The following is a 57,168-nucleotide window of genomic DNA, read 5'->3' on the forward strand; positions in this document are numbered from 1 at the left end:
AGCGAAGGCATGTCCGTGGCATGGCTGACCTTGTCGGCGGTCTGGCTGAACCAGCGTTCGAGCTGTTGGCGGTAAAGCGTCAGGGTGTCCGGGAAGCTGTCGAGCTCGAGCTCAATGCGGGCGATGTGATCCATCAGCCCACCGAAACATCAGGAACCACATAAAAAACCGGGTCGAACATAAGCAATCCTTCGCGCAGGAAATTGGGCGCGATGGACTTTGCGTGGGTTAAGCGGGGAAAGAAGTCAGGGAAGGATGAGGTTGATGTAGGGCGATTCGCTAAAACGAAAACGCGGCGTAGGGATCAACCCCTACGTCGCCTGCGGGATCTTCAGGTAAATCCCACCACACGTTGTTCATACAGCTGCCGCAACAACGCCAAACCGTTATCGAAAAACTCCGCTGAGCCGGTCATCCCCGCCTCCACCGCCACCCCCTGCAGTTGCCCTCGCCCGGTCAGTCCGGGAAATTCATCGATGCGCTGCAACAACCGAAACGCCAACGGGCTCAATCCGGAAAACTTCACGCTGAAATCCAGGTCACGACGCACCAGCAACAACGTCGGCTGATCCGGGGCCACATCGGGCTGAAAATCCCGCCCCAGCAATTGCACCGGCCAGGCATAGGCCAACGGCCACGCCAAGGGTGAAACCTGCAACGGACGATCCAGCAACGACGCGCTATCGCCAAGGGGCAACGGCTCGGCCACGGACTGTTGCAGGGCCATTTCCACCCATTCGTAGTGCGCCAGTTCGACCATGAACGGCGGCCACGATCCATCGGCCAGCGCCGCAGGTTCAGAGGCGAGAAACTCGACGAACTCCTCGGCGATTTCACCGAATTTCGGCGTGTGGGCACGGTAGTCGCGCAGGAACAGTCGCACAAGTGCCCGCCACTGTTGGTCGCCGAGAATGTTCACCAGCACCGGAAAAGTTCCGCTGATCAACGACGACAGGTTGGCGAACACCAGGTCGCGATACACCCGCGCCCGCGCCGGGTCCATCTCGGGCGGCGGGGCGCAGTGATCGGGATCGCGCAGGTACAGGCCCATGCTGTTTTGCTGTTCGTGCAGCGAGCGCTTAGCCACGGCTCACCTCCTCGCTCTGCAACCGGCGGATGGTATTTAATTCGGCAACCAGTTCGGAAAACGCCGGAAAGTTGAAATCCCGCTCCAGCAGGGTCGGTTGCGCGCCGAAACGGGCGTAGGCCTCGCTCAGCAACGACCACACCGCCGGTTTGACCGATGCACCGTGGGTGTCGATCTTCAAGGTATCGGACTCATCGAAATGCCCGGCGATGTGCATCGCCACCACGCGGTTGGAATCGATACGAGCGAGAAACGTCTGCGGGTCGAACCCATGATTGATCGAATTGACGTAGACGTTGTTGACGTCCAGCAACAGGTCGCAATCGGCCTCGCGCAGTACCGCGTTGGTGAACGTTACTTCGTCCATGTCCTGCTGTGGCGCGGCGTAGTAGGAGACGTTTTCAACTGCCAGGCGTCGACCGAGAACGTCCTGAGCCTGGCGAATGCGCGCGGCGACGTGATGCACCGCCTCTTCGGTAAAGGGCAACGGCAACAGGTCGTAGAGATGACCGTCATCGCTGCAGTAACTCAGGTGCTCGCTGTACAGCGGCACGTTGTAGTGATCGAGGAAAACCCGCACCTCTTGCAGAAATCCGACGTCCAGCGGTGACGGCCCGCCCAGTGACAACGACAGGCCGTGACAGGACAACGGATAGCGCTCCGCGAGGGTTCGCAACGCCGCGCCGTGGGCGCCGCCGATGCCGATCCAGTTCTCGGGCGCGACTTCGAGAAAGTCGAAATGGCCGGTCGGGGCGGCCAGCAGGTCTTTCATTAAACCGCGACGCAAGCCGAGCCCGGCGCTGGCCTTGGCGGAAGTGATGGGGGTTTGCATGATGTCGGTCTCAAAGGTTGTCAGTGCGGACTCACAGTTAATCGAAGCGGTGTATCGGGACTGTGTTGCGCACTGACGGAAAACGGCAGGGCGTGTATCGCCAGCGGGTCTGTACACGTTCGAATACAAACCCGCTTGGGCGGGGTTACGCCAGGTCGTACTTTTCGCGCACCAGATGGCCAATGCCGATGCGATCCAGCACGTCCATCGGGCAGAGGAACGTCACACGCACGGTGCCCGGCAGGCGGCTGATGTCGATGGAACCGGTGATGGTGGCGCGGTTGAGCACTTCATCGTACGGCAGGCCGGTGACGGAAGCAGCGCGTTGCAGGCCGTTTTCCACCGCCAGATTGAGGTTCTCGCCGCTGCCGAGGAAGGTGATCGGGCCGCTCTGCTCGATCTCGTGCTGGCCCCAACGCTCACCCAACTCGCGGACTTTGGCCCGTTGCTCGGCGTTCATCGGGCGCGCCATCGGTGGCAGGTCATCAAGGTTTTGCAGGAGGATCGGCCCTTCCAGTGTCAGGTTTTTCACCACCTGCACTTCGACTTCGGTTTCCCCGGAGCAATCGGTGGCGTGCCCGGCGATTTCGCCGTTGCCCTGCTGGGCGTGCATGTCGCCCATGTACACCCCGGCACCCGGCACTTTCACCGGGCAGATCAATACGCAGCCTTCGCGGATCGAATTGGTGTCCATGTGGCCGTCGGTCTTGGCCGCGTGCAGTTCTTCGCGGGACATGCCGAAACGGTGCGGTGCGTTGATCAGGTATTGGCCGAAATCAGCGCAGTTGTGCGAATCGGGGAGGTCACGGGATGGCAGAGTGCCGATGTTGCCGAGGAACGGCCGCATGTGCGCCGCGACGCCGGGAATATCGGCACGGGCCAGGGAAAGGATCGAGTGCTGCGCGGCGAACTCCGGCAGTGCCGACATTTGCGAGGCATTGCCGGCCAGTTGATCGGCGATGTCCTGATTGACCGTCAGGCTGACCTGGTTCTGCGCGTCGAACACGATCACATAGCCGTGGCTGAAGCGAAACGCGCTGACTTCGGCATTGCAGTTGCTGCAGCGAATGGCGTCTTCGCCAATGCCTTCGACATGGCTGGCCGGATGTTCGGTGCCGCACTTGGAGCAGAATTTGGCGACGAATGGATCGCCGTTGTAGCGCCCTTCAACGAACTTCATCACGCCGGAGGACGTTGCCAGCGACGTCACGCGCATGCTTTTGATTTTGATCGCCACGGCATCGCCGATTTCCGCGCCGACGATAGCTACCGGTTGCGTCACTTCATGGCCACCTTCAAACGCTGGCGTGATCATCGGCCCCCAACAGCCCGGTGGTGTACCGGTAATCAGGGTACCGCCGTCGGCCAGTGGCCCAAGCATCGGCTGACTCGGGCCGATGATGCCGTGGGTGTAGTGATCGACCCGCAGGCGATTGACTGGCGTAGCATTAAGAGTGGATTCAGGCACAGGTGTTGTCATTGTGGTCCCCTTGACCGCATCAGGCGCGGAACAGAGTCAGTGCGAATGGCCGCCGATGAAGGCGACCAGGAAAAGTGGCTTGCACAGTTCAGCGCAGGTTTGTATCTGGTCTGTGTTCGGCGGTGGTCATGAATTGCGGGGGACTGTATCGAGAGGCCGGTTAGATACAGAGGGATACATGCGGTCCCAGCAATCACCACAAAACCCTGTGGGAGTCAGTGTCAGCCACAGCCGCTTTCGTCGCTCCAACCCGCGTTACGCGGCTTGCAGACTAAACTTAATCCACACATCCCACGACCACCGCCCAGCGGCGTATGCCCAGGCAAACGAAGCCTCTGGACCGTGATCCTTTCTGAAGGAGCACACGTGATGGACGAGGCCAGACTCAACGACTTCATGGGCAAACTGGTGAATGACATGGGCGGCGCGGCGATGCTCGCCAACGTCATCCTCGGCGAAGAACTCGGCCTGTACCGGGCCATGGCCGACAGCCAGCCGATCAGCCCTGAAACACTCGCCGGCAAAACCGGCTGCAACCCCCGCCTGGTGCGCGAATGGCTCAGCGCCCACGCCGCTTCCGGCTACATGGAACACCGCGACGGCCAGTTCCGCCTGCCTGAAGAACAAGCCCTGGCATTGGCCATCGAAGACTCACCGGTGTACATCGCCGGCGGTATCGGAGTGGTCGCGTCGTTCTTCCACGACAAGGACAAACTCGTCAACGCCATGCGCGGCGACGGCGCCCTGCCCTGGGGCGATCACCATCCGTGCATGTTCAGCGGTACCGAACGGTTCTTCCGCCCCGGCTACAAAGCGCACCTGATCACCGAATGGCTGCCGGCCCTCAGCGGCGTAGTGGCCAAGCTGGAGGAAGGCGCCAGGGTCGCGGACATCGGCTGCGGCCATGGCGCGTCGACGGTGATCATGGCCCAGGCGTTTCCCCATTCGCAGTTCGTCGGTTTCGATTACCACGCGCCCTCCGTCACCGTGGCCACCCAACGCGCTGAAGAAGGAGGCGTGTCCAGCCGTGCGCGGTTTTTCCAGGGCACGGCGAAAAACTACCCCGGCGATGACTACGACCTGATCTGCTACTTCGACTGCCTGCACGACATGGGCGACCCGGTCGGCGCGGCGAAACACGCTTACGCGTCATTGAAAGCGGATGGCTCGGTGCTGCTGGTGGAACCGTTCGCCAATGACGCGCTCGATGACAACATCACCCCGGTCGGCCGGTTGTTCTACGCCGCCTCGACCTTCATCTGCACGCCCAATTCGCTGTCCCAGGAAGTGGGCCTCGGTCTCGGTGCGCAAGCGGGTGAGGCGCGGTTGCGCAAGGTATTCACCGAGGCCGGGTTCTCCAGTTTTCGCCGGGCCACGCAAACGCCCTTCAACCTGATCCTGGAGGCGCGCAAATAAACACCCCGCCTTTGTGGGGAGGGCGCTTGCTCGCGAAGGTGTATCAGGTACATTTGTCTGGCTGACACACCTTCGCGAGCAAGCTCGCGCCTACAGGTTTGCGGAGTGCCGATGATGTTTGACCCTTTGATCCACGAACAACTCGACCGGCTTCAGCAGCTCATGGCCGACAAGCCGTTCGCCGTCCTGACCGGCGCCGGCATCAGCACCCCGTCGGGCATTCCCGACTATCGCGACAACCAGGGTGTGCGACGTGGCCGGCAACCGATGATGTATCAGGAGTTTCTCTCCACCCCGGAGTCCCGTCGACGCTATTGGGCTCGGGCGATGCTCGGCTGGCCGCGGGTGCGTCAGGCGCAACCGAACGTGGCTCACGAGACACTGGCTGTCTTGCAGAACACCCGGCAGATCAGTGGGCTGATCACCCAGAACGTCGACACCCTGCACGATCAGGCCGGCAGCCACGACGTCATTGAACTGCACGGCAGCCTGCACCGGGTGCTGTGCCTGGACTGCGGAAAGCGCAGCGAACGGGATTCGATCCAGCGCCTGATGGAAACCCGCAACCCATACCTCGCGGACGTCGACGCGGTGCAGGCACCGGACGGCGACACCCTGCTCGATCCGGCGTTCGAGGCACGCTTTCAAGTGCCGCATTGCCCGCATTGCCGAGGTGAGCGAATGAAACCGGACGTGGTGTTTTTCGGTGAGAACGTTGCGCAGGCCACGGCTGCCAAAGCGATGGCCGCGGTGGAACATGCCGCCGGGTTGCTGGTGGTCGGCTCGTCGCTGATGGCGTACTCGGCGTTTCGCCTGTGTCGCGCGGTGGTGGATCAGGGCAAACCGCTGATTGCGATCAACCTGGGCAAGACCCGAGCGGACGAGATCCTGGATTTGAAGATCGAGGGCTCGTGTGAGCAGCTATTGCCGTTATTGGCTCAAAGCCTCACTTCCTGATCAATGCAAACCGGCGGGATTGGGATCAGCCTATAGAAATTCGTTCACCGAGGTTTTCTTCTTTAAGCACATCAAACAACGCCTGCGCCGCCGCCGACAACTCTCCCCCCGGCAAGGTCAAAACCCCAAGCGCCCGTTCCACCACCGGATCACGCAAGGTAATGCACCGCGCGCCCAACTCGCGCATCTGCCCGGCACACAACGCCGGCACCGCGCTCACGCCCAACCCGCTGGCGACCATCCGCCCGACTGTCGCCAGTTGATGGCTCTCGAACTCCACCGGCAGCTTCATGCCCCGTGCCTGCAAGTGTTCTTCGAGCATCACCCGCACCGTCGATGGGCGTTGCAAGGTGATGAACGGTTCCTTGAGCAAGGTCTGCCAGTCGATTTCATCGAGCTCCACCAGCGGCGAATCATGGGGTACCACCGCGACAAAACGGTCGATGTACAACGGCGTGAACTGCAGCGACGAGCTCTGGGTCGGCTCGAATGCCACCCCCAACTCCACCTGGCGGTCCCGGACCATTTCGAGGACTTGCTCGTTGATCACATCGTTGACCGTGACGTTGACTTTCGGGTAGCGGGCGCGGAATGTCTTGAGGATCGGTGGCAGCAGGTTGCCGGCAAACGATGGCATGGCGGCCAGGGTCACGCGACCGCGCTGAAGGGTGAAACGCTGGCGCAGTTCGTCCTCGGCATTGTCCCAGTCGGCAATCAAGCGGCGCGCCAGCGGCACCAGGGATTCCCCCTCGGCAGTCAACGCCACGTTACGTGTGTTACGCGTGAACAGCCGACCGCCCAGGCCTTCCTCCAACGCCTTGATCGTCAGGCTCAAGGCCGATTGCGAAAGGTGCAGGCGCTCGCAGGCCACGGCAAAACTCAGGCTCTGAGCCACGGCCAGGAAGGCACGGATCTGCTTGACTGTCATAATCGTTGCCTCCAAAGCGGCGCATTATTGAGGTTTATCTATCAATCTACATTAAAAATCAACTTAACAAATTAATCTCACAGCGTGACACTCATCCCATACGGCTAGCCAGCCGCCCACAAAGAATAAAAGAGGTGCATATGGCAGGTTTCGACAAGCGTGTGAGTTCCTACGAGGAAGCTCTGGCAGGTCTTGAAGACGGCATGACCGTGATCGCCGGCGGCTTCGGCCTGTGCGGGATCCCGGAGAACCTGATCGCCGAGATCAAGCGCAAGGGGACTCGCGACCTCACCGTGGTTTCCAACAACTGCGGCGTCGACGGTTTCGGCCTTGGCGTGCTGCTGACCGACCGCCAGATCAGCAAAGTCGTCGCCTCCTACGTCGGCGAAAACAAGCTGTTCGAAGAGCAACTGCTCAAAGGCGAAATCGAAGTCATCCTGACCCCGCAAGGCACCCTCGCTGAAAAAATGCGCGCAGGCGGCGCCGGCATCCCGGCTTTCTTCACCGCCACCGGCGTCGGCACCCCGGTTGCCGAAGGCAAGGAAGTACGCGAATTCAATGGCCGCAAGTACCTGATGGAAGAGTCCATCACCGGTGACTTCGCCATCGTCAAAGGCTGGAAAGCCGACCATTTCGGTAACGTGATCTACCGCCACACCGCGCAGAACTTCAACCCGCTGGCGGCCACCGCCGGCAAGATCACCGTGGTCGAGGTCGAAGAAATCGTCGAACCCGGCGAGCTGGACCCGTCGCAGATCCACACCCCTGGCATCTACGTCGACCGGGTCATTTGCGGCACGTTCGAGAAGCGCATCGAACAGCGCACCGTGCGTAAGTGATCCCCTGCCCCCGGACCGAATGAAGGAATAACAACAATGGCACTTTCCCGCGAACAAATGGCTCAACGCGTCGCCCGCGAAATGCAGGACGGCTTCTACGTGAACCTGGGCATCGGCATTCCGACCCTGGTCGCCAACTACATCCCCGAAGGCATGGAAGTCATGCTGCAGTCGGAAAACGGCCTGCTGGGCATGGGTCCGTTCCCGACCGAAGAAACCATCGATGCCGACATGATCAACGCCGGCAAACAAACCGTGACCGCCCGTATCGGCGCTTCGATCTTCTCCTCGGCCGAATCCTTCGCCATGATCCGCGGTGGCCATGTCGACCTGACCGTGCTGGGCGCGTTCGAAGTGGACGTCGAAGGCAACATCGCCTCGTGGATGATCCCCGGCAAACTGGTCAAGGGCATGGGCGGCGCGATGGACCTGGTGGCCGGCGCCGACAACATCATCGTCATCATGACCCATGCGTCCAAGGACGGTGAGTCCAAGCTCTTGTCCAAGTGCAGCCTGCCGCTGACCGGTGCCGGTTGCATCAAGCGTGTGCTGACCGATCTGGCTTACCTGGAAATCGAAAACGGCGCGTTCATTCTGAAAGAGCGCGCACCGGGTGTCAGCGTCGAAGAGATCGTCGCCAAGACTGCCGGTAAACTGATCGTGCCGGACCACGTACCGGAAATGCAGTTCGCTGCCCAGTGAGGAATCATTCCATGCAAGAAGTCGTCATTGTCGCCGCCACGCGCACCGCGATCGGCAGTTTCCAGGGTTCGCTGGCCAATGTGTCCGCCGTCGACCTGGGCGCGGCCGTCATCCGCCAGCTGCTGGCACAAACCGGGCTCGACCCTGCACAGGTCGATGAAGTGATCATGGGCCAGGTGTTGACCGCCGGCGCCGGGCAAAACCCTGCGCGCCAGGCGTCGATCAAGGCCGGCCTGCCCTTCGCCGTGCCGGCCATGACCCTGAACAAGGTCTGCGGCTCGGGCCTTAAAGCCTTGCATCTGGGCGCACAGGCGATTCGCTGCGGCGACGCTGACGTGATCATTGCCGGCGGCCAGGAAAACATGAGCCTGTCCAACTACGTCATGCCCGGAGCACGCACCGGTCTGCGCATGGGTCACGCGCAAATCGTCGACACCATGATCAGCGACGGCCTGTGGGATGCGTTCAACGATTACCACATGGGCATCACCGCCGAGAATCTGGCCGAGAAATACAGCCTCAGCCGTGAGCAGCAGGATGCGTTTGCCGCCGCCTCGCAGCAGAAAGCCGTGGCCGCCATCGAAGCCGGGCGCTTCGTCGATGAAATCACCCCGATCCTGATCCCGCAGCGCAAGGGCGATCCGCTGTCCTTCGCCACCGACGAGCAGCCACGGGCTGGCACCACTGCCGAATCCCTGGGCAAACTCAAGGCTGCGTTCAAGAAGGACGGTTCGGTGACCGCCGGCAACGCCTCTTCGCTCAATGACGGCGCGGCCGCCGTGATCCTGATGAGCGCTGAAAAAGCCAAGGCCCTGGGCCTGCCGGTACTGGCCAAAATCGCCGCTTACGCCAACGCCGGCGTCGACCCGGCAATCATGGGTATCGGCCCGGTGTCGGCCACTCGCCGTTGCCTGGACAAGGCCGGTTGGTCCATCGATCAACTGGACCTGATCGAAGCCAACGAAGCGTTCGCCGCGCAATCGCTGGCCGTGGCCAAGGACCTGGAATGGGACTTGAACAAGGTCAACGTCAACGGCGGCGCCATCGCCCTCGGCCACCCGATCGGTGCCTCGGGTTGCCGCGTGCTGGTCACCCTGCTGCATGAAATGCTCAAGCGTGACGCCAAGAAAGGCCTCGCCACCCTGTGCATCGGTGGCGGTCAGGGCGTGGCCTTGGCGCTCGAACGAGCCTAAAGCGTTCAACAGGCTGCGCGGGGACCCACGAAGAACCGCTGCAGCCTGGACAAACACCCGGTGCGGTCCACGTCGCACCGGGTTCTTTTTACCTGCGTTTTTTCAGGCGAACCGCGTTATCGTTCTTCGCAAGCAGGCTCGCTCCCACAAGGGAACGCGGTCAACTGTGAGAGCGAGCCTGCTCGCGAAGGGGCCAGACCTCTCACCCCAGAAACTGCAGGATCAACCAGCTATTCGCCCCACTGATCAGCACAAACAACCCCCATGCCAACACCCGCGTTGGCAGCCTGTTCACCAGCGACCCCATCAACTGGCGGTCATTGGTCATGCGAATCAGCGGATACAACGCAAACGGCAGCTGCAGACTCAGCACCACCTGACTCAACACCAGCAACTTGCCGATTGCATTTTCGCCCATCAGCCAGACGCCGATGAATGCCGGGATCAGTGCCAGCCCGCGGGTGATCAGACGCCGTTGCCAGCATGGCAGACGCAGGTTCAGGTAACCCTCCATGATCACCTGGCCGGCGATGGTGCCGGTGAAGGTCGAACTCTGCCCTGAAGCCAACAGTGCGACGCCGAACAGCACACTGGCCAACGCCCCGCCCACCAAGGGATCGAGCAAGTGATAGGCGTCCTGGATGTCCACCACATCGCTATGCCCGGTCTGATGAAAGGCCGCCGCCGCGAGGATCAGGATTGCCGCGTTGACCATCAGCGCCAATGCCAGCGAGCCGATGGTGTCGATGCGTGCCAGTTTCACCGCATCCTGTTTGCTGGCCAGGTCCTTGCCGATCAACCGGGTTTGCACAATCGAGGTGTGCAGGTACAGGTTATGCGGCATCACCGTGGCCCCAAGGATGCCGATGGCCAGGTACAACGGCGCCGCATCACTGATGGCCGACAGCGATGGCTTGAAGCCTTGGGCGACCTCCGGCCAGTACGGTTTGATCAGCAGCAACTCGACAAAAAAACAGGCGCCAATGGTCGCCACCAGTACCAGCATGATTGCTTCAAGTCGACGGAAACCCCGGTTCTGCAGAGCCAGTACCAGCAGGGTGTCGAAGGCCGTGAGGGCGATACCGAAGGTCAGCGAACAGCCCAGCAATAAATGGAAAGCCAGGGCACAACCGAGCACCTCGGCAAGGTCGGTGGCGATGATCGATATCTCCGCCAATGCCCATTGGGTGCGTGCGGTCCGTTGGCTGTAGCGCTCGCGGCACAATTGCGCCAGGTCACGCCCGGTGGCGATGCCCAGTCGCGAGCACAGGCATTGCACCACCATCCCCGCCAGGCTCGCCAGCAGCACCACGAACAACAGGCTGTAGCCAAAGCGTGATCCAGCCTCGATGGCGGTGGCCCAGTTGCCCGGGTCCATGTAGCCGATGGAAACCAGCAAGCCGGGACCGGCAAAGCGCAGGACCCGCTTGAAGAACGATGCGCCGGGGTCCACGGCGACGGAACCCGCCACTTCCGGCGGGCAAAACGGCGCTGTGCCGATTTTGGGCAAACTGAATTTCACACGATGATCCATCAACAGGTGGGAAGGCGCAGGGTCGCCGGTAGATCATCGCAAACTTTAGGGGGCAATGCCCAGCAACTGCTGGTGCAACTCGGTATCGCCGGGCGCGCGGATCGAGCCAGATGGCGAAAAAAGCTTGAGCCAATGGCAGGTCGCTGGCGGTATTTTTGTATACAAAATCATCCAATCTGTAGCGCAATCTTCCAGCTGCAATGTTACCGTTGCTACCTCACACCAATGGAGATGTGCGCGTGTTGATCCTCAAACTGCTGGTGATTCCTGGTTTCCTGCTGCTGATTTCCCTGGCCGGTAAACGCTGGGGCCCCAGCGTGGCGGGTTGGTTGTCCGGGTTGCCGGTGGTGGTCGGGCCGATCCTGTTTTTTCTCGCCATTGAACAAGGCGAGGCATTCGCCGCCCAATCGGCTATGGCAGCCCTGTCGGCCATGTTCGCCATGATCGCCTTTTGCGTGACCTACGCGCAGGTCTGCCAACGCACGGGATGGCCGCTGGCATTGACGGTTTCATTAATAGTCTGGGCTGTGATTGCCGTGGTGTTGTCACTGATGACGCCGTCGCTGCTGTTATCCGTGCTCGCCGCCGCGACCGCTCTTTTGGCCGCGCCTTACCTGTTTCCTTCCGTGCGACCGGTCCTTGCCGGCCCGGCACCGAAGTCCGACAAATTGCTGCTGCGCATGGTCGCCGGCGCCCTGCTCACCCTCGCTGTTACCTGGTTGGCCAGCACCGTCGGCGACCGCTGGAGCGGCCTGCTCGCGGTGTTCCCGGTGCTGGGCAGTGTGATGGCGGTGTTCTCCCAACAAACCCGCGGCCCAGCCTTTACCGCCGTGCTGCTGCGGGCGACGGCCACGGGCATGTATTCGTTTTCGGCGTTCTGCCTGGTGGTGACATTGGCCTTGCCCAGCATGGGCATGCTCGGCTTCGGCCTCGGTGTCGCCGTCTCAGTGGCCATGCTCGGGGTCACTCGGCGCCTGCTGGCAAAACCGGTGTGCAGCGCTACTCCCTCAACGATTTCAAACGAATAGAGCAACGGCCCGTACGTCAATCGAACGGGCTCGCCCACCATCGGCCTCGGTTCAAACCACGCGACCGTCTGTTACCCCGCACTGGAATGCCTCACAACCTCCATGGGATGATCGCCCACCATCGCGCGACCATCCCTGGAGATATCGAATGTCACTGTTGAGTAAAAAAGCCGTTGTCCTGTTGCTGGCAGCGGCGGCCAGCCTGGGGGCTTTGAGTGCGCAGGCGGCCAAGGCGCCCGCCAAGGATGCGGCGCAGACGCAAAAGGTCTCGATGCTCGGCGGCAAGTTCACGTTCACCCTGCCCAAGGGTTTCGTCGCCAATGCCCTGCCAACCAGCCCTACCGGCGCAAGCGGCACCATGTACGCCAACGAAGCCACCAAAACGGTGGTGATCGCTGCAGAAAACAATTTGCCGGAAGGCGTCACGGTCAAGGATAACGATGGCGAATTTCTGGACGGCACAGCGGCCGATTTCGACTCGGCACAACGCAAGGCGCTGCCCGATTACAACAAGCTGAGTGAGAAAAGCCTGACCCTGAAGAGTACTGGCCTGGGCCTGCGTCAGGTGGACAGCACCGCCACCCAGGGCGGCGGCCAGACCCTCAACACCACGCTGATGGGTGCGTCCGGCGGCCGCATGACCGTGGTTCAGGTCATTTCCCGCCCAGGGGACATGGCCGCCCACGAAACGCTGATCAAGCAGATCGTCAGCGGCAAGTAAGTATCAGGGGTTGAGGCGCTGCAGCCAGGCGCTCAAATCCTGAACCTCTTCGGCACTGATGCTGTGACCAACCCCCTGATAGGCGTGAAACTCGGGTTCGAGTGAAATGCTCTGCAACAGGCTGTTGGCTTCGGTGCCGTCGCTGTAAGGCAGGCGTTTGTCCGCCGTGCCATGACCAATGAAAATCGCCAGCGACTGACGCTTTTCATCCGGTATCAATTCAGACCGGAGCACCGGCAGAATCCGCCCGCTCAACGCGGCAATCCCGCCCACGGCCTCGGGATGGCGCAGGGCCACCTCATAGGACATGATCGCGCCCTGACTGAACCCCACCAAGAACACCTTGTCCGGTTGTGTGTGATATTTCTCCGTCGCCTGGCTGATGAAATCCAGTAACAACTGACCGCTGGACTTCAGATCATCCGTCTCGCCGTTGTAGGCACCCTCACCTTTTTTGCGAAACCACTGATAGCTGCCTTCCTGCATCACCCTCGGCGCCCGCACCGACAGGTAGGTGTATGGCTTGGGCAATTCATCCTTGATGCCGAACAGATCCTGCTCGTTACTGCCGTAACCGTGGAGGAAAATCACCAGGGGTTGATCGCGGGATTCGGGGGTGGCCTGCGCCAGGTATTTGAGCGGCAGGTCGGTTTGCAGCGGGGTTTGAGCGTGAACAGCGGCGGATGCCAGCAGCGTGAGCAGAGCGAGAATCTTCAACATAAGCCTTCCTTCACAGTGCGCAGGATTCGAAGAAGAGCCTAACACTGTGAAGCGGGCCGAAGCATCCAGGGTGTGACGATGAGGCCTTTTGTGGCACCCACGAACATCCTGCTCAATCGTTGATCAACTTGCCCACACGAATCGGCTCACGCCCCGCCACTTTCGCCTGCCACGTCCCCGGTTGCGTATAACGCCCGCGATCAATGGCAAACAGCACGCCGCTGGTGCCTGCGCGCACGGTGGTGACCTTATCGTTCAACGGGTCGACCACTTCAAACAGTGCATCGCCCTTCTCCACCCATTCCCCGGCTTCGCGCAGAAAACTGACCACCCCGTGATGCGGTGCGAACAGGTACTCGGTGCCTTCGAACGGCATGCCTTCACAGCATTCGCTCGGCGCCGACGGCCATTGGCCCTGGATGAAACCCTGTTCGGCAAGAAAGCCCAGAATTGCCTCGCAATTGGCTTGCGCCTGCTCGACCCGAGTGTCGCCCATGCTGCCCAGTTCCAGGGTAGTCGCCAGGTTAGCCGGTGGAATCGCTGCCTCAGGGAACGCTCGGGCCAGGCGCAACCATGGCGAAGAACAGGACTCGTCGAACGAACTGCCGCCGGAATCCTCGCACAGCAACGCCACGCCCGCCTTCAAACGCGCGGCCAGGGATTGCCACTGCGGCCAGTGTTGCGGCAGCGCATACACATGAATGGCCGCCTCGAAATCGCAATGCAGATCGAGGGTGATGTCAGCATCGCAGGCATGGCGCAGCAACAGACGATGCAGGCCTTCCAGCTGCGAAGCCGGCGCCGGCAAGCCATCGAGCACCTGGCCCATGGTCTGGCGGATCAGTGCGGTGTTCGCCTCGGCGTCGCTGCCCAGCCGATCACCGATCAACCGCGCCACGGGGGCACTGAGTTCAACGAACGAACGGTTGAAATTCTTGCCGCTGCCCAATTCGAAGCGGCCCATGTGACTGCCTTGCAAGTGCTGATCGAGCCCGATGGGGTTGGCCACCGGTACCAGTTCGATCACGCCCTGCAGTTGGCCCTGGCGCTCAAGTTCGGCCAGGCGCTTTTTCAGTTCCCAGGCCGTGCGCATGCCCGGCAGTTCGTCTGCGTGCAGGCTGGCCTGGATGTACACCTTGCGAGCCCCCACGCCATAACGAAACACACTGAGGGTGCGCTCGGTACCGAGGTGGCTCCAGGGCAGTGAGTGGTCGATGCGTTGCATGGGAGAACTCCAGAATCAAGGCCGTCGAGATCACTGTGGGAGCGAGCTTGCTCGCGATGACGGTGTATCAGACGCTGATGCAGTGACTGATAAGTCCCAATCGCGAGCAAGCTCGCTCCCACAGGTTTCTCGTTTTACGAAAAAGAGCGCGTAAAAAAGTGGCCACCGCGTCAACGGGGCCACTTTTCTCTACGGCGTATTAATGGCCGTACACGTCAAAGGCGAAGTACTTGTCTTGCACTTGCTTGTATTTGCCATTGGCGCGGATTTCAGTGATGGCGGTGTTGAATTTGTCCGCCAGCTCTTTATCACCCTTGCGCACCGCAATACCGGCGCCGCCGCCGAAGTACTTGGCGTCTTCATAGGTCGGGCCGACGAAGGCAAAACCTTTACCGGCGTCGGTCTTCAGGAAACCGTCGTCCAGGTTGACCGAGTCGGCCAGCAGCGCGTCGATACGGCCAGAGACCATGTCCAGGTTGGCTTCCTGCTGGGAACCGTAACGCACCAGCTCAATACCGGCCGGCACCAGCACTTCGGTGGCGAAGCGGTCGTGGGTACTGGCGCGCAGTACACCCACCTTCTTGCCTTTGAGTTCGGTCAGCGGATCCTTGATGTCGGTACCTGCCTTCATCACGAAGCGCGCCGGCGTGTGGTAGTACTTGATGGTGAAATCGACATTCTTCTTGCGATCGTCGGTGATGGTCATGGACGACAGGATCGCATCGATTTTCTTGACCTTCAGTGCCGGGATCAGGCCGTCGAACTCTTGCTCGACCCAGGTGCACTTCACTTTCATCTGCTCGCACAGCGCGTCGCCGATGTCGACGTCGAAGCCCGTCAGCTTGCCGTCAGGGGTTTTCATCGAGAATGGCGGGTAACCGGCTTCGATACCGATGCGGATCGGCTTGGCGTCTTCGGCCACGGCGGTCAGGGACAACATCGACAGTGCCAGGGCACCGAACATCACTAGCTTCTTCATTTATAACTCCTGTGTGCGGAGGCTTTTATTGGCAGCTTCGATTGGCATCTTTCGGTCACAGCGTGTGGCTGACAAGGACCGAAGTGGCCGGCAGTCTATGGTGGCTTGAGCCACGTCAATTGTTTCGAAGCGACAAATAAATATAAAAAAAGGCCAGGATGTTGCGGTGACGCTGGATGACTATTTAAAAGATCAACATTCGCATCCGATCACATTATTCACCGGCTGCGACGTCGCAACGTTTAAAGCGAAGCCTTCATCCAGCCAGCCAGTCACGCCGCCGATCATCTCCTTGACCGGGTGACCCAGCGCCGCCAGTTTCACTGCCGCCTTGTTCGCGCCGTTGCAATGCGGTCCGGCGCAATAGACCACGAACAGACTGGATTTGGGGTAAGTCGCCAGGCGTTCAGCGTTGAGCAGTCGCCCCGGAATATTGATCGCCCCCGGCACGTGGCCCCGCTCGAAGGCCAACGGACCGCGCACATCGACCAGAATAAAATCCACCACGCCAGCCGCCTGACTGCCATGAACGTCGGAGCAATCGGTTTCAAAGGTCAGACGATTGCTGAAGTGCATCAGGGCAATGGCCGAAGGGGCTGCAGGTATTTCGCGGACCAGGCTGGTCATGGGTTTGTGCTCCAGAGTTTTGGGGGGTGGACAGACTTTATCTGCCGGCCACTTGCGGCTAAAGTGGCGCACAAGACACTTACCGGGAACTTTCCGCCAAATGCAGCCCACCCCTGGATTGGTCGCGATTCTGGCCTACGATGGCCTCTGCACCTTCGAGTTCGGCATCGCCGTGGAGGTCTTCGGCCTCGCGCGGCCGGAGTTCGATTTCCCTTGGTACAGCCATCAGATCGCAGCCGTCGATCAAGGCCCCATGCGTGCCATGGGCGGTATTCAAGTGCTGGCCGATGGCGGCCTGGAATTGCTGGAGCAGGCGCGGACCATCATCATTCCCGGCTGGCGTGACCGCCACGCCGCCGTGCCTGACGCACTGCTCGCCGCGCTGCGCAAGGCCCACGCCCGGGGCGCACGTTTGTTGTCGATCTGTTCGGGTGTCTTCGTGCTGGCTGCCACCGGTTTGCTCGACGGACGCAGCGCCACCACTCACTGGCGCTATGCGAGCGAACTGGCGGAGCGTTTTCCCAATATTCTGGTGGACCCGGACGTGCTGTACGTCGACTCGGGCCAGTTGATCACCTCGGCCGGCAGCGCGGCCGGCATCGATGCTTGCCTGCATCTGGTGGCGCGGGATTTCGGCACGCAGGTGGCCAACTCGGTCGCTCGACGTCTGGTGATGTCGCCGCAACGCAGCGGTGGCCAGGCGCAGTTCATTCCGACACCGGTCAGCCCGACCCCACGCAGCGATCTTTCCCGCGTCATGCAGTGGGCGCGCGAGCGTCTGCATGAACCTCTGGAAGTGCGCGACCTGGCCAGCGAAGCGGCCATGAGTGAACGCACATTTTTGCGGCGCTTCAGCGAGGCCAGCGGGCAGTCGCCGAAAACGTGGCTGCAACATGAACGGTTGGGGCGTGCGCGTGAGTTGCTGGAAAGCACCGACCACACTACCGAGCAGATTGCCCTGCGCTGTGGTTATCGGTCGGTGGAAAGTTTTCGGGTGGCGTTCCGCAGTGTCGTCGGAGTGCCGCCGTCGGTGTATCGGGAGCGGTTTGGCCGGCAGACAAAGGCCATTTCCTGAGGTCGCCCAAAACCGCCTCGGTTCACTCGTCCGAACCCTCACCCTCAGGTGTCACTTTATTCTGCGTCAGGTAACGATCCAGGGTCTCATTCTGCACAGGCTGCGAGTTGTCCCCGGCGATCTGCCACAAACGCCGCTCGATCCCCTGTGCCAGCAAATGCCCCACCGCCGATTCGATGGCCGACAACACACACAACTGCGCCGGTTCGTTGGTGGTGTAGCCGACCTCGGCCTCGAGCAGTTTCTTGAACTCGATGAACTTGAACACACCGGCACTACGTCCCACCGAGTAGATGGTCTTGCTGGTCATCACGTTGGCCAGTATCTGCCCGCTGCGCACGTCCACCGCCCGCAGGTTCACCGTCACCTGATCCACCCGGTACTCGCGGGAAATGTCGATGCCCAGGTAGCGCGCGCCTTCCCCGCCGCTCTTGACGTTGGTGTCATAGGCGATGATTCCGCCTTCGAGCATCATGTTCGCCGCCTGCAGCGGTGGCAGTTCAGCCTGAATGTTCATCGGGGTGTTCGGTTTTTTCTGCGACGCGCGGATGATCTTGCGCTCGGTCAGCAGGTTCTGCAGGCCTTCACGCTCCAGCACCACGAACCAGCCACTGGCCTGCATGGCGTCCATCAGCATGCTCGCCGCGCCCTGGGTGACGCTGGTGGAAAACGAGCTGGCCGGGGTCGGTTTGTATTGTCCGGTCTGGTCCCGAAAACCGTATACCACCGCCATCAGCCGGCCTTTGGGACGTGGCATGTTGATCAAGTCGTAATAGGTCGACGCCCGTGGTGTCAGGGTCGGGGTCTCGGTGTCCTGCTCGGCACCGATCGGCTCACGCAGGCTGCAGCCTTGAAGTGCTGCCAACAACATCCCTAGCAAAAGTATCTTTTTCATGTCCATTGCTCCCCGTCAGCCCAAATGCCCGTCAAGGGGCCAGGCCATTAACCTTGATTTCCGACACTTCACCGGTCGCTCGGTCGGTCACTTCAATCGTCAATTGCCCCGAGTCGTCGAGGACGTTGACGATGAAAGCGTCCGTGGACAGGCTTCCGGTATTGCCGGTGGAGATGTTGTCCAGCAGTTGCCCCAGCAGTCGCGATTGCAACTGGCTGCTGAAGCGCTCCAGGGCCGAAGTGCCGGTCAGCGCGGCGCGATCCTTCAAATCAGGGTCGTCGTAGTCGTTCTGCGCCTGGGCGTTGTTGAGCAGCCAGGTGCCGTTCAGCGGGTTGCCGCCAAACGATGGATTGATCGGCGTGTAGACCAGCTCCGTGGCCTGGACGAGGCCATGACTGCCGAGGCCGAGCAAGCACAAACCGGTGCGCTGCAAGAACGTTTTCGTTTTCATAGTTCGTCCCTCTCAAGGTCCGTGGTGTCCTGCAACAAGGCTTCCAGCTTGCGCTGGACAATCTGCCCGCGTACCCAGTCGGCGGCGTCATAGGCCTCGTCCTTGAGCTCCACGGTGTTCGGCGGCAGGAAGCGCCGATAGACCAAACGCTGTTGAAATTCCACGGTCACCAGGCTGCCCCAGCGAGCCGAAGGTCGTTCGCGAACCACCAGGTTGAAATCCATCGGGCTGGTGGCGCGCAGGCGTTCACTGAACGCGTAGTAAAAGTCGTGGCCGATGTGCGAGATCGTGTCGTCGATGATGAATCCGAGCATCTCGTCCTCTTCGCTGGCCGAAGCCGCAGAGGTGCACAGCACCAGGATGAACGCCAGGCAGAATCTGTTCATGGCTGCGCCGCCTGTGGCTGTTGCGACTGGCCTTTGGCCGGGCCGGTAGCACCGTCGATAAAGGCTTTCTCGGCCACGAACTGCCAGTCCTTGTAACTGGCCATGCCGTTGAAGTCGGACCATTGATTGGGAAAGTCCGCCTGCTTCAACGGCTTGTCCGTGGACGGGCTACTGATGCCGGTGATGCGTCCGTCGAAGCCGCGCATCAGGAACCATTCGCCGCCGCCAATCGGGTCGGGGTACAGCTGGCGTATGTGGTGCTTGGCATTGGGAAAACGCTCGTCCTGCAACAGGTCGGCGAGCTCTTTCGGGTACTGCGCCAGGCCTGGCGAACTGCGGTAATAGCTGCGCAGCGCCTGGGCGTACTGGGTGCCGACCCACAGCAACTGGCGCTCGCGGTCACGGCGTGAAGCGGTGGACCACAACTCACCGGCACTGGCCAGGCCCATGCCCATCACCATGATCAGAAACAGCACACCCAGGTAGGTGAAGCCATCTTCTGACGCCGGCTTACCACTCGGAATAAAGGCTGCCATCACGCGCCCTCCCTGTGGCACCGCTCTTGATATCGGCGACGCCGCCGGCCACGCCTTCAGGCGGTGCAACCATGACCCAGGCATCTTTGCGCTCGGCAATCGGGTCCATCGGTGAATTGCGCAAGTAACGCTGCTCGATCAATTGGTCGATGGAATCGGGATAGCGCCCGGTGTCGCCGTAGTAGTGATCCAGCGCCTCGCGCATGGCCGACAGGCTCTGGCGCAAGGTGGTCTCTTTCGAGGCCTCCAGGCTGTTGAAATAACGGGGCAAGGCGATGGTCATCAGCGTCGCGATGATTGCCATGACCACCATCAGTTCGAGTAGGGTAAAACCCTTTTGCCGACGCATAGGCTCACCACTCCCGGTATGCGATGCCGTTGAGACCCTTGCCCCGGGCCTTGGAATAAACGTCGAAGACGTCTTCGCCTTCCCGCGGGTTTTCCGCCGTGCTGTCGTAGGAGCGCACGCCCCAGCCGCCTTCGTCGTCACGCTTGACCGGCGCCAGCGGGTCGTGGGGCACGCGCCGCAGGAAATAGAACTTGGCCCCCTTGGCGCTGCGCACGTCCCGTACACCTTCAACCAGTACTTGCAGGTTCGGTGGGTAGCCGCTGCTGTTCAGCGATTTCTCGATGTAACCGGCGTCGAATGCACGCTTGTAGGCATCAATGGCATCGCGGATCTGGTACAGCGAAGTACGCAGTTCCTGCTCTTTGCCCCGGCGTACCACGGTCTCGGTCAGCGGCGCGGCCATGCCGGCCAACAGGCCGATCAGGGACAGCGTCACCACGACTTCGATCAAGGTAAAACCGCGTTGCGAGGCGTTCATGATCAAGGCTTCCCGACGGTGACTTGGGTGGTGACGTTGGACGCCACCGGCCGATCGATGCGCTCAGGCTGGATCGCGGCTTCCATTCGACGGTCAGGTGCCTGGATGTGCATGCTGGTTTCGGTGCCGGTAGGGAATTCCATGTCCGACGGACTCTGGTACGGCAAGTTGCGCACGATCCGCGGGGTGATCGACAGCACCAGTTCGGATTTGCTGACGTCGTCCTTGTTGCTGCCGAACAGCCGGCCCAGGCCAGGAATGTCACCCAGGCCCGGAATCTTGTTGCCGGTGCTGCCATGGTCATTGCGCATCAGGCCGGCGAGAATCTGGGTTTCGCCGTCATGCAGACGCAGTGTGGTCTGCGCGTTACGGGTATCGACCTGGACCGGAATCGTGCCTTGGCGGGTCGGTTCCAGTGGGGTGGCGTTACTCACTTCCAGCGCAACCTTGATCGCCACTTCGTTGTTCAGGTGCACCGTCGGCTGCACTTCCAGTTTCAAACCGACGTCGAGGTAAGTCACGCTTTCGGTGATCACCGGCCCCTGGGTCGAAGGCACCGATGTGGCGCTGATGATCGGTACGCGCTGGCCGATGTGGATGCGCGCCTGCTCGCGGTTGCTGACGCGGATGACCGGGCTGGCCAGGGTGTTGATGTCCTTGTCCTGGGCATTGATCTTGGCTTGTGGCGAGGGCGAGATGGTGATGCGGCTGGAGTTGATGCCCTTGAGTTGATCGAGGATGGTCACCGCCGAGCCGTCGCTGTTGACCACACCGAAGGTGTTCGGCCATTGCAGGCCAAGGTCGAGAATCCGCTGGGTGGCGACTTCCATCACTTCCACTTCCAGCACCACTTCCGGGTTGGACTGATCCTGCGATTGCAGGAGTTTCTCGGCCATGCGGATCGCGTCACCGGTGTCACGCATGGTCAGGGTGTTGAGGCGTTCATCGACGAACACGTCGCGGGTCTTGAGCATGGTCTTGATCATGTTCAGCGCGGTGTTGGCATCGATGCTGGTCAGGTAGAAGGTGCGCATCACCAGCTCTTGATAATCCTTGAGCTTCTGCGGCGAGTCCGGGTAGATCAGCAAGGTGTTTTCGTTCACCACTTTCTGATGCAGCTGGTTCTGTTGCAGCAGCAGCGCCACCGCGTCCTCGATGCGCACGTCACGCACGAATATCGTGGCTTTCATGTCCGGGCGCAGGTCTTTGTCGAAGATGAAATTCAAACCGGCCACCTGGGACAGCACTTCGAAAATGGTTTTCAGGTTGGCGTCGCGAAATTCCAGGGTCACCGGTTTGTCGAGGCGGGTCCGCAGTTGCGGGTAAGGCACCACGTTGCGGCTTTGCACCAGACGGATATTGCCTTGCAGTTCCAGCGCGCCCTCGTTGTTGGGGTCCAGTTCGAGGATCTGTCGCACCTGGCGCTCGGCCCCGTAAATGTCACCCCGACGCAGGTCGCCACGGGCCAGTTCGAGTTTTTCATCGAGGCTGCGCATGTGTTCCAGCTGACGCATGGCGTCCTGGGCGCGACGGTTGTTCGGTTCGATGGTCAGCACCCGGCCGTAGCCCATGCGCGCCGAAGCGAAATCACGCTGGGTGCGGTCCATGTCGGCCTGGGTCAGCAGCGCGGTGATCGCGCGGGCACGGGCACTGTTGAGCGCGATGTGCAGTTCGGTGTCGCGAGGGTTTTCGCGCAATCCTTCCTCGATCCGGGCCAGGCCGGCTTCATACTGCCCCTGTTCGATCAGGTCGGAAGCCTCTTGCTTGGCAACCTGCGCCGAGCTGCACGCGGCCAGCCCTGCACAGAGGCAAAGGCTCATCAGCAAACGGGATTTGTTCATTGCGCGCTCCCCACAGACAGGGTCTGGGACAAATGCAGAGGCAAATAGACCAGGCTCAGTTCCAGATCGGAAATCCCCTCGATCTTCCATGTTTCGTCGATCACATCCCCCTTGCGCACGACGTAGATTTTCTCGCCGTTCTGCAAAAACACCTGCAGGTCAGTGCGATCATCCATCCGGCCAATGAACTGGAAAGGCATCGGCGGTGCAGTGGGGGCCTGCACGACCGGAGCAACGTTGACGGGTTGTTCGGTGACGCTGGCGAGCGTTGGCGCCGCCTTCCAGCTACGGGCGGCAAACAGGTCACCGGCCGGGCTCAAGTCCTTGATCGGCGCGGTGGCAGCGGAGGCTTTCGCCACTTGCCGCGCCTTGCCCTGAACAGGCGTGGCAACGGCAGCCACCTCGACATCTCGGTCGTCGGCCGGTTTGAAATACTCGGGCAACCCGGCCAGCGCCGCCGCGACACCGAGGAACGCCACCCAACCCATAACGCGTTTGCTGTTCATCATGACCTCGACAGGTAAAGGGTCATGCGGATCCGGCCGTTCAGGTCGGTGTCGGCGATCTTTTTGCGCTGCAGCTCCAGGTCCTCGACCACCACCGCCGGCAATTGGCGGAGCAAGGCGTGCATGAAGCGCCGCAGTTGCGGATAGCTGCCACGCACCGGCAACAGAATCTGATAGCGCGCCAGGTGCGTCTTCGGATCGATGCCCAGCGAGTACTCGCCACGGGACAGGGTGATGCGTTCCTGGGCAGCCAGCGCGTAGATCTTGTCGATGGCGACCGTGGCCTGCGGCTGGGTCGGCAATTTGCTGCGGAAATCATCGAGCTGACGCTGCGGCACCACCGGTGCAGCGACGCTGCCCTCCTCGACCTGGGCCAGATATTCACTGGCTTCACGGGTCTGCTGGCTCAGCTGCTGCAGCGATTGCCAGTCCGGCAGCAAACCGCCCAGGCCCCAGGTCAGCGCCACCACCAGCATGACCAGCCCTGCCAGGCCAGGCACACCCAGGCTTTGCAGGTATTCGTGGACAATCAATCTAGGGATTTGCATCGCCGATCTCCCAGGTAGCCGACAGGTTGAAGCGGACCGGTTGTTCCGGCACGTTGGCGACGATTTCGTGGCTGAGCAGCGACACGTCGGTCAGCTCGTCGCTGGCTTCGAGGCGCCGGTGGAAGTCGAGCATCGCGTCCAGATCCCGCGCCTCGGCGCTGATCCGTACCTGGCCCTTGCGGGCGTCCGGGGTCAGGGTCAGCAAGGCGATGTTGTCCCGGGGCATCGATTCGAGCGTGGCGAACAGGCGCTCCCAAGGGCGCCGCAATTGCTGCGAGACCTTGCGCATCTCGGCCAGATTCTGCGCCTGCTCGCGGGTTTCGGCCGGGGTCAGGCTGACCTTGGTGCCGGTGTCGCCGGTGAGCACGCGTTGGGCGGTTTGCAGGTGACCTTGCTGTTGCTCGGCCTCCCCGCTCAGGTGTTGCTGGATCAGGATGCAACTCAGCGCCAGCACCGCGCCCCCGGCCAGCAGGCTCCAGCCCAGAGGGCTCGAGCGGCGGCGCGGCTGGAAGTCGAGCATCAGCGGGCGCATGTCAGGCCACCGCCCGAGACATGACGTACAGGCAATCGCGTACGGCAGTCCGGTCCTCTTCAAGGGTGCGCACGTGCACACCGGCCACTTCAGGATGCGAGTCGATGCGCGCCGGGGCGTGCAGGTAAACGTTCAGTGGCCGTTCGCTGGTGGAGGCCTGCAATTGGCTTTCGCGACCGATCAGCGCGGTCAGTGCTGCATCGCTGTCGCTGGTGCCCACCGAACGCACCGCCACCCAGCGACCTTCGCGGGCCAGCAGCAGCACGCTGCGCACCGGCTCGGCGACAACGAACAGGAAGTCGCCGGCGTCGAAGCTTTTATCGAAGTGGTTGAACGCCGCCATCAGGTAGGGCTGCACCGAGCGCAGACGCAGGCCCCGACCGCTGACCAGCGTCCGCAGGCGGTCCAGCAAGTCCTGCGGTAGCGCGGTGGCGATGCGGTCGTAACCGGCCGGCTCGGCGGAGAGCACCAGGCTCCAAGGTTGGCTCACCGCACCGTAGAGGTCTTCGAAGCACAGCTGGGCAAACCCGCGAAGTTCTTCCGGACTGCTGATCTGCTCGCTCCAGGGCACCAGGCAAAAACGGCTGAAGTGCCCGGACACCACCACGGTCAATTCGGCACCGGCGCGGGTGTGTTCACCCAGCAGACGATCGAGGGTTTCCAGGGCCACGGTCCAGGCTTGAAAGCCTTCGTCGATGTAGCCGACGCTGCCCAGCCACAGGGTTTCGCTGCCCCGACGCTGGCCGAGGCCGACACCGCTGGCGCCGAGTACGGCGACATAACGCTCACGAGATAAAAGTGACACGATTGATCTCCTCGAGAGTGGTCCGGCCTTGTTGCACCAGTTCCAGGGCTGACTCGCGCAACAGGCGCAAGCCACGTTTGCAGGCATGCGCCTTGATTTTCGAGATGGGTTGGCGCTCGACGATCATCTGCCGCAGTTCGTCGTCCAGGTGCAGCAGTTCGGCGATCGCACTGCGTCCGCGGTAACCGGTGCCGCGGCAGTGGCCGCACCCCTTGCCGTGGACGAACCGGTAGTGAGCGACCTGCTGTGGATCGAGCCCCGAGGTTTCCAGCTCTTCTTCGCTCGGCACATACACACTGCTGCAACTGGTGCAGACCAGGCGGATCAGGCGCTGGGCCAGGACCGCGTTGAGAGCGCTGACGAGGCTGTAGGGGTCGATTTCCATCTGGGTGAACCGGCCGATCACGTCGAACACGTTGTTGGCGTGGATGGTGGTGAACACCAGGTGACCGGTGAGTGCCGATTGCACGGCAATTTGCGCGGTGTCCGGGTCGCGGATTTCACCGACCATGATCTTGTCAGGGTCGTGACGCAGGATCGAGCGCAGGCCCCGGGCGAAGGTCAGGCCTTTCTTTTCGTTGACCGGAATTTGCAGCACGCCCGGCAGTTGGTACTCGACCGGGTCTTCGATGGTGATGATCTTGTCCACGCCGTGGTTGATCTCGGTGATCATCGCGTACAGCGTGGTGGTCTTGCCGCTGCCGGTGGGGCCGGTGACCAGCACCATGCCGTAGGGTTCGGCCGCCAGTCGGCGCAGTTGGCGCAGGGTTTCTTCTTCGAAGCCCAGGGCCTGCAGCTGCACGCCGCAGACCTTGTCGGCCAGGTCCTGTTTATCGAGCACCCGCAGCACCGCGTCTTCACCGAAAATGCTCGGCATGATCGACACCCGGAAGTCGATCTGCCGACCACTGATGCCGATCTTGAAGCGACCGTCCTGGGGCACGCGTTTCTCGCCGATGTCCAGCTCGGCCATGACTTTGACCCGGGAGATCACCTGTTCGGCAAACTCATTGCCCTGGATTTTGCTGATGTTGTTCAACACGCCATCGATGCGGTACTTGATCACCAGACCGCTGCCGGTGGTGCCCAGGTGGATATCGCTGGCGTGCATTTTCAGCGCGTCATAGAGGGTCGAGTTGACCAGTTTGACCACCACGCTGGAGTCTTCGCTGATGCTGGTCAGGGACAGGCTTTGCAGGTTATCGATCTCGGCGCCGGTGTCGCTCTGGGCGTTGAGCGATTCCACCGCGTGGAAGCTCTCTTCGTGGCGCGCCAGGTAGGCTTTCAGATCGTCGGCATGCACCAGGTACAACGCCGCGCCGTGCAGGCAATCGTCAATCCAGGCCAGGCGTGCGGTGTCGAAGGGGTCGGCAAACACGCCGATGACCGCATCGTCGTGACGCAGCAGGGTGAATTCGCGCTTGAGGCATTGGGCCAGGGTGACCCGGTCGAAAACAGGGGTGGATTGAAACAGGCTGTCGGTGTCGAGCACCGGATAGTGCAGCGTGGCGCCAAGGCAGTGGATGAACGGCATCGGGGCCAGTTCACTCAGTACGCCAAGAGCCTCCAGCATGCGTTCGCCGGACGTGGCGGCCAGTGCCCGCGCCTGGGCCAATTGCTCACTGGTAAACCGGGTCGGTACACAGTCCAGCGGCGCAGCATCGACGACAAGTGATAGACGGTCCATGGCTTGCTCTCCAACGCCCGGGGCTTTGAGCCCTGTCGGCGCGGCGAGCCATTTCGGTGGAGGCCGGAACGTCTTGTCGCGCCACTACTCCCCGGTGAGCAATTGTTCGTCGTCTGGCGCTGTCGAGACCGTGGAACTTCGTCGGCGATCTGCAAGCACCCAACTACCGTCGTACAACTGCAGCGGGAAACTTTCGGTCCTGCTCTGGCGTCGTTCGACGAATCCTTCGGAAATGCTCGCACCTGCTCTGGGTTCGCGCTCCCGGCCTAGAAGGTCCAGTACTGCCCGGGCCAATTCCGCCAATGGAAACGGTTTGAACAGGATGTGGCTGACTCCCAGTTGGTGCGCCCGTTCGCAAACTTCTGCGGTGGGGTGCCCGGTGATCAGCACAAAATGACAGCGCCTGTTCTGGCGGACGGCATCGAGCACCTCAAAGCCTTCCATATCGGGCAAGCGGTAATCGAACACCATCACATCGGGTGCGAAATCGTTAGCTTCAGCGATTCCTTGTGCACCGTCGTGAGCAATCCGGACGTCCAACGCTTGCGCCTGCAGGTAACCCTGGAGGTTTTCTGCAAGAAGTTGTTCGTCGTCAACAACCAGTACTTTGTTTAACAAGGTGGACTCCTTGAAACCGCAGGTCCGAATACCGAGCCTGATGGAGTGCGCGCCTTACCAGGTCTAACGCACACTTCATGCCAGGCTGAGCGCCGGTAATTTTATGTATTCATGTCCTTGAATTTAAACGCAATGCCATTTCGCCCACAGGCCACACCCCCAAAAGCGGGGAAAAGCGAACGGATGTACATTGATGCGTTTCCCCACTGTTGGGGAATGCTCAATCGTCGTCAACCCGTTCGATTCGATTGCTGGAGCGCAGCTGTGCCAGCGCCTGCAGGCGAGCCTGGGCCTGTTTCTGTCGGGCAAGGTAAACCCGAACCATCGCAAGTCCTTGCTCTTGTGTGACACCGGCTGCCTCCATTCGGTTCTGTACATAAATCAAATGCCACCCCACCGCTGTGCGCACCGGCTCACTGACCGCGCCCGGCGCCAGGGCAAAGGCCGCGGCCTCGAACTCAGGCAGCATGCGTCCCCGCGAAAAATAGCCCAGGTCCCCCCCCTCGCTGGCCGAAGCGTCTTCGGAGCCGGTCCGGGCGACACGGGCAAAGTCTGCCCCGGCACTGATGCTCGTTCGCATTGCCTCCAAGCGTAGTCTCGCGGATGAAACAGTGGAAGCATCCGCCCCCTGAGGCACTTTGATCAGGATATGCCTGGCCTGCACCTGCTCGGGACGGTTCATTTCGGCGCGATGCTCGGCAAAAAACGCCTGCACCTCTTGCTCGTCCGGTTCGCTGACTTTGGTCAGTTCGGCAAACATCTGCTGGGCCGCCAGGTCACGGCGGGTGTATTCGATATAAGACGCTTCATCAAAACCGGCGTCCTCCAGGCGTCGGGCGAATACCTCGGCCCCACCGAAGGCCTGACGTGTCTGGTCGACCTGGCTTTGCACCGCGGCATCGCTGACCACCACGCCGCGCTTGACGGACTCCTGCCAGAGCAATTCTTTGTCGATCAAGGCATCCAGGGCGGCCTTGCGCAATTGCTTGTACGCCTTGGGATTGCGGATGCTACCCAGCGCGCGGCCCTGATCTTCCAGGTACTCGACGAAATAGCGCTCCAGGCGCAACTGGGAGATTTCCTCGCCATTGACCCGTGCCACGGCCGGACCATTGCTGCAAAATGCGGCGGGAACCCATAACGCCAACAGCACCAGCAATGTCTTGAGTGTCATGATCGGCCTCCGGTCAGGGCGTGGCGACGACGGGTTTGTACGGGGCAACCAGATAAAAGCGCTGGTCAGGCAGGTCCACGGTGACAATATGCGCGCCACTCAAGCCCAGTCGGCGGCCCGGTCCGAAGCTGATCAGCGGCGTCAGGCCGGTATCAAAGTCATGCAGACCTTCCAGAGCGGTGATCAGTTTTTCGCGACTGGCATCGCGCCCGGCCTGCTTCATGCCTTCACTGAGCAACATCATCGAACTGACCGCGCCGACCTGCAGGACCGCGTGTTCACCCCCGAGTTTCTGCCGTTCGCGCAACTGGGTCAGGGCCTGGCGTCCGGCAATCGTCCAGTCGCTGGGCACGAACGGATAAGCCAGAAACACCCGTCGGGAAAAACCGCTGGGCACTTGCAACAGGTCACCCGCCACCTGATTCGACGCGGCAAACAGGTAGGGCACCTGCCCCGCCGTTTGCAGACGCTCGGCCAATTGGCTGAAACCGCCGCTGCTGCCCATGTAGAACACCGAACGTGAGCCCAGGGGCAGTTCGTCCTGCGACGATGCGTAGGGCTGCAGGCGCACTTTCTGCCAGGCGTTGTCTTGCAGGTACTGTGCGAGTTTTTCCGCCGCCAACCGCTGGGCGGGCTCGTCCGGATAGGCGATCAGCGTCGGCCCTTGCAATACCCGCAGACTGGCGGCAGCGTAATTGGCCAGGGCGATCATCTGTTCACGCAATCCCGGCAGCGGTTCGAAAATCTGCCGACTGAGCCGGGCCGAGCCTTGCAATGACAGCGGCCCGATCAGTGGCACACCGGCCTGCTCCAGGCGCGGCGCCAACTCGTTATCCAGCGCCGGCACCAACGGTGCGATCAGGGCGAACACCTGTTCCTGGTCGATCAGTTGGTCCAGCGCCTGCTCGGCACTGGCACGGTCCGGCCCGGGATCGAGAATGGTCAGGCGCAACTGCCGGCCATGTATCCCGCCTGTTTCGTTGATCCGCGCGACGCTGCCCCGCAGCACCGCCGCCACGGTCGCGCCCTCCTCGCTCAAGGGCCCGGTGCTGGGCAACAACGTGCCCAGATGCAGACTGTCGGGGCTCAGACCCGGATCGCGCTCATCGGCCAGGCGCTTGAGGTAGGCCGTGAGGTTGCGTTGATCACTCATCGACAGCACGAACCGCGGCATCGCCGGGTCGAGCCGATTGTTGCCCGGGTCGCGCCCTTCCTGGATCGCCCGGGCCAATGTGCCTTCGGTATACGCCGGGTAGGCGCGCCCGTTGATGTGCTGCTGACCGTAGGTGCTGGTCAGCCGCGACCAGGTCAGGTCCGGCGGTCGTACGCCACCTTCGGGTCGGCCCAGGCCATCGTTGCCGTGACAATTGGCACACGGCAGACTGCTGGCCGGCAGCAGCATGCCGGACGCCCCGACCCGGGCCATGATCGGCTCACCGCTCGCCGACACCCCCTCGCGGTACAGCCGCTTGCCCGCACTTTCGCTGGGGGTCAGCGTCAAGGCGTGGGTGGCGCAGCTGATGCCACCGAGGAGGAACAGGCCGAGGATGAGGGCGTTTTTCATGGTGCGTACTCAACGGCCGGCCACGGGCATCGTCAGCAACTGCAAGCGTTGGGCAATGGCAGCGGCCGGGGCATCAGGGCGGATTTTACTCCAGCGTTTGTTGGCCACATCGCCCACGATCAACTGGGTGGAGTGCTGCTCGGGGCTCGGGATGACCTGGCCGATACGTCCCAGAACGAGGTCCATTTGCGCTTTGTCGCCGGTAAGAAAAAGCCAGTGGGGCCCATCGACGCCCTGCTTCAAGGTGTAAGCCTTGAGTACCGCCGGTGTATCGCGCAGCGGATCACTGGTAAGGGAGATAAAGGTGATGCCGTCCGCCTTGTCGCCCAGCGCTTCACGTACTTCCTTGAGCTTTTGGGTGATCAACGGGCAGGCATCGGTGCAACTGGTGAAAATCACATTGAGCAGCACCACGCGGTTTTGCAGGGCATCGCTGTAGAAGCGCAGGGTGTTGCCGTTCTGGTCCTGCAACGGCGTGTCGGTGAACCAGGTTTTCGCATCGCGGGTGCCGCTCGCCGGTTGCGCCGCGGCTGTCGCGGTAGCGGGTGCCGGTTGCTCATGTCCCTCATGGGAAAACGCCAGAAAACTGATCAGGCAAAAGCACATGGTCAGGAATATCAAGGCGAGCGCTTTCATGGCTGATGCTCCATGGCGATGGCGGTGTGTTTGGCATGGGCGTTGCGTTCGCCGCTGAGTTTCTCGACTTCACGGCTCAATACCATCGGATCGGTGAAACCGTAGTAGCGGGTCCAGTGGCGACTGTTGCCGTCACCCACGAGGATCAACGGCTGGTGACTCTTGAAGTCACCGCTGAACGAGCCGAGGCCCTTGAGCGTTTCGCTGACCGACTGCGGTGAGCCGGTCAGCCAGCTCCAGCCCGGCCCCTGCTGGAATGTGCGGGCGTAGTCGTTCAGGCGTTTGGCATCGTCGCGCTGAGGGTCGATGCTGATCGACACCAGCTGCACCTCGGTGCCAACCCGCGCCCCGAGCTGTTTCTGCACCTTGCCCATGATCGAAGACACCACCGGGCACACCGTGGTGCAACTGGTGTAGATGAAGCTCATGACCACGATCTTGTTGCTTATCAGGTCTTGCTCCAGGTGCACGGTCTTGCCGTTCTGGTCCACCAGCGCCACGTCGGCGAACTTGACCTGGGCGCTCTCCGATCTGGCGCTTTTGGCCGGCATGTTGTGCCCCGCGTGTTCATCCGCCGAGTGGGCCAGGGCCTGTCCGGTACCGACGGCCAACAGGCAGAGTGTCAGCAGTCCACGATGTGCAAATCGGTTCATGTCGATATCCTCTTCAATGAGCGGCGTCGGGCAGCACCCGCACGCTGGCAAAAGTCTGGTCGCCGAATTCCGCGCCCAGGGACGCCGCACGCACGTGCAGGTACCAGGCGCCTTTCTGGTCGAGAGTCACCGGGGCTTCATACACGCCGTTGCCAACGTCCAGTGCTGCAACGGTCTGAGGCCGGGAGGACGGTGCCAGGAAGTAACGCACCTGAACGTCCTTGACCCCGCTGCGCTCGGCTTTCTGCTTGCCCTGCACGATGCGGAAACGCACCACGTACGGACTGCCCAGGGCGGCGGTGGTTTTGTCGAGCAGGAACTCCACTTTCGCGGCGCCCAGTGGCTGAGCGATCGCCGGGTTGGCCTGCACCACGGTGTTGAAGCAGTGGATGATGTTCGGCTGATTGAGCAGGAACGCCACGTCGAAGCGCCCTGCCGACGGCAACTGGATCCTCGAGCTGTACAGTCCCGGCTCGACTTCGCGCAGGCTGCGGTCGATCACCATCGCCGCCCGCGCCACTTGCCCGCGATTGGGGTAGCCGGACATCGGCGCGTTCATGCCTTCGGCGTAGAAGTACGTGGTGTTGTCGGTCGGGTTGACCACAAACACCGCGTTGTCGTCGCGCGACACCGCCAGGCTCGACGCCAGCGGCAAGTCACCGGCCAGCCGTGGCGGCTTCGGCCCGGCTTCGAAGCCCTGGGTGATCGGCTTGCGGCCTTCGCCCAGGGAGGCCATGTTGATCATCGTCACCTTGGGCGAGGCCAGGCCGCGGATGTAGGCATAAGCCTTGGTGAACACCACTTGATAGGGTTCGGCAGCCACTTCCAGTTCATGGATCAGCGAATCGTTGGCCGCGTCGATCACCGAGGCCTGGTTCTCCAGGGTGTTGAGCACAATGCCGAACCGGCCATCGGCGCCGAACCCCATCGGGCCGAGCCCCTGCTTCACCTTGATCACCCGGCGCACCGCCTGGCTCGAGGCGTCGACCACGGTCACCGTGCCGTCCTTGCCATCGGCCACATAGGCCGCACCGGACAGCGGCGAGTACGCCACCGACAACGGGTGCGAACCGGTCTTGAGCTGTTTGCTGATGGTCAGGCTGGCGATATCGATGATGCTCAGGGTGCCGTCGTCGCGGTTGGTGACGAAGGCAAAACGGCTGTCCTTGCTGAAGGCGATCTCGTGATGGCCGCCCCCGGTGGGCAAATGCTTGAGGGTCTTGAGGCTGCGGGTATCGATCACCGTGACCCCGGATTGCCCGGCGTCCCCGGCGTTGTTGCCCACCCACAGCAGGCGTTCGTCCGGTTGCAGCACCACGCGCACCGGGTTGTTGCCGGCAGTGATCGAGTCGATCACCTTGAATTGTTCGCTGTCGATCACCGCCACTTCACCCGCGCCCGGCATCGAGACGAACACGCGTTTGTTATCGCGCGGGGTCACCCAATCCATCGGCGCTTGCTTGATGTCGATGCGCGCCATGGTGCTGGTGATGCCGCCCACCGACACCGACGGGTCCACCACCGAAATACTCGCATCACGGTTCATCACCAGCAAAAAGTAGCTATTGAGATCGAGTAACGGCCGTGCACCGATGCTCGACTTGAGGAACACCCCGACCCGGGATTTGCAGCTCTTGTCACGCCCCTGGGCGAGGTCGGCGGCCACCGTTTCCGGGTCCAGCCAGGCGCCGGGCGCGACGCCCGACAGCGGTTGGCCGGAGGCCTTGTCGGTGACCCGGAATTGCACGTCAGCGAACTCACCTTCGCGCAGTACGCCATCGTCGGCCAGTGGCCGTACCTGCATGGCCACCGATACGCCGTCCCGTTCAAGTGTCTGGCCGGTCCAGGTGTCGGGCAGCGCCACTTCGCTGAGCAGGGTTGGCGGTGTCGTACGCGATACTCCGAGCCAGATCAGCGCCCCTGCGACAACGAGGGCACAAGTGGCGAAAGTGATGGTCCTGTTCATAACAAACTCCCCTTCAGATCCTTGTCTGCCTCACCGCTCTCCTGAGGGAGCGGGCTTGCCCGCGATGAGGCCGGCTCATCCCGTAATGAAGTGCCTGACACTCAGCCATCGCGGGCAGCCCGCCCCCACAGGTATTGCGCGTCTTCTCTGCCCTACGGCGCAGGCGCCGGCGCCGGTTCCGGCTCGTTGGTCACTCGCAACAGCCCCCACAGCCCGGCGGTATTACCGAAGGAAGCGTTGTCGCGGTACAGGTAGTCCCCCGCTATCGCATTGCTGCCCCCGGCGCTCGGGTGCATGAAGCTGAAGTGCGCCGCCGGCAACACGCTTTCCCGGGCGCCGATGTACATCGACATCGGGTTGAGCCCGAACTTCACAGAGCCCACACCTGGACTGCCCATCGGGTAACCACCCAGATCGCTCTTCTCCGACTGGAACGGGTTGACCGACCAGACGTGACCGTCGAGCTGGAAAGTCGAGCCTCGACTGCCACCGGACGGCATCAGGATGTGCGTACGGAACGGTTGCCCCGGTTTGACGTAGAACACCGGGGTTTGCGGGTCGCTGCCCACCAGGGCGTTGCTGTAGGCCATGTGCGCGTTCGGCACGTTGCCGTAGGTGCCAGGGCTGCCGGCGTGACCGAACGGCGCATCCGGGGCCAGGCCGAAGCGGAACCACATCGGTTCGATCTTGTAGTTGATGGCCATGCTGGCGTTGTCCTTCGGATCGTTCGGTACACCGTTGCCTTCCGAGGCAATGCCTTCCACAGGCCGGCCATTGGCCCAGCGCGTATTCAAGGCGCGCTGCCAGACCATCGCGAAATCGCGGTAAGTGGCCTGGCCCGACGCGGTCACCGTGACCGAAGCGCGCTTGGCATCTTCAACCCAGGTGGATCCGATCGGCAGGACACTCATCGCACCGCCCAGGCCTTTTTGCGGTTGCTTGATCACGTCCGCCGAGGTGAAGTTCAAGCCGCCGAACTCCACCGCCGTGGCGTTGATGTTGTCGACGTTGCGCCCCAGTTGAGTAATCGGTTTGCCTTCACGCTCCAGGTGCCCGGCGTAGTACTGGTAGGTACGGGTCGGGTACGCGCCGGTGGTGCCGACGCGCGGTGGCACGGTCTGGGTCGGGTTGGCGCCGACGTTGACACCGTCCGACTTGGTGATGTCATAGGCCAGCAGTTGCGCGTGCAGACCGACGTGGCTCGAGGGCCGCAACAGGTTGTTGTTGAAGGTGGTCGAGCCCATCCCGTCGTTGCGGTCACGCTTGGCCAGGCCTTGCATGATCGCGGTCTGGGCCAGGTCCGGCATGACGCTCGGCAGACGGTTTTCCAGGGTGATGTTGATGCAGTCACCCGCCGCTGCACGCAGGATCAGCGGTTCGACAGGCACACCGGGTTTCAGCTTGCCAGTGACCGGATCGAGGTCGCCCTTGCGCACATACAGGATGGCGGTGGGGTCGTGCAGTGGGCCGCTTTGCCCGCCGATGGTGAAGGTCTCGCCATCTTCAGGGTCGGTCACCGTGACCTGCGGGATGCTCATCGGCCGCGAGTTCAGCACCAGGGTACCGCCCGCCGGTTTCAACGGCCCGCCGACATGTTGGCCGATGCCCGCCGGGTCAGCGATGGACAGGCCCAGCGGATTGCCGAGGATGTCGTTGGCCAGGGCCGCGACCACTTCATAGTTGCGTTGCACGGTTGGCCGGGTGCCGATGCCGTTCGGGTTGGCGCCATAGCGTGGGCAGATGCCGTCGAACGCCACGGTGTTGCGCATGCCGGTCGGTTTCGGATTGCTCGGCACGGCAAACAGGTCGCTGCGTTGCGCGGTGTAGTTGCGCATCACACCCCAGATGCCGTTCCAGTAACCTTCGATGGACGCGTCCATGGTGTACAGGTAGTCACCGGTGGCCGCCGCCGCGCTGGAGATCATCGACACCGGCGCATTGAAGCCCATCTGCTCGGAGATACCGACCATCTGCGACGCGCGCCAGCCGGAGTTGGAGCTGTTGCCGAAGCCGGAACCGCTTTGCAGCCACTTCACGCCGTGCAGGGTGACGTTGTGCTCCTCTTCGTGGCCGCCGGCATGCACCCGCAGCCTTACGTTGTCACCGGTGTAGGTGCGCAGCATCGGCGTGAACGGATCGCCCGGTTCGGCGCCGCCCTTGTTGATGTGCGGCGGGAACAGCGTGGTGCCGCCGGTTGGGCCGGTGGCCGCGGTGATCAGGTTCGGCGCCAGGTTCATCGCCGGGATCGCACGGTCGGTGCGGCTTTGCATGGCATACGCCAAGTCGCCGCCCAGGCCATCTGCCTGCATGCCGCGCTTGCCGTCCGGGCCGACCTTGTTCGGGTCGTACACCCGCAGGGCCAGCGGTTCGTTGCGATAGTTGACGACGAACATGCCAGGGTCATCCACCGAGATCGCTTGCGGGCATGGCCGGCTTGGGCAGCCCGGCTTCACACCGCCGCGCAGCTCGACCACCGCTTCGAGCAACTCGCTGGTGTTGTCGCGTACCGGCGGGTTGATGGCGTAGCGGAAACTGTCGGCCGTGGCCGGGAACGCCTGCGAGTTCGGCACGCCGTCGGGGCCAGCGCCCACGTACACACCGGCTTCATAGGCGTGCTGGAAGTCGCTGTATTCGAGGAAGAACTCGCGGAAGCTGTCGTTCTTGCCGTCGCCATCCAGGTCACCGGTAGAAATCACCGCTTGCCACGAGGTCGGTCCGCCGTCCTGCCGCGCGCCGTTGTACAGCGGCTCGCCGGTTTCGGCATGGAACCAGGTGGAACCGGCCGGTTCAGCCAGAACAGTGGCGTACAGGCCAATCTGTTGGTGCGTCGATGGGCCGAGGTGGTCGTGGGTGAAGATGGTGCCCAGCCCGCGGTCGACGCCATAGGTGTTCACCACCGGATCGACGAACCAGCGCTGCATCGCCGTACGCGCCCCCACCCAGTCGGCCCGGCCATATTGACCGAAGAACGGGTGATTCTTGGCTTTCGGGCAGGCCGGTGTGCCATCGCGCGGGTCGGTACCTTCGCACTGGTTGAACTCACGAATGGCGTGGATGCGTTCTTGCACCGCACCCGGGGAAAGGACGCCGTCTTCGTAGTTCCAGCCGTTGGACGAACCATCGGCGGACACCAGATCCCACTTCGGCAGGTGAATATGCTGACCGATCACGTCGGTCGGCGTACGCACTTGATAGTCGTCCATCTCATAGGTGGCCGGCACCAGGTTGGTTTGCTGGTACTGCACGCAATCGAAGGTGTTCATGCGCATCACCAGAGGCTCTGGCGGACGCTGCTTGGTGATCACCGGCCAGGCGTCTTCCCACAGCGCCAGGATGCGCGCCTGCGGGAAGTGATAGCCGACCTTGTTGTACACCGCGTCGAACTGGATATTCGCCGCTTTGTAGACCCGTGGACGGTCGGCGGTGAAGGTCGAGGCGCCAATGTACGACATGCCGTCCAGACGCTCGCCACTGGCGAATTCACCGGTGCCGGCGCTGCTGGTCAGGCGTTTTTGCCGATCATCCATGCAGGGTTCGTAGTATGGCGCACCGGCCACCGGCAAGGCGCCGTTGGTGCGGAAGTTGCGCGCCACGATCTGGTTGCCGGGCAACAGGGCGAAGCTTGGGTGGTCTTTCTTCGCGTGGAAAGCCATGGCCGCCTGTTCGACTTCAGTGCCCTCTTCGGGCAGGTAAATCGGCTTGGCCCGGGTCACTGACTTGGAGAAATCCAGCGACGTGGTGACCGTTTCAGCCTCGCCACCCTCGGACACACCGCCCAGGGCATGGCGCGGCAAGCCACCGTCCCAGCCACCGGACTGATTGGGGTCGAGGTTGGCCCACAGCGCTTTGCCACTGGCTTTCAGGGCTTGCGCGGTGGCGGCATCGAGCATGTCCAGCGGTGGCGTAGGTGGGCGCTGGCCGACCGAACTTTCCATGCCGCCGATCCAGAATGGATAGCCAGGGTTTTTCAGGGTGCCATCGGCGTTGCGGTTGGCTTCGCTACGATCAACCAGCGCCAGCGAACCAATGGCTCCGGTCACAGCGCCGCCATGATGCTCGCCGTCGTCGTCGCCTTCTTCCTCATCATCGTCATCGTTGGCAGCCACCAGGGTTTCGCCGATTTTCGGCACGACCGCGACTTTGCCGGGCATGGGCGGCATGGCTTTGCCTGGCAGCGGGACCACTGCCGGGATTGGCGTGCCGGCGACAATTTCACCATCGGGCAAGGCCCGTGCATCCACCGCCGGTTTGCCGCTGCGCAGGGCATACGGCTCGCTGTGGAAACCATCGGCGCCCTGTTGCGACACTTCGAGCTTGGTGCCTTCTTCAAACACATCATGCACGCGCCACATGGCCCACATGCCCTGGGCGAAGTGCGGGTAGAAGTGGCAGTGATAAATCGCGTCGCCTGCCACCCGGTTACGGTTACCCGAACCGCCGTTGGCGATTTCATAGGTGTAGCCGGCGCCCGGCCCGATGCCTTGGGCATCCACGTAGTCGGAGTTGTCGTCGTTGGGGTTGAACAGCCACTGATGGCCGTGCAAGTGGAAGATGTGGTGCTCGTAGCCATTGTGCGTGTTGCGGAATTTGACGAAGTCACCGATGTAGCTGTGGGCGACGTTCGAAGGCTCCGACGGATACAGCGCCGTGGTCGCCTTGATCCCGACCTGGTCGGCGTTCGGCGTCTGGCCGGGGGTGATGCCTTCCAGCCCGGCGTTGGCCGGTACGTCCACCAGCATCGCGACGTCGCCGACGGTGTGGGCACTGAGGAAGAACTCTTCATAGGCGCAGGACAGGCAGTCGTGCATCGGCCCCACGCCCAGGCGGTTGGCGAGCACCTCGGCGCCCATGCCACCGGCGCCATAGTTGATCATGAACGAGTCGCGGGTCGGCTCCAGCACGTGGGCCATCACCGGGTCTGCAAAGTAAGCGGGGAACGCTTGGGTCACGGCGGTTTCATCCTGGAACTGCGCGGAGAAATCGCGGAACGGTTCCAGCCGGTTGGGCAAGGCCGGGTTGCGTTTGCCGAGTGTTTCCAGTGGGTAGGTCGAAGCCGGGAAACTGCCGTCGGCGTTGCTGCCCATGACGATGGCATCGGCTTCGCTGGAGACGATTTCATTGCCGTCGACCATGTTGATGATCGGCTTGCCAGCCTTGCCTTCGCGGATCCACGGCTCGCGCTGCGGGTAGCGCGCCTGGTAATCGACGATCGGTTGACCGGCCGGCGTGCGCCCGGTACTGGCCAGGCGCATCTCTTCTTCGGTGAGGGTGTTGCGGTAGCTGCGACCGCCCTTGGGCATCACCGCCACCTGGCCGAACAAACCGTTGGCGTTGTTGCCGGCCGCGCCCTCGCCACCGAAGGTCGCGCCACGGCTGCTGACCGTGAACGCACCTTCGCGCTCAGCGTACAGGGTGTACGAACGGCTGGCGCCGGGCGCGACCAGGCTGTTGGCGTTGCGGCCGGTGTAGGACGAAATGTCATCGATGCTGTTGACCGCTTGCATGCCGTTGACCTGGAAGCCGACGTGGCGGTCAGCCACTTGCTCATCGGCCTTGAACGGCTGCTGGCCACCACCGATTTCGATGCCTTCCTCCTCTTCACCCTGCTCCTCTTCGCCACCGTTGCTGTGGGAACCGGGGTTGGCCTGGTAGGCCAGCAGGTTTTGCAGGTTGACGGTCAGGCAGTCACCGGCAGCCACCCGCAAGGTCAGCGGACGTGGACGCTTGTCAGGCCGCAACGACACTTTGCCCGGCACTGCCGCGCCTCCCTGCTCCAGGGACACCTGGCGCTCATCGACTACATCTCGGCGCAGGGCGAACATCATGCCGTTGACGTTCTGCGCACCGAGGCGGTTGAACATCAGCGGCTGGTCCAGCGCCACGACGTTGGCCACCAGGTTGCGTTCACAGCGCACAGCGGCTTCGGCGATTTCGATACCGAGCATCGAAGCGACCAGAAGCAACCAGGGCAGGATTTGTGGAGCGTGGTAAATGCCAGTCATGATCACGGGCCTCACTGTGGGTGCTCACAGGGAATATTTCTCGACAATTCCCATTGAGCAATCTGCATGCCATAAAAAATTTGTTTGTTTTTCAATCGTTTGCGTATATCACTTCACACGTCGGGGGAAATCCCCCACTTATTCCCCACTTTTTCGCCGGGGCCTGCATGCCCCAATGTCGGGGAACCCTTGCGGTGGCCTTGATCACAACGGGGCATCCGCTGCCAGCCCCTGCAACCGCCGGTACTGGCGCAAGACGCTGGGCACGTAACGCTGGGTTTCGGCAAACGGCGGGATCACTCCGCCACGGCTGAGCACCGCTTGCGGTCCGGCGTTGTAGGCCGCCACGGCGAGGGCGATATCGTTGTCGAACAGGGTCATCAGGCGTTTGAGGTAGCGGGCGCCGCCCTGGATGTTGGCCTTGGGGTCGTAGACGTCCTTGACCCCCATTTCGCGGGCCGTGTCGGGCATCAACTGCATCAGCCCGCCGGCGCCCTTGGGCGATAAGGCGCTGGCGTTGTAACTCGACTCGGCCTGGATCACCGCGTGCAACAGCGCCGCCGGCAGTTGGTTGTCCGTGGCCGCCGCCGCCACCAGTTCGGCATAGGGCCGTGCGGCGATCATTTGCGGTTGCTGGTCGAGGCTGACGACCGCTGCCTCGGCCTCGCGAATCACCCGCTCGTATTGGCGACCGGGGCGGTGGACGTTGGACAGGACAAAGTTGCCCTTGGCGTCCACGGAGACGAATACATCAGCCTGAACTGCGCCGGCCAGCAGCATCAAACCGAGCATTGCTGTGGTGAGAGTCTTCATTGCTGTGTCTCCCCTGCCCGGCCCCGAAAAATGGGGGTAATGCCCCAATGGCCGGTCGTTTATCAGCCATACGCAAGCACTGTGCCGAAAGCGCGAGAGGCCGTATTACGGGGGTTACAGAAGCAAGCCAGTCCTAATGCAGACCCTTGCATGGCAATTGCATAAGCCCTTGTTGCGACCCTTCTGCCGACTGTGTGAGGTCATCATGAAACAGCGTTCGCGTGTCTGGTCCCCGCGTATTCAACGCGGGTTCACCTTGCTTGAACTGTTGGTGGTGCTGGTGGTGCTCGGGCTGTTGGCCGGCATCGTCGCGCCGAAATATTTCGCTCAATTGGGACGTTCCGAAGTGAAAGTCGCCAAGGCGCAAATAGAAGGCCTGGCCAAAGCCCTCGATCTCTATCGCCTGGAGGTCGGCCATTACCCGTCGACCGAACAGGGCTTGCAGGCACTGGTCACCGCCCCCAGCGACGAAACCCGCTGGACCGGCCCGTACCTGCAGAAGAAGTTGCCGCAAGACCCGTGGGGCCGTAACTACGCGTACCGCTATCCCGGCGAAAACGGCGAGTACGACCTGTTGTCGATGGGCAAGGATGGCCAGCCAGGCGGCGAAGGCGAAAACGCCGAAGTCACCAGTTGGCAATGACGGACATGGCGACCATGCGTTTTCACCTCAAAGCGGTTGGCAAGGCCGGTGTGGTTTCAATGACCGTTGAAGCCCCCGGGCATAGCGAAGCCCGGCGCATCGCCGAAGACCAGGGCCTGCGGGTAGTCAGCCTGCACGCCGAGCGACACTGGCGGGCATTGCGCCTCAAGCAGCGTGAAACCTTCAACCTGGTGTTGTTCAGCCAGGAACTGACCACGCTGCTCAATGCCGGCCTGCCGCTGATCGACGCGCTGGAAAGCCTGGCGGAAAAAGAATCGGCGCCGCAGGCCCGTAAAACCCTGAGCGAATTGGTGCGCCTGTTGTATGAGGGCAAATCGTTCTCCCAGGCTTTGGGCCAGTTGTCGTCGGTGTTCCCTGCGCTGTATGTGGCGCTGGTGCAGTCCAGCGAGAAAACCGGCGCGGTGGGTGAAGCATTGGGCCGCTATGTCAGCTATCGCCAACGCATGGACGAGGTTCGCCAGAAGATCATCAGCGCCTCGATCTACCCGATGCTGTTGTTGGTGGTGGGCGGTGGCGTGGTGTTGTTCCTGATGGGGTATGTGGTGCCGCGCTTCAGCCTGGTGTTCGAAGGGCTGGGGTCGAACCTGCCGTGGTTGTCGCAGATCCTCATGACCAGCGGCATGTTCCTGCACGCGCACCAGGGCGAATTCTTCGGTGCGTTCATGGCCTTCATCGTTGCGATTGCCCTGCTCCAGCGCCAGCCGTCGTTTCGCCGTGGCCTGGATCGCCTGATCGAAAAACTCCCGGCGGTGCACCAGCGCATCTTCATGTATGAGCTGGCGCGTTTCTACCGCTCACTGGGGATTCTGCTGCAGGGCGGCATTCCCCTCGTCACCGCCATGGGCATGGTGCGCAACCTGCTCACCGTCGCCTCGCGATCGCGTCTGGACCAGGCGTGCGAGCGGGTGCGCGAAGGCCAATCATTGTCGGCGGCGCTGGAACTCAATCACCTGGTGACCCCGGTATCCCTGCGTCTGCTGCGCGCCGGCGAACAGTCCGGCAACCTCGGACAGATGATGGAGCGCAGCGCCGACTTCTACGACGAAGAAATCAGTCGCTGGATCGAATGGTTCGTACGGCTGTTCGAACCGCTGCTCATGACGTTCATCGGTTTGTTGATCGGGGTGATCGTGATTCTGATGTACATCCCGATTTTCGAACTGGCCTCCAGCATTCATTAAGCCCTCTGGAACGGGGTCCGGCGACCTCTTGCGGCGTTTGCCGACGGACTGACTGAATAAATCGCCGCCGTGGCGTGTTCGCCTTCTGAATATGGCAGCACGTTGCAATGTTCATCCACGTTCCAATCTGAACAAGAAGACGGAGAACGACATGCACATCAACAAGCTTTTACTTGCAGTAGCTATTGGCGCGGTTTTGTCGGCGTCTACCGTACTGATCCCGGACAGCCTGTCCGGGGTTTCAACTGCCCAGGCGAGAGACGGTGGTAGTGGCGGCGGCGGTGGTCACGGCGGCGGCGGCGGTGGTGGTGGTAGCGGCGGTGGCGGTGGCGGTGGCGGCCATGGTGGCGGAGGTGGCGGTAACGGCGGCGGCCATGGTGGCGGCGGTGGTGGCGGTAACGGCGGAGGTAATGGCGGCGGGCATGGTGGTAATGGTGGCGGCGGTCACGGCGGCAGTGGCAATGGCGGTGGAAGCGGTCACGGCGGCAACAGCGCCGGCAGCGGACACAGCAGCGGCGACCACGGATCGTCACACGCCGGCAGCACCGCCTCCAACTCTGGACGCAGCAGCAACCATTCCGAACCGGGTGACGATCACGGCGTCCATCGTTCGGGCGACGACAACGGGGTACATCGCTCCGGTGACGACAACGGCGTACATCGCTCGGGTGACGACAATGGCGTTCATCGCTCAGGCGAAGTCGGCGATGATCGAGGCCTGCATGCTTCGGGAGAACCGGGTGATGACAAACGCGTTAACTGACGCGCATTCCCCCCTGTAGGAGCGTGCCTGCTCGCGATGGCGTCAGCATATACACAATCTGTGCCGGCCCCACCGCTATCGCGAGCAAGCTAGATCCTTCCGTTGATTGTATGGACTTGCCCTGTTCACCTAAACCCGATCCAGCCGCTCGCGCAAAAATTCGATCAACGCCTGCACCGGCCGCGAAGACTGGCGATGCTGCGGGTAAACCGCCGACAACGTCAGCGGTTCCGGCTGAAACGCTTCCAGCACTGGCACCAGCCGTCCATCCTTCAACGCCGCCCCCACGATAAACGTCGGCAAATAGGTAATCCCCATCCCGGCAATCGCCGCGTCGCTGAGCAACTCCCCGTTATTGACCCGCATCCGCCCGGTGACGTTGACGGCCAGTGGCTTGCCCTGCCCCGTGAACCGCCACTGCACCTGACGACCGTGGCCGTAAGGCAGGCAGTCATGCTTGAGTAAATCTTCAGGTTTTACCGGGGTGCCGCGCTCGGCCAAATAGGCTGGACTGGCGCAATACACGCGCTCGATCGAGGCGATGCGTCGGGCAATCAGCGTCGAGTCTTCCAGCGTGCCGATGCGCAAGGCCAGATCGTAGCCTTCACCGAGCAGGTCCACCGGGCGATCGCTCAAATCCACTTCCACCGTGACATCCCGATAACGCTGCAAAAACACCGGCAGCAGACAGCCCAGATGCGCCAGTGCAAACGACAGCGGCGCGCTGACGCGCAGAGTGCCGCGCGGCTCGGTGGTCTGCCCGGCGATGCCCTGCTCCACTTGCTCGACTTCAGCGAGCAGGCGCAGGGCGGATTCGTAGTAACTCTGGCCAAGGGGCGTGACGTCCAGCCGCCGGGTCGAGCGATTAAGCAGGCGCACGCCGAGGCGCTCTTCGAGTTGCATCAGGCGGCGGCTGACGAATTGTTTGGACAGCCCCAGCTGATCAGCCGCAGCCGTGAAACTGCCAGAGTCCATCACCTGGCAAAAAATACGCATGTCTTCGAACGGGTTCATTGTCACGCCTTGGTTGACGGTCCAGCACTTTATACCAAGGAGCACGTCCGAGCAGCCGACGGTTTTTATGTGTGCGAGCTTGCTCGCGATCGCCGTTTCACATTCAGCACGTGTACTGACTGATCCAACGCCATCGCGAGTAAGCTCACGCCCTCAGGTTTTGCGTTTGAAGATTACTTCGCGGTAAACGTGGTGTAGCTGTTGATCAGGTTACGGTAGTTCGGGATGCGTTCGGACAGCAGGTTGGCCAGGCCTTCCATGTCGTTGCGCCAGTCACCTTGCAGCTCGCAAGCCACGGAGAACCAGTTCAGCAGCTGTGCACCGGCCGCCGACATCCGCGCCCACGCCGCTTGTTGCACGGTGGTGTTGAAGGTGCCGGAAGCGTCGGTCACCACGAACACGTCAAAGCCTTCAGCCAGTGCCGACAGGGTCGGGAACGCCACGCACACATCAGTGACCACACCGGCGATGATCAGTTGCTTGCGGCCGGTGGCCTTCACTGCCTTGACGAAATCTTCATTGTCCCAGGCGTTGATCTGGCCAGGGCGCGCGATGAATGGCGCGTCCGGGAACTGCGCCTTGAGTTCCGGCACGATCGGGCCGTTCGGGCCGCTGTCGAAACTGGTGGTGAGAATGGTCGGCAGGTTGAAGAACTTGGCGATATCGCCCAACGCCAGCACGTTGTTCTTGAATTCGTTGGGTGAGAAATCCTGCACCAGCGAAATCAGGCCCGTCTGGTGATCGACCAACAGCACAACGGCGTCGTCTTTGTTCAGGCGTTTGTAGGGAACGTTGCTCATGAAAAAACTCCTTGGTGGATGGATGTCGCTTGCAGCACCGGTCCGCACGACCGGCGCTTTTTTATCTGTCAGAAGGCAAAACACGAGCAGCCGAAGGCGCCCCAGAAACCGGCGAAGTCACTGACCGGCGCATTCGACAGGCGCGCCCGATCATGGCTGTGGGCGTGCACCGTGCAGGGTCCACTGCACTGGTGAACCTGCGCCTGCAACGGCGAATTCGGCCGCCAATGCCCGGGCACTTTCACCACCGGCGACCAATCCGGCAGCACCGGCACACTGGCCGGCCCGAGTTTTTCGAAATCACCGGCGGCGTAAACCACCTTGCCGCCCACCACGGTCAGCACGGATTCGATCCACTTGATCGCCTCTTCTTCGACGCTGAAAAAGTCCGCGCTCAATGCCGCGACGTCCGCCAGTTGCCCAACCTTGATCTGCCCCTTCTTGCCCTGCTCGGAAGAAAACCAGGCGCTGCCGTGGGTGAACAGCTCCAGCGCGGTCAGGCGTGACAAGCCTTCGGCATGCAACTCCAGACCGCCGACGGTGCGCCCGCTGACCATCCAGTACAGCGAGGTCCACGGGTTGTAGCTCGACACCCGTGTCGCGTCGGTGCCGGCGCCGACCGGCACCCCTTCGGCGAGCATGCGCTTGATCGGCGGCGTCGCTTCAGCAGCTTTGGCACCGTAACGCTCGACAAAATATTCACCCTGGAACGCCATGCGATCCTGAATCGCAATGCCGCCACCCAGCGCCCTCACCCGCTCGATATTCTGCGGGGTGATGGTTTCGGCGTGATCGAAGAACCAGGGCAGGCCATTGAACGGAATGTCGCGGTTGACCTTCTCGAACACATCGAGCATGCGGCTGATGGATTCGTTGTACGTGGCGTGCAAACGGAACGGCCAGCGTTGTTCGACGAGGTGGCGCACCACCGGCTCCAGTTCGTCTTCCATGCTTTGCGGCAGGTCCGGGCGGGGTTCGAGGAAATCTTCGAAATCCGCCGCCGAAAACACCAGCATTTCCCCGGCGCCGTTGTGGCGCAGGTAGTCGTCGCCCTGATGCAGCTTGACGCTGCTGGTCCAGTTGGTGAAGTCGGTCAGCTCCTCCTTGGGTTTCTGGGTGAACAGGTTGTAGGCGATGCGCACGGTCAGTTGCTCATCCTTGGCCAACTGTTCGATGACCTGATAATCATCGGGGTAATTCTGGAAACCACCGCCGGCATCGATGGCACTGGTCAGGCCCAGACGATTGAGCTCGCGCATGAACTGACGCGTGGAGTTGACCTGATACTCCAGCGGCAACTTCGGTCCCTTGGCCAGGGTCGAGTAGAGAATCATCGCGTTGGGCCGCGCCACCAGCATGCCGGTGGGGTTGCCATTGGCGTCGCGAACAATTTCGCCGCCGGGCGGGTTCGGCGTGTCGCGGGTGTACCCGGCTACCCGCAGCGCAGCCCGGTTGAGCAAGGCACGGTCGTACAAATGCAGGACGAACACCGGCGTGTCCGGCGCGGCCTGGTTGAGCTCTTCAAGGGTTGGCATGCGTTTTTCGGCAAACTGGAACTCGTTCCAGCCACCCACCACCCGCACCCACTGCGGAGTCGGGGTGCGATCGGCTTGCTCCTTGAGCATGCGCAAGGCATCGGCCAGCGAAGGCACGCCTTCCCAGCGCAATTCGAGGTTGTAGTTCAAGCCGCCACGGATCAGGTGCAGGTGCGAGTCGTTGAGGCCGGGAATCACGCAGCGGCCCTTGAGATCGATCACTTGCGTGCCCGATCCGCGCAGTGCCATGGCCTCGGCATCGCTGCCGACTGCGACGAAACGCCCTTCACGGATGGCAACCGCGCTGGCGAACGGGTTCTCACGATCGACGGTATGAAATTGACCATTGAACAAAATCAGATCGGCGTTCATCGCGTTTCCTTTGGCAAGTGGGAGGCGGACAGCCACGGCGCGAACAGACGCGTCGCCATGGGCATGAAGACGTACACCACCGACAGCACGATGGTCAGGGTGATCAGGAACGTGGCAACCACGTAATTGGCAAGGAACGTGTTGAGTTGCAGCAGCGGCCCCCAGATCAGCGGCACCAGCAATGTGTGCGGCAGGATCACCAACAGCGTGACCACCGCCTGCTTCCAGCGTGGCGCAGGCGCTTCGTTTTCGCTCTGCGGCGTAAACCAGAATTCGTTGACCGGGTTGACCTCGGTCTGATCGCCATCAGCGAGCATCGGCGCGGCTTCGTCGATCAGCGCCTGGCGTTGCGGCGAATCGAGCCAGCGCTGCATCGACTCCGTGGAGCAAAAACGCAGCACGCAGGTGTATGTGTCGAGGCCTGCGTGCTTGCCGCGCACCACATCCACCCCCAAATGCCCCACGCTCTGCCCCGCCACCTTGACGATATTGCGCAGCCAGGCCTCATAGGGCGCTTCAAATCCGGGCTTGACCCGATGCTTGACGACCAACGTGACCACTTCGTCGAACCCGGGTACTTGCGTGCTCCGGGACTGAATTTGCGACATGACGAAAGTCTCCGGCTAAACAAGTTGGATAACGCGTCAATGGTGCCGGTGGCGGGGGCGAAAAAATTGGATGTACGTGCTCTTTTTGCAGAGCGTGCCGCTAGGGCTTGCGCAATAAATAGGTGTCCATGATCCAGCCATTGGCCATCCTGGCGTTCTTGCGCACCCGTTCGATCTCATCCGCCACGTCCTTGAGCTTGCCGCTGATCAGGATCTCATCGGGCGTCCCAAGGTAGGCTCCCCAGTAAATCTGCGTTTCCTGATCTGCCACCTGCTGATAGGCATCCTGCGCATCCAGCATGACCACCAGACTGTCGGCATCGCTCACCTGACCGGCGGCCAATCGCCGGCCGGTGGTGATTTCCACCGAGCGGCCGATCTGATTGAGCGTCACCTTGTGCCGGGCCGCCAGCGCCTGGACGCTGGTGATGCCGGGAATCACCTCGAACTCGAACGTGCAGGCGCCTGACGCGAGAATGGCCTGCAGGATTCGCAGCGTGCTGTCGTACAGCGCCGGATCGCCCCATACCAGGAACCCGCCACACTGGCCGTCAGCCAATTGCTCATTGATCAAGCGCTCGAAAGTCCGCTGCTTGGCAAGGTTCAAATCATCGACGCTTGAAGTGTAGTCGACATCGCCACGCTCACGTTCCGGGCTCGCGGCTTCAACAAACCGGTAGTCGTGGTGGCTGATGTAGCGCTCACAAATGTCGCGGCGCAGATCGATCAGTTTGTCTTTGCTCTGGCCCTTGTCCATGAGAAAAAACACGTCAACCCGATTCAGTGCCTTGACCGCTTGCAGCGTGATGTAATCGGGATTGCCGGCACCGATGCCGATAACCAGTATTTTTTTCATCAAGACACCCCTTCACGATCAATGCCGGGCAAACGCAAACGCCAGCAACCATTGAACCGCAGGTCGATGGCCGACAACGGCTCGACATCGATCAGGTTGTACGCCGGACTTTGCAGGACGTGGCTCAGCGCGGCGCGAATGACAAATGGATGAGTCACGGCGATGACATGTCCAGGCGTGGTTTGCAGCGTGGTCAGCCACGCGGCAGTTCGTTCACAGACTTGCGCCATCGACTCGCCATCATGGGGCGCCGAGTGCGGGTCGGCGATCCAGCGCTTGAGCCATTCAGGCTCGCAGGTCTGCAAGTCATTGATCCGTGCGCCGCGCCAACGCCCGAAATCGCAATCCCGCAACGCTGCAACGACCTCAAACGTGCTGCCGAACAACTCGGCGGTTTGGCGGGTGCGCAACTCCGGCCCGCATAACAGCTTCGGTATGCCCTTGAATTGCCTGCTGCGCGAGCCCCGCGCAGATTGCCAATCCATCTCCACGGGCTCGTCCGTAGGAAAACACGCAAGTTTTTGTGCGACGGTTCGTGCGTGGCACACCAAGGTTAAACGAGTCGCCTGCACGGAGGTTATCTCTGTCGGTGAAAGGGATGAACGGCGTCTGAGCGCCATAACTAGACAATTGTGACGTAAGAACGGGCGTCGGGGTGTTTCGTTTGGGCCGTGGCCGCGGACAGCCGAGGGCTTTTTTCTGGCGCAGGTTCAGCCATCTCTGACCGAACTTTAGGCAATGACCTACAAGAATAATGGACTTCCCCGTAGTCGCAATGCACTGCTACAGAGCACCATCACCGGGCGTTGAAATCGCGCACGAAAATTAACTAGACATGTAGCGCGGCTTAAATAAATACTGCCTTCAACGGATTACCGATAGCCCACATCCAGCAGGAGCCCGGATGCCTTTGTTGAAAGACCTGATCATGATTCCGGTCTGGTTTGCGATCCGTTACAACACCAAGACGTCAATACCCGCCCCCCTTTGCATGTTCTGCACCGGGCACGGGTAGCGCGTGTGGTCATACCGATAACAACTGAAAAAAGAGCGAGGCCCTACGAGGCTACCGCCGCTGAAACGCGTGGAAAACCGACAGTGATTGTCAGGCTGGGTGCCCGCCACCGAGCCCATTGAGACAGGAGTGCATCCATGCTGGTCTTGCGTCCAGTGCAGTTAACCGACCTGCCCCAGTTGCAGCGCCTTGCTCGTGAAAGCCTGGTGGGCGTGACGTCTTTACCGGACGACAGCGAGCGTTTAAGAGAGAAGATTCTCGATTCCTGTACCTCATTCGAGCAAAGCGTGCAGAGCCCCGGGCCGGAGAATTACTTCTTTGTCCTGGAGGACCTGACAAATCGCTCCCTGGTGGGCTGCTCGGAGATTCTGGCTACTGCCGGGTACGACGAACCGTTCTACAGCCTGCGCAATCGCCACTTCAACAGTGCCTCACGGGAACTGAACATCGATCACGGCGTCCCTGCGTTGTCGCTGTGCCACGACCTCAGTGGCCACACCTTGCTGCGCGGCTTCCACATCGATGCCGCTTGGGTGCGAAGCGCCTCTTCTGAATTGTTGTCGCGCGCGCGCCTGTTATTCATCGCAGCCCATCCCCGGCGTTTTTCCGACACCGTGATTACCGAAATCGTCGGTTACAGCAGCGATGAAGGCCATTCGCCTTTCTGGGATGCCGTGGGCAAGCACTTCTTCGACCTGCCCTACATTGAAGCCGAGCGCTTGTGTGGCCTGGAAAGCCGGTCGTTTCTCGCCGAACTGATGCCGCAATATCCGATCTACGTGCCCATGCTGCCCCAGGCGGCGCAGGACTGCATCGGCCGCGTCCACCCGGACGGCCAGGAAGCTGTCGAAATCCTTGAGCGCGAGGGATTCGAAACCAATAGTTACATCGACCTCTTCGACGGCGGCCCGACGCTGTATGCCCGCACCGCCAACATTCGCTCCATCGCCCGCAGCGAAACCACCCCGGCCAGCCCAGGTGGGCCCATTGACGCCCGGGGACGTTATCTGGTCAGCAATGACTCGCTGGAAAACTTTCGCGCCATCGTCGCAGACCTCGACTACATCCCCGGACAACCTGTAACCCTCGATGCCGCGATGTGTGCAGCACTCAAGGTAAGCGAAGGCCGGCAAGTGCGGTTGGTTGCCCTGTGAGTTGCCTTATGCGCGGGGCCCGACAACCTTCTGCGTACAAGCCCGAAGCAGGAGCGGCATCATGATTGTCCGACCGGTCCAGGTGACCGACCTGCCCGCCCTGCTCGCACTGGTTCGGCTCGCGGGCCGGAGCCTGACGACGTTGCCGGCGGACGAGGAACGGTTGAACTACCGATTGCGATGGGCGAAAAGGACGTTCGCCGAGCAGGTCGAACGCGCCGATGCGGACTACCTGTTCGTGCTTGAAGACGATGAACAGCAAGTGGTGGGCGTGAGTGCCGTGGCGGGCGCCGTGGGCTTGCGCGAACCCTGGTACAACTATCGGGTCGGTCTGACCGTCAGTTCATCCCGGGACCTGGGCATCCAGCGGCACATTCCGACCTTGTTCCTGAGCAATGAAATGACCGGGCAATCGGAACTCTGCACATTGTTCCTGCGCCCCGATCAACGTCTGGGCAGCCACGGGCGTTTACTGTCTTTGAGCCGGTTGTTGTTTGTGGCGGAGTTCCCGCACTTGTTCGGCGACAAACTCATCGCCGAGTTGCGCGGCAGTGCCGACGAACGGGGCTGCTCGCCCTTCTGGGACAGCGTGGGCCGACACTTTTTCAAGATGGATTTCAGCCACGCCGATCACTTGTCCGGACTGGGCAACAAGTCGTTCATCGCCGAACTGATGCCCCGCCAACCCATCTACACCTGCCTGCTCACCGAACAGGCGCAAGCGGTGATTGGCAAACCTCACGCCAACAGCGAAGCGGCAATGAAAATCCTCAGCGCCGAGGGTTTTGCCCACCAGGGCTACATCGACATCTTCGACGCCGGCCCGGTGATCGAAGCCCCGACGTCCGGCATTCGCACCGTGCGCGACAGTCAGTTGCTGGATTTGGCGATTGGCGCCCCGGACGAGCAGTCGCCGATCTGGTTGATCCACAATCGAAGGCTGGAAAACTGTCGCATCACCGCTGCCCGCGCGCGACAGGCCGGACACAGCCTGATGGTTGACCGGCTCACCGCCAAGCGCCTGCAGTTGCAACCCGGTGATTCTATTCGGGCCGTGCCTCTGCTCAACCAACAGCAACAGGCGGTGGCGGCGTAACCCGTCACCAGGGCTGGTCATATCCCGTTTTTTTTCTTGAATCCAACAACGGCCTACATCAAAAGGCAGCAATTACGGCAAATTCGTCATCATTCTTGACTCCCCAGCGTGATAGCCTTTTACATCTTCGGCGTTGACACTTTTGCTCAAGCCCTTCCATTTCCTTTGGTGGAACTCATATGTCCAGGCTGTCTCATCAAGATTTACGCCGCAATTTTCGCCAACTGTTCGCCTCCAACACTTGCTACCACACTGCATCGGTCTTCGATCCGATGTCGGCACGCATCGCCGCCGACCTGGGGTTTGAGGTAGGCATCCTGGGGGGGTCGGTTGCTTCGTTACAGGTGCTGGGCGCGCCCGACTTTGCCTTGATCACCCTCAGTGAATTCGCCGAACAGGCCACCCGCATTGGTCGTGTCGCCCAATTGCCGGTCATTGCCGACGCCGACCACGGCTACGGCAACGCATTGAATGTGATGCGCACCATCGTCGAACTGGAACGCGCTGGCATCGCGGCCCTGACCATCGAAGATACCCTGCTGCCGGCGCAGTTCGGCCGTAAATCCACCGACCTGATCACGGTCGCCGAGGGCGTCGGCAAGATCCGCGCGGCGCTGGAAGCCCGCTGCGATTCGGAAATGGCAATCATCGCCCGCACCCACGCGGGGATTCTGCCGGTGCAGGAAATCATCAGCCGCACCCAGCAATACCAGCGCGCAGGTGCCGATGGCATTTGCATGGTAGGCGTGAAGGATTTCGACCACCTGGAGCAAATCGCCGAACACCTGAGCGTCCCGCTGATGCTGGTGACTTACGGCAACCCACTGCTGCGCGACGACAAACGCCTGGCCGAACTCGGCGTGCGCGTCACCATCGACGGCCATGGCGCCTACTTCGCCGCAATCAAGGCGACCTACGACAGCCTGCGCGAACAGCGCCAGATCCTCACCCAGACCTCGGACCTGAGCGCCACCGAACTGACTCACACCTACACGCAACCTGAGGAATACATCCGCTATGCGGAAGAGTTCATGAGCGTCAAGGAGTGATGGGTAGCCCGTGCGTCGGCGCCTGACACGGCGCCTTCGCGGGCAAACTCGTAAACAGGGTCAAACCGAATCAAGCAGTTGCTGATGCGCCCGCCCGCCACCGCAGCAGATCACCCGATTGCGCCCCGTACTCTTGGCTTCATACAACGCCTGATCCGCATCATTGAGCCACAGCGTGGCATCCGTGTGGCCCGGATTGAACGCCGCAAGACCAATGCTCAGGCTGACTTTCAGCGCCGGATTCTGTTCATAGCCCAGCGTGGCGAAGCGATCCCGCAGGGCCTCCATGACCGTGGCGGCGCTGTTCAGGGGCAGGTCCGGAAGGATCACGCAGAACTCGTCCCCCCCATAACGCCCGGCGACATCGGTGGCCCGCAGGTTCTGATTGAGGATCTTGCTCAATTGCCGCAGCACGATGTCACCGGCGACGTGGCCATAGGTGTCGTTGATGCTTTTGAAATGGTCGATGTCGATCAGGGCAATCGCCCCGCCCCGCTGTTGCCGTTGGCAACGCTGAAATTCGACTTCCAGCTGGTCCTTCCACGCGCCGTGATTGAGCAGCCCGGTCAGGCTGTCGGTGCGGCTCAGGGCCAGTAGCTCACGCTTTTGTTGCCCGAGGGTATGCGCCTGGCGATAGCAGATCAAGCCCAGTGCCAGCGGATAAAAACACATCAGCGGCAAGCAGGCATAGAGCTGGAGCTGGCTGGTTTCAGGAACAAGGACGGGCCTGAATATCAGCCAGCCGACGCCGCCCCCGAGCACCTGCGCGGCGCTGCCCGCCAGTAGAAAACGCAAGCCGCCAATGGCGACATTGTTCATCGCCATCATGGAAATGGTGGTGGCACTGGGCAAAGGGTTGAAGTGCATGGCGACCACCCAGAAGCCACCCATGAAGGCGTCTGCCAGCAGGTTACGGTATTCCGCATGATAGGGACGCGCCGCGCGACGCGCCCATTGGTAAGCCAGGTGCGGCCAGAGCAAGCCATTGAACAGCATGAGGCCCCAGACCCAGGGCGCCGGGTTGAGTGGGTACATCGCCACACCCACGCATAACAAACCCAGCACGAGGCCGAGGATGCGCGATGTGTAGAGCCTCCTGGCCAGTGAAAGTCCTTTTCCTCCCATCTTTCCCATTGGGACCTCTGCCACACGGAACGAAACCTGAAATCACCGGGGTTGCAGGTACGTTTGGAGTCTAACAGGGCAACGTTAAATAGCCATCACCGGCTGGCAGCCCGCTGGCGATGGCCCGGCGTTTGGCTATACATGAAGACAGGCATTGCCTGAAAAACGATAAACAAGGAGGCACATGCAGACCTTTCAAGTACTGATCGTCGGCAGCGGTTTTGGTGGCCAGTGCGCCGCCGTCAATTTGCTCAAGGCCGGCATTACCGATTTTCGTCTGCTGGAGCGGCGGGACTTCTTCGGGGGTACCTGGTGCCAGAACACCTACCCCGGCGCCGCGGTCGATGTGCCCTCGCCGCTGTATTCGCTGTCCTTCGCCCCCTACCGCTGGACGCAGATGTTCGCTTCGCAGGCCGAACTACATCGTTACACCGCTTATGTGATGGAGCGATTCGGCCTGCGCGACCGGGTGCAATTGCAAACCAATGTCGAGGGTGTCGAATGGGACGATGCCGGCAAACGCTGGGCCGTGCACACCACCAAAGGCACGTTCCACGCACAATTCCTGATCAACGCCACAGGCCCCTTGAGCCAGCCGGTGATCCCACACTTCGAAGGGCAGGAACGCTTTCAGGGCAAAACCTTTCACACCAATAATTGGGACCATGCCTACGATTACCGGCAAAAACGCGTGGCCATTGTCGGCAGCGGCGCCAGTGCGGCCCAGGTGATTCCCGCGATAGCCCCGGATGTCGAACACTTGCATGTGTTCCAACGCACGCCGCATTGGGTGTTGCCCAGGGCCGACCGCACATTCGGCCGCTTCCAGCGCTGGTTGCTCGGGCTCAAGCCGGCCTACACGCTGCTGCGCTGGATGATTTACTGGCAATTTGAAACCCGGGTAATCGCCTTCAAATATTCAAGACCGGCGATGCGCATGGTCCAGCAACAGGCCCTGCGGTTCATCAAGCGCCAGGTGCCGGACAGCGAACTTCGGCGAAAACTGACGCCGGACTACACCATTGGCTGCAAACGAGTCATTCTGTCGAGCACGCTATACCCGGCACTGGCGCGTAGCAACGTCACGCTGCACAGCCGCGAGCAAGGCATCGCCGCAATCGATGAAACCGGCATCGTCATGCAGGACGGCCAGCACATCCACCTCGACCTGATTGTCTGGTCCACCGGTTATGACGCCACCGACGGGGTGATTTCCTACCCGGTCACCGGCAAAAACGGCACGCAACTGCGAAATGTCTGGGCTGAATATCCCCGGGCTTACCTCGGCACCGCCCTGCCGGACTTTCCCAACCTGTTTATCGTCACCGGCCCGAACACCGGCATCGGCCATACCTCGGCGCTGTTCATCATCGAATCACAGATGAACTACATCCTCGACTGCATTCGCACGTTAAAAGCACGAGGTTTGCGCAGCATTGAGGTACGCCCCGAGGCAGAACGTACCTACACTGAAATGATCCATAGAGAAATGGAGCGCACGGTGTGGAAGTCGGGAGGCTGCCACAGTTGGTATCAAAGCAAGAGCGGTCATGTGATTGCCATGTTTCCGGGGTTCAGTTTCAGCTTCCACCGCTTGACCCGAACCCTGAAACCGGCCGATCACCTATTGTCCTGATCCGTCAGAAGGAAGGCGCCTGATGCTTTTACTGGTTGTCGCTATCGCGGTGTTTGCCGCCTGGAGCTGGCTGAGTTACCCGGCCATCGGCTATTGGATTTACAACTTGAGCACGGCCGCCGAAGCCAAGTTGTACAAGCTGCACAAAATTGTTGTGCCCATCGCCGAAATGACCGTCTCGACCTGGCAAGGCGGCCCTTACGAAGCGTCCAGCAACGTGTTGATGTTGCACGGCTACAGCGCCGACAAAAATATCTGGCTGCGTTTCGCCCGGTATTTTGTCGGCAATTATCGGGTCATCATTCCGGACATTGCCGGCCATGGCGAAACCGGCTTCAAGGCCGGTGGCGGCTACGATATCCCGCTGCAGGCCAAGCGCATGATCCAGTTGCTGGACGTCTGTGGCGTGGACAAGGTTCATGTGATCGGTAACTCGATGGGGGGTTACCTGGCGGCATGGCTGGCGGCCACGTATCCGGAGCGCATTGTCTCGGTGGCCCTGATCGATCCGGCGGGCGTCACCGCGCCGGAGCCCAGTGATCTGGAGCGGCATTTGGCCAAGGGCCATAACCCGTTCCTGATCAATTCCCGGGAGGAATTCAACTATTTCTATGCCATGACCATGGCCGATCCACCGTGGGTGCCGCGCGTGGTACTGGACGCCATCGCCCATCGCTATGAACAGGCACGGGACGAACTGGAAGAAATCTTCCGCGACTTTCGCGCCAGCCCGCCGATGGAGCCAAAACTGCCATTGATCAAAGCCCCGGCGTTGTTGCTGTGGGGACGCAAGGACCGCTTGATCGACGTCAGCAGCGTGGCGATCTGGAGCAAAGGCATCGCCGATCTGCGGGTGGAAATCTGGGAAGGCATCGGTCATATGCCGATGGTCGAGGCACCGGCGGGTTCGGCGCACCTGTATCGGGAGTTTTTGGCATCGCTACGCTCGGAAAGCCCGCAGGATCAACGACTGCATTAACGATGCAGTCCTTTGCAGAATGAAGTCCGTCAGAAACTTCGTTTGTCGGCGACGCTCAAGGCTGCGATCTTTTCTTCCATCCTTCTCGTCACCGCGCCAGGAATTCTGTTCATGAACCACCCGAGCTTCGTCAGCCCTGACCTGATCCGCCAACGCTTCTCCAAAGCGATGTCCGACATGTACCGCGAAGAAGTGCCGTTGTACGGCGCGTTGATGGAACTGGTTGAAAAGACCAATCGCCACGTGCTCGACAGCGATCCGCTCGTGGCACAGCAGTTGAACGACACCGGCGAAATCGAGCGTCTGGACCTGGAGCGCCACGGTGCGATCCGTGTGGGCACCGCCGCTGAACTGGCCACCCTCGCCCGCCTGTTCGCAGTGATGGGCATGCAGCCGGTGGGCTATTACGACCTGACCCCGGCTGGCGTGCCGGTGCATTCCACGGCGTTTCGGGCGGTGCATGAAACGGCGCTGCAAGTCAGCCCGTTCCGCGTTTTCACCTCGCTGCTGCGCCTGGAGCTGATCGAAGACCTTGAGCTGCGGGCATTCGCTCAGTCGGTGCTGGACAAGCGATCCATCTTCACCCCAATCGCACTGAAGTTGATCGAGCGCGCCGAAACCCAGGGTGGGCTCACTGAACAAGAGGCCGAAACATTCGTCGAGCAGGCACTGGAAACCTTCCGCTGGCACCACAGCGCGACGGTGACCGCCGAGCAGTACCAGAAACTCAGCGCTCAACATCGCCTGATTGCCGATGTGGTGGCCTTCAAAGGACCGCACATCAATCACCTGACGCCGCGCACCCTGGACATCGACATCGTTCAGGCACAAATGCCCGCCCACGGCATCACCCCCAAAGCGGTGATCGAAGGCCCACCCCGTCGCCGGTGTCCGATCCTGCTGCGCCAGACCAGTTTCAAGGCGCTCGACGAACCGGTTGCGTTCACCGACCAGGCCCGGACACGCGGCAGCCACAGCGCCCGCTTCGGCGAGATCGAGCAACGCGGGGCGGCCCTCACCCCCAAAGGCCGGGCACTGTATGACCGTTTGCTCAATGCTGCGCGGGACGAACTCAAAGACTTCCCCAATGAAGCCAACGCCGAGCGTTACAACACATTGATGGCGCAACACTTCAGCGAATTTCCTGACACCTACGAAGGCATGCGCCGTCAGGAACTGGCGTACTTTCGCTACTTCGTGACGGAGAAAGGCCTGGCTGCGGCCGAACTGAAAACCTTGCCACTGGAAGAGCTGGTCAGTGGCGGCTATCTGCGAGTCGAACCGTTGGTGTACGACGATTTTCTGCCGGTCAGCGCGGCGGGGATCTTTCAGTCAAACCTGGGGGACGCCGCGCAAACCCACTACGGCGTGCACTCCAATCAACACGCGTTCGAGAAGGCTTTGGGCCGCCCGACCATTGATGAATTGGGGCTGTATGCAGAAACGCAGCGGCGCTCGATCGAGCAGTGCTTTACCGTGTTGAACGGATAAACAATCGCAGCTGCGGCAGCGCCAGCAGGGGAATGTGAACACCTGCA

General features: G+C 61.6%; 53 protein-coding genes. 17 read left to right on the forward strand and 36 right to left on the reverse strand.

Annotated elements, in window-relative coordinates; genetic code table 11:
* Positions 1–331 precede the first annotated feature (331 nt).
* From BVK86_RS26745 to BVK86_RS26755, 3 genes are all read right to left on the reverse strand, one after another.
* The gene (locus tag BVK86_RS26745) at positions 332–1,087 is read right to left on the reverse strand and encodes an HvfC family RiPP maturation protein (protein WP_075949241.1); all 756 of its coding nucleotides are present in this window, start codon (positions 1,085–1,087) and stop codon (positions 332–334) included.
* Complete coding sequence (locus BVK86_RS26750; RefSeq protein ID WP_075949242.1) at positions 1,080–1,919, reverse strand: HvfB family MNIO-type RiPP peptide maturase; 840 nt, start codon at positions 1,917–1,919, stop codon at positions 1,080–1,082. The genes BVK86_RS26745 and BVK86_RS26750 overlap by 8 nt, the downstream gene beginning before the upstream one ends.
* A 145-nt stretch (positions 1,920–2,064) precedes the next feature.
* Positions 2,065–3,399, reverse strand: a complete 1,335-nt coding sequence (locus tag BVK86_RS26755) for an acetamidase/formamidase family protein (protein WP_075949243.1) — start codon at positions 3,397–3,399, stop codon at positions 2,065–2,067.
* Positions 3,400–3,768: 369 nt separating this feature from the next.
* Between BVK86_RS26755 and BVK86_RS26760 the strand changes: the two genes are divergently transcribed.
* Together BVK86_RS26760 and BVK86_RS26765 are read left to right on the forward strand one after the other, a co-directional pair.
* Complete coding sequence (locus BVK86_RS26760) at positions 3,769–4,815, forward strand: class I SAM-dependent methyltransferase (RefSeq protein ID WP_075949244.1); 1,047 nt, start codon at positions 3,769–3,771, stop codon at positions 4,813–4,815.
* A gap of 114 nt (positions 4,816–4,929) precedes the next feature.
* Entirely contained in the window at positions 4,930–5,772 is an 843-nt protein-coding gene (locus BVK86_RS26765) for an NAD-dependent protein deacetylase (protein WP_075949297.1), read from the forward strand.
* A gap of 25 nt (positions 5,773–5,797) precedes the next feature.
* On the opposite strand, the gene BVK86_RS26770 is transcribed toward BVK86_RS26765, so the two are convergent.
* Entirely contained in the window at positions 5,798–6,700 is a 903-nt protein-coding gene (locus tag BVK86_RS26770; RefSeq protein WP_075949245.1) for a LysR family transcriptional regulator, read from the reverse strand.
* A 140-nt stretch (positions 6,701–6,840) separates the two neighbouring features.
* On the opposite strand from BVK86_RS26770, the gene BVK86_RS26775 reads away from it, so the two are divergent.
* From BVK86_RS26775 to BVK86_RS26785, 3 genes are read left to right on the forward strand one after another with little or no spacing between them, the layout of a single operon-like run.
* Positions 6,841–7,539, forward strand: coding sequence for a CoA transferase subunit A (locus BVK86_RS26775; RefSeq protein WP_075949246.1), 699 nt, complete (start codon positions 6,841–6,843; stop codon positions 7,537–7,539).
* Positions 7,540–7,575: 36 nt separating this feature from the next.
* On the forward strand, positions 7,576–8,241 hold the full coding sequence (locus tag BVK86_RS26780) for a CoA transferase subunit B (protein WP_054051104.1): 666 nt from the start codon (positions 7,576–7,578) through the stop codon (positions 8,239–8,241).
* A gap of 11 nt (positions 8,242–8,252) precedes the next feature.
* Positions 8,253–9,434: an acetyl-CoA C-acetyltransferase gene (locus BVK86_RS26785; RefSeq protein ID WP_075949247.1), complete on the forward strand. Its 1,182-nt coding sequence runs from the start codon at positions 8,253–8,255 to the stop codon at positions 9,432–9,434.
* Positions 9,435–9,636: 202 nt separating this feature from the next.
* Here BVK86_RS26785 and BVK86_RS26790 read toward each other — a convergent pair whose 3' ends face one another.
* Positions 9,637–10,956, reverse strand: coding sequence for an Nramp family divalent metal transporter (locus tag BVK86_RS26790; RefSeq protein ID WP_075949248.1), 1,320 nt, complete (start codon positions 10,954–10,956; stop codon positions 9,637–9,639).
* A 251-nt stretch (positions 10,957–11,207) separates the two neighbouring features.
* Between BVK86_RS26790 and BVK86_RS26795 the strand changes: the two genes are divergently transcribed.
* Both BVK86_RS26795 and BVK86_RS26800 read left to right on the forward strand, forming a co-directional pair.
* Entirely contained in the window at positions 11,208–11,996 is a 789-nt protein-coding gene (locus BVK86_RS26795) for a hypothetical protein (protein WP_075949249.1), read from the forward strand.
* Positions 11,997–12,144: 148 nt separating this feature from the next.
* Positions 12,145–12,717 (forward strand): DcrB/PsbP domain-containing protein, encoded by a 573-nt coding sequence (locus tag BVK86_RS26800; protein WP_075949250.1) that lies wholly within the window; start codon positions 12,145–12,147, stop codon positions 12,715–12,717.
* A 3-nt stretch (positions 12,718–12,720) separates the two neighbouring features.
* Here BVK86_RS26800 and BVK86_RS26805 read toward each other — a convergent pair whose 3' ends face one another.
* From BVK86_RS26805 to BVK86_RS26820, 4 genes are all read right to left on the reverse strand, one after another.
* Complete coding sequence (locus tag BVK86_RS26805) at positions 12,721–13,437, reverse strand: alpha/beta hydrolase (protein WP_075949251.1); 717 nt, start codon at positions 13,435–13,437, stop codon at positions 12,721–12,723.
* A 112-nt stretch (positions 13,438–13,549) separates the two neighbouring features.
* The gene (locus BVK86_RS26810) at positions 13,550–14,662 is read right to left on the reverse strand and encodes a succinylglutamate desuccinylase/aspartoacylase family protein (RefSeq protein WP_075949252.1); all 1,113 of its coding nucleotides are present in this window, start codon (positions 14,660–14,662) and stop codon (positions 13,550–13,552) included.
* A 199-nt stretch (positions 14,663–14,861) separates the two neighbouring features.
* Entirely contained in the window at positions 14,862–15,641 is a 780-nt protein-coding gene (locus BVK86_RS26815) for an ABC transporter substrate-binding protein (RefSeq protein ID WP_075949253.1), read from the reverse strand.
* Positions 15,642–15,833: 192 nt separating this feature from the next.
* Positions 15,834–16,268 carry a rhodanese-like domain-containing protein gene (locus BVK86_RS26820; protein WP_075949254.1) on the reverse strand — a complete coding sequence of 145 codons (435 nt, stop codon included), beginning with the start codon at positions 16,266–16,268 and terminating at the stop codon, positions 15,834–15,836.
* A gap of 100 nt (positions 16,269–16,368) precedes the next feature.
* On the opposite strand from BVK86_RS26820, the gene ftrA reads away from it, so the two are divergent.
* The gene (gene ftrA / locus BVK86_RS26825; protein WP_075949255.1) at positions 16,369–17,343 is read left to right on the forward strand and encodes a transcriptional regulator FtrA; all 975 of its coding nucleotides are present in this window, start codon (positions 16,369–16,371) and stop codon (positions 17,341–17,343) included.
* Between the two features lie 22 nt (positions 17,344–17,365).
* Here the strand turns inward: ftrA and BVK86_RS26830 are convergent, their stop codons facing one another.
* From BVK86_RS26830 to BVK86_RS26925, 20 genes are all read right to left on the reverse strand, one after another.
* Positions 17,366–18,238: a CsgG/HfaB family protein gene (locus BVK86_RS26830; RefSeq protein WP_075949256.1), complete on the reverse strand. Its 873-nt coding sequence runs from the start codon at positions 18,236–18,238 to the stop codon at positions 17,366–17,368.
* Between the two features lie 31 nt (positions 18,239–18,269).
* Complete coding sequence (locus tag BVK86_RS26835; RefSeq protein ID WP_075949257.1) at positions 18,270–18,689, reverse strand: curli assembly protein CsgF; 420 nt, start codon at positions 18,687–18,689, stop codon at positions 18,270–18,272.
* Entirely contained in the window at positions 18,686–19,075 is a 390-nt protein-coding gene (gene csgE / locus BVK86_RS26840; protein WP_075949258.1) for a curli production assembly/transport protein CsgE, read from the reverse strand. The genes BVK86_RS26835 and csgE overlap by 4 nt, the downstream gene beginning before the upstream one ends.
* Positions 19,072–19,611, reverse strand: a complete 540-nt coding sequence (locus tag BVK86_RS26845; RefSeq protein ID WP_075949259.1) for a type II secretion system protein — start codon at positions 19,609–19,611, stop codon at positions 19,072–19,074. Before BVK86_RS26845 ends, csgE begins: the two co-directional genes overlap by 4 nt.
* Positions 19,586–19,960 carry a type II secretion system protein gene (locus BVK86_RS26850; RefSeq protein WP_075949260.1) on the reverse strand — a complete coding sequence of 125 codons (375 nt, stop codon included), beginning with the start codon at positions 19,958–19,960 and terminating at the stop codon, positions 19,586–19,588. The genes BVK86_RS26845 and BVK86_RS26850 overlap by 26 nt, the downstream gene beginning before the upstream one ends.
* 4 nt (positions 19,961–19,964) lie before the next feature.
* On the reverse strand, positions 19,965–20,438 hold the full coding sequence (locus BVK86_RS26855; RefSeq protein WP_075949261.1) for a type II secretion system protein: 474 nt from the start codon (positions 20,436–20,438) through the stop codon (positions 19,965–19,967).
* 2 nt (positions 20,439–20,440) lie between these two features.
* On the reverse strand, positions 20,441–22,279 hold the full coding sequence (locus tag BVK86_RS26860) for a type II secretion system protein GspD (RefSeq protein WP_075949262.1): 1,839 nt from the start codon (positions 22,277–22,279) through the stop codon (positions 20,441–20,443).
* Positions 22,276–22,785: a hypothetical protein gene (locus tag BVK86_RS26865; protein ID WP_075949263.1), complete on the reverse strand. Its 510-nt coding sequence runs from the start codon at positions 22,783–22,785 to the stop codon at positions 22,276–22,278. The genes BVK86_RS26860 and BVK86_RS26865 overlap by 4 nt, the downstream gene beginning before the upstream one ends.
* The gene (locus BVK86_RS26870) at positions 22,785–23,333 is read right to left on the reverse strand and encodes a GspMb/PilO family protein (protein WP_075949264.1); all 549 of its coding nucleotides are present in this window, start codon (positions 23,331–23,333) and stop codon (positions 22,785–22,787) included. Before BVK86_RS26870 ends, BVK86_RS26865 begins: the two co-directional genes overlap by 1 nt.
* Positions 23,320–23,865, reverse strand: coding sequence for a PilN domain-containing protein (locus tag BVK86_RS26875; RefSeq protein ID WP_075949265.1), 546 nt, complete (start codon positions 23,863–23,865; stop codon positions 23,320–23,322). Before BVK86_RS26875 ends, BVK86_RS26870 begins: the two co-directional genes overlap by 14 nt.
* 1 nt (position 23,866) lies before the next feature.
* On the reverse strand, positions 23,867–24,670 hold the full coding sequence (locus tag BVK86_RS26880; protein ID WP_075949266.1) for a hypothetical protein: 804 nt from the start codon (positions 24,668–24,670) through the stop codon (positions 23,867–23,869).
* Positions 24,651–26,357: a GspE/PulE family protein gene (locus BVK86_RS26885; protein WP_075949267.1), complete on the reverse strand. Its 1,707-nt coding sequence runs from the start codon at positions 26,355–26,357 to the stop codon at positions 24,651–24,653. The genes BVK86_RS26880 and BVK86_RS26885 overlap by 20 nt, the downstream gene beginning before the upstream one ends.
* Before the next feature lie 84 nt (positions 26,358–26,441).
* Positions 26,442–26,975: a response regulator gene (locus BVK86_RS26890; protein ID WP_075949268.1), complete on the reverse strand. Its 534-nt coding sequence runs from the start codon at positions 26,973–26,975 to the stop codon at positions 26,442–26,444.
* Between the two features lie 220 nt (positions 26,976–27,195).
* A complete protein-coding gene (locus tag BVK86_RS26895; RefSeq protein ID WP_075949269.1) occupies positions 27,196–28,149 on the reverse strand; it encodes a peptidylprolyl isomerase in 954 nt (317 codons plus the stop codon).
* A 13-nt stretch (positions 28,150–28,162) separates the two neighbouring features.
* Positions 28,163–29,713, reverse strand: coding sequence for a cytochrome c/ABC transporter substrate-binding protein (locus tag BVK86_RS26900; protein WP_075949270.1), 1,551 nt, complete (start codon positions 29,711–29,713; stop codon positions 28,163–28,165).
* Between the two features lie 9 nt (positions 29,714–29,722).
* Positions 29,723–30,349: an SCO family protein gene (locus BVK86_RS26905; RefSeq protein WP_075949271.1), complete on the reverse strand. Its 627-nt coding sequence runs from the start codon at positions 30,347–30,349 to the stop codon at positions 29,723–29,725.
* A complete protein-coding gene (locus tag BVK86_RS26910) occupies positions 30,346–31,002 on the reverse strand; it encodes an SCO family protein (protein WP_075949272.1) in 657 nt (218 codons plus the stop codon). The genes BVK86_RS26905 and BVK86_RS26910 overlap by 4 nt, the downstream gene beginning before the upstream one ends.
* 13 nt (positions 31,003–31,015) lie before the next feature.
* A complete protein-coding gene (locus tag BVK86_RS26915; RefSeq protein ID WP_075949273.1) occupies positions 31,016–32,968 on the reverse strand; it encodes a YncE family protein in 1,953 nt (650 codons plus the stop codon).
* Positions 32,969–33,120: 152 nt separating this feature from the next.
* Positions 33,121–38,970, reverse strand: coding sequence for a manganese-oxidizing multicopper oxidase MnxG (gene mnxG / locus BVK86_RS26920; RefSeq protein WP_075949274.1), 5,850 nt, complete (start codon positions 38,968–38,970; stop codon positions 33,121–33,123).
* A 204-nt stretch (positions 38,971–39,174) separates the two neighbouring features.
* Positions 39,175–39,783, reverse strand: coding sequence for a lytic transglycosylase domain-containing protein (locus BVK86_RS26925; protein WP_075949275.1), 609 nt, complete (start codon positions 39,781–39,783; stop codon positions 39,175–39,177).
* A 205-nt stretch (positions 39,784–39,988) separates the two neighbouring features.
* Between BVK86_RS26925 and gspG the strand changes: the two genes are divergently transcribed.
* From gspG to BVK86_RS29900, 3 genes are all read left to right on the forward strand, one after another.
* Entirely contained in the window at positions 39,989–40,426 is a 438-nt protein-coding gene (gspG, locus tag BVK86_RS26930) for a type II secretion system major pseudopilin GspG (RefSeq protein ID WP_075949276.1), read from the forward strand.
* Positions 40,427–40,440: 14 nt separating this feature from the next.
* A complete protein-coding gene (locus tag BVK86_RS26935) occupies positions 40,441–41,628 on the forward strand; it encodes a type II secretion system F family protein (RefSeq protein WP_075949298.1) in 1,188 nt (395 codons plus the stop codon).
* 151 nt (positions 41,629–41,779) lie between these two features.
* Positions 41,780–42,391 (forward strand): hypothetical protein, encoded by a 612-nt coding sequence (locus BVK86_RS29900; protein ID WP_075949277.1) that lies wholly within the window; start codon positions 41,780–41,782, stop codon positions 42,389–42,391.
* 129 nt (positions 42,392–42,520) lie between these two features.
* Here the strand turns inward: BVK86_RS29900 and BVK86_RS26945 are convergent, their stop codons facing one another.
* The 6 genes from BVK86_RS26945 to BVK86_RS26970 form a co-directional block, all read right to left on the reverse strand.
* Positions 42,521–43,405, reverse strand: a complete 885-nt coding sequence (locus BVK86_RS26945; RefSeq protein WP_075949278.1) for a LysR family transcriptional regulator — start codon at positions 43,403–43,405, stop codon at positions 42,521–42,523.
* 173 nt (positions 43,406–43,578) lie between these two features.
* Positions 43,579–44,205: an isochorismate family cysteine hydrolase YcaC gene (ycaC, locus tag BVK86_RS26950; protein ID WP_056854554.1), complete on the reverse strand. Its 627-nt coding sequence runs from the start codon at positions 44,203–44,205 to the stop codon at positions 43,579–43,581.
* A gap of 68 nt (positions 44,206–44,273) precedes the next feature.
* Positions 44,274–46,112, reverse strand: a complete 1,839-nt coding sequence (locus tag BVK86_RS26955; RefSeq protein WP_075949279.1) for an amidohydrolase — start codon at positions 46,110–46,112, stop codon at positions 44,274–44,276.
* The gene (locus BVK86_RS26960; RefSeq protein ID WP_075949280.1) at positions 46,109–46,720 is read right to left on the reverse strand and encodes an antibiotic biosynthesis monooxygenase; all 612 of its coding nucleotides are present in this window, start codon (positions 46,718–46,720) and stop codon (positions 46,109–46,111) included. The genes BVK86_RS26955 and BVK86_RS26960 overlap by 4 nt, the downstream gene beginning before the upstream one ends.
* Positions 46,721–46,820: 100 nt before the next feature.
* Positions 46,821–47,576 (reverse strand): precorrin-6A synthase (deacetylating), encoded by a 756-nt coding sequence (gene cobF / locus BVK86_RS26965; protein ID WP_075949281.1) that lies wholly within the window; start codon positions 47,574–47,576, stop codon positions 46,821–46,823.
* On the reverse strand, positions 47,576–48,148 hold the full coding sequence (locus tag BVK86_RS26970; RefSeq protein ID WP_075949282.1) for a histidine phosphatase family protein: 573 nt from the start codon (positions 48,146–48,148) through the stop codon (positions 47,576–47,578). The genes cobF and BVK86_RS26970 overlap by 1 nt, the downstream gene beginning before the upstream one ends.
* Before the next feature lie 580 nt (positions 48,149–48,728).
* Between BVK86_RS26970 and BVK86_RS26975 the strand changes: the two genes are divergently transcribed.
* The 3 genes from BVK86_RS26975 to BVK86_RS26985 all read left to right on the forward strand — a co-directional run bounded on the left by BVK86_RS26975 (position 48,729) and on the right by BVK86_RS26985 (position 51,890).
* Positions 48,729–49,745 (forward strand): arginine N-succinyltransferase, encoded by a 1,017-nt coding sequence (locus tag BVK86_RS26975; protein WP_075949283.1) that lies wholly within the window; start codon positions 48,729–48,731, stop codon positions 49,743–49,745.
* Positions 49,746–49,806: 61 nt separating this feature from the next.
* Positions 49,807–50,841, forward strand: a complete 1,035-nt coding sequence (gene astA / locus BVK86_RS26980; protein ID WP_075949284.1) for an arginine N-succinyltransferase — start codon at positions 49,807–49,809, stop codon at positions 50,839–50,841.
* A 179-nt stretch (positions 50,842–51,020) separates the two neighbouring features.
* Complete coding sequence (locus tag BVK86_RS26985; protein WP_075949285.1) at positions 51,021–51,890, forward strand: isocitrate lyase/PEP mutase family protein; 870 nt, start codon at positions 51,021–51,023, stop codon at positions 51,888–51,890.
* A gap of 60 nt (positions 51,891–51,950) precedes the next feature.
* Here the strand turns inward: BVK86_RS26985 and BVK86_RS26990 are convergent, their stop codons facing one another.
* Complete coding sequence (locus tag BVK86_RS26990) at positions 51,951–53,024, reverse strand: diguanylate cyclase (RefSeq protein WP_075949286.1); 1,074 nt, start codon at positions 53,022–53,024, stop codon at positions 51,951–51,953.
* A gap of 175 nt (positions 53,025–53,199) precedes the next feature.
* On the opposite strand from BVK86_RS26990, the gene BVK86_RS26995 reads away from it, so the two are divergent.
* The 3 genes from BVK86_RS26995 to hglS all read left to right on the forward strand — a co-directional run bounded on the left by BVK86_RS26995 (position 53,200) and on the right by hglS (position 57,121).
* On the forward strand, positions 53,200–54,651 hold the full coding sequence (locus BVK86_RS26995; RefSeq protein ID WP_075949287.1) for a flavin-containing monooxygenase: 1,452 nt from the start codon (positions 53,200–53,202) through the stop codon (positions 54,649–54,651).
* Between the two features lie 22 nt (positions 54,652–54,673).
* Complete coding sequence (locus BVK86_RS27000) at positions 54,674–55,630, forward strand: alpha/beta fold hydrolase (RefSeq protein WP_075949288.1); 957 nt, start codon at positions 54,674–54,676, stop codon at positions 55,628–55,630.
* A gap of 111 nt (positions 55,631–55,741) precedes the next feature.
* Positions 55,742–57,121, forward strand: coding sequence for a 2-oxoadipate dioxygenase/decarboxylase HglS (hglS, locus tag BVK86_RS27005; protein ID WP_075949289.1), 1,380 nt, complete (start codon positions 55,742–55,744; stop codon positions 57,119–57,121).
* Positions 57,122–57,168 lie beyond the last annotated feature (47 nt).

Origin of the sequence: Pseudomonas reinekei (genome assembly GCF_001945365.1) — a bacterium.
Classification (GTDB): Bacteria; Pseudomonadota; Gammaproteobacteria; order Pseudomonadales; family Pseudomonadaceae; genus Aquipseudomonas; species Aquipseudomonas reinekei.

Bases quoted from the DNA above. Each gene is read 5' to 3' on its own strand.
- BVK86_RS26770 (WP_075949245.1), bottom strand. From the start codon at position 6,700: ATGACAGTCAAGCAGATCCGTGCCTTCCTGGCCGTGGCTCAGAGCCTG.
- ycaC (WP_056854554.1), bottom strand. From the start codon at position 44,205: ATGAGCAACGTTCCCTACAAACGCCTGAACAAAGACGACGCCGTTGTG.
- BVK86_RS26960 (WP_075949280.1), bottom strand. From the start codon at position 46,720: ATGTCGCAAATTCAGTCCCGGAGCACGCAAGTACCCGGGTTCGACGAA.
- BVK86_RS26885 (WP_075949267.1), bottom strand. From the start codon at position 26,357: ATGGACCGTCTATCACTTGTCGTCGATGCTGCGCCGCTGGACTGTGTA.
- BVK86_RS26995 (WP_075949287.1), top strand. From the start codon at position 53,200: ATGCAGACCTTTCAAGTACTGATCGTCGGCAGCGGTTTTGGTGGCCAG.
- BVK86_RS26835 (WP_075949257.1), bottom strand. From the start codon at position 18,689: ATGAAAACGAAAACGTTCTTGCAGCGCACCGGTTTGTGCTTGCTCGGC.
- BVK86_RS26895 (WP_075949269.1), bottom strand. From the start codon at position 28,149: ATGACACTCAAGACATTGCTGGTGCTGTTGGCGTTATGGGTTCCCGCC.
- cobF (WP_075949281.1), bottom strand. From the start codon at position 47,576: ATGAAAAAAATACTGGTTATCGGCATCGGTGCCGGCAATCCCGATTAC.
- BVK86_RS26955 (WP_075949279.1), bottom strand. From the start codon at position 46,112: ATGAACGCCGATCTGATTTTGTTCAATGGTCAATTTCATACCGTCGAT.
- BVK86_RS26865 (WP_075949263.1), bottom strand. From the start codon at position 22,785: ATGAACAGCAAACGCGTTATGGGTTGGGTGGCGTTCCTCGGTGTCGCG.
- BVK86_RS26760 (WP_075949244.1), top strand. From the start codon at position 3,769: ATGGACGAGGCCAGACTCAACGACTTCATGGGCAAACTGGTGAATGAC.
- BVK86_RS26780 (WP_054051104.1), top strand. From the start codon at position 7,576: ATGGCACTTTCCCGCGAACAAATGGCTCAACGCGTCGCCCGCGAAATG.
- BVK86_RS26945 (WP_075949278.1), bottom strand. From the start codon at position 43,405: ATGAACCCGTTCGAAGACATGCGTATTTTTTGCCAGGTGATGGACTCT.
- BVK86_RS26860 (WP_075949262.1), bottom strand. From the start codon at position 22,279: ATGAACAAATCCCGTTTGCTGATGAGCCTTTGCCTCTGTGCAGGGCTG.
- BVK86_RS26850 (WP_075949260.1), bottom strand. From the start codon at position 19,960: ATGCGTCGGCAAAAGGGTTTTACCCTACTCGAACTGATGGTGGTCATG.
- BVK86_RS27000 (WP_075949288.1), top strand. From the start codon at position 54,674: ATGCTTTTACTGGTTGTCGCTATCGCGGTGTTTGCCGCCTGGAGCTGG.
- ftrA (WP_075949255.1), top strand. From the start codon at position 16,369: ATGCAGCCCACCCCTGGATTGGTCGCGATTCTGGCCTACGATGGCCTC.
- BVK86_RS26755 (WP_075949243.1), bottom strand. From the start codon at position 3,399: ATGACAACACCTGTGCCTGAATCCACTCTTAATGCTACGCCAGTCAAT.
- BVK86_RS26915 (WP_075949273.1), bottom strand. From the start codon at position 32,968: ATGAACAGGACCATCACTTTCGCCACTTGTGCCCTCGTTGTCGCAGGG.
- BVK86_RS26800 (WP_075949250.1), top strand. From the start codon at position 12,145: ATGTCACTGTTGAGTAAAAAAGCCGTTGTCCTGTTGCTGGCAGCGGCG.
- BVK86_RS26985 (WP_075949285.1), top strand. From the start codon at position 51,021: ATGTCCAGGCTGTCTCATCAAGATTTACGCCGCAATTTTCGCCAACTG.
- BVK86_RS26830 (WP_075949256.1), bottom strand. From the start codon at position 18,238: ATGAAAAAGATACTTTTGCTAGGGATGTTGTTGGCAGCACTTCAAGGC.
- BVK86_RS26875 (WP_075949265.1), bottom strand. From the start codon at position 23,865: ATGCGCCCGCTGATGCTCGACTTCCAGCCGCGCCGCCGCTCGAGCCCT.
- mnxG (WP_075949274.1), bottom strand. From the start codon at position 38,970: ATGACTGGCATTTACCACGCTCCACAAATCCTGCCCTGGTTGCTTCTG.
- BVK86_RS26935 (WP_075949298.1), top strand. From the start codon at position 40,441: ATGCGTTTTCACCTCAAAGCGGTTGGCAAGGCCGGTGTGGTTTCAATG.
- BVK86_RS26820 (WP_075949254.1), bottom strand. From the start codon at position 16,268: ATGACCAGCCTGGTCCGCGAAATACCTGCAGCCCCTTCGGCCATTGCC.
- BVK86_RS29900 (WP_075949277.1), top strand. From the start codon at position 41,780: ATGCACATCAACAAGCTTTTACTTGCAGTAGCTATTGGCGCGGTTTTG.
- BVK86_RS26905 (WP_075949271.1), bottom strand. From the start codon at position 30,349: ATGAAAGCGCTCGCCTTGATATTCCTGACCATGTGCTTTTGCCTGATC.
- BVK86_RS26910 (WP_075949272.1), bottom strand. From the start codon at position 31,002: ATGAACCGATTTGCACATCGTGGACTGCTGACACTCTGCCTGTTGGCC.
- BVK86_RS26765 (WP_075949297.1), top strand. From the start codon at position 4,930: ATGTTTGACCCTTTGATCCACGAACAACTCGACCGGCTTCAGCAGCTC.
- gspG (WP_075949276.1), top strand. From the start codon at position 39,989: ATGAAACAGCGTTCGCGTGTCTGGTCCCCGCGTATTCAACGCGGGTTC.
- BVK86_RS26805 (WP_075949251.1), bottom strand. From the start codon at position 13,437: ATGTTGAAGATTCTCGCTCTGCTCACGCTGCTGGCATCCGCCGCTGTT.
- BVK86_RS26750 (WP_075949242.1), bottom strand. From the start codon at position 1,919: ATGCAAACCCCCATCACTTCCGCCAAGGCCAGCGCCGGGCTCGGCTTG.
- BVK86_RS26925 (WP_075949275.1), bottom strand. From the start codon at position 39,783: ATGAAGACTCTCACCACAGCAATGCTCGGTTTGATGCTGCTGGCCGGC.
- hglS (WP_075949289.1), top strand. From the start codon at position 55,742: ATGAACCACCCGAGCTTCGTCAGCCCTGACCTGATCCGCCAACGCTTC.
- BVK86_RS26810 (WP_075949252.1), bottom strand. From the start codon at position 14,662: ATGCAACGCATCGACCACTCACTGCCCTGGAGCCACCTCGGTACCGAG.
- BVK86_RS26990 (WP_075949286.1), bottom strand. From the start codon at position 53,024: ATGGGAAAGATGGGAGGAAAAGGACTTTCACTGGCCAGGAGGCTCTAC.
- BVK86_RS26775 (WP_075949246.1), top strand. From the start codon at position 6,841: ATGGCAGGTTTCGACAAGCGTGTGAGTTCCTACGAGGAAGCTCTGGCA.
- BVK86_RS26900 (WP_075949270.1), bottom strand. From the start codon at position 29,713: ATGAAAAACGCCCTCATCCTCGGCCTGTTCCTCCTCGGTGGCATCAGC.
- BVK86_RS26845 (WP_075949259.1), bottom strand. From the start codon at position 19,611: ATGGCAGCCTTTATTCCGAGTGGTAAGCCGGCGTCAGAAGATGGCTTC.
- BVK86_RS26870 (WP_075949264.1), bottom strand. From the start codon at position 23,333: ATGCAAATCCCTAGATTGATTGTCCACGAATACCTGCAAAGCCTGGGT.
- csgE (WP_075949258.1), bottom strand. From the start codon at position 19,075: ATGAACAGATTCTGCCTGGCGTTCATCCTGGTGCTGTGCACCTCTGCG.
- BVK86_RS26975 (WP_075949283.1), top strand. From the start codon at position 48,729: ATGCTGGTCTTGCGTCCAGTGCAGTTAACCGACCTGCCCCAGTTGCAG.
- astA (WP_075949284.1), top strand. From the start codon at position 49,807: ATGATTGTCCGACCGGTCCAGGTGACCGACCTGCCCGCCCTGCTCGCA.
- BVK86_RS26785 (WP_075949247.1), top strand. From the start codon at position 8,253: ATGCAAGAAGTCGTCATTGTCGCCGCCACGCGCACCGCGATCGGCAGT.
- BVK86_RS26855 (WP_075949261.1), bottom strand. From the start codon at position 20,438: ATGAACGCCTCGCAACGCGGTTTTACCTTGATCGAAGTCGTGGTGACG.
- BVK86_RS26815 (WP_075949253.1), bottom strand. From the start codon at position 15,641: ATGAAGAAGCTAGTGATGTTCGGTGCCCTGGCACTGTCGATGTTGTCC.